Genomic DNA, 55,326 nt, shown 5'->3' with positions numbered 1-55,326 from the left:
CGCGGCGACTCGTATTCGGCGGTGGATCTGGACGAGCACAGTTACCAGGGCGCCTATACCCTGCTCGGCGCGCACCTGCTGTTCGGCGACGAGGCCGGCCATTGGAGCTTCGTCGTCAACGGCAACAACCTGACCGACAAGCGCACGCTCGACCTGGTGTTCGACAACAGCGTTTATGCGGACACGTATACGGCGCAGCAGAGTCCGCTGCGCAGTGTCTCGGCGACCTTGAAAGTGAATTTCTTCTAAGGTCTTTTGTAGGAGCGGGCTTGCCCGCGATGGTGACCTTCGCCGTCGCGGGCAAGCCCGCTCCTACAGGAGCGGAGTTCTAAGCCCGCTGCCCCAGCCAGACCCCCGTCGCCGCCAGCGCGAATCCGGCCGCATCGCGCAGGCCGAAATGCACGCCGAGGATCAGCGCCGCCAGCACCGCCGTCGTCGGCGGCACCAGGTAGAACAGGCTCGCGACCTTGCCGGATGCGCCTCGCGCCAGCAGCGACAGCATCAGCAGCAGGCCGATGCAGGAATTCATCACGATCGCCCAGCTCAGGCCGGCAATCGCGATCGGCGACCAATGCAGGCGAAAGCCGTCGACCAGCCATGCCGCCGGCGCCAGGATCAGCATCGCGCTGAGCAGCTGCGCGAGCAGCGATAGCAGCGGATCGATGCCGCTGACGAACCGCTTCTGGTACAGCGTGCCGCCGGACAGCGACAGCAGCGCCAGCAGCATCAGGCCGTAGCCCAGCGTGCTGGCCGGCTGCGCCAGCGCCGGCGCGATCACCAGCAGCACGCCGGCCAGGCCGACGACCAGGCCGACGATCGCCGAGGCCCGCAGTTTTTCGCGCAGAAAAAACGCGCCGCCGAGGCTGGTGGTCAACGGCATCAGGCCGGTGATCAGGCCCGCGGCCGCGGCCGGCAATCCGGAGCGCAGCGCCGCATAGGTGAAGCCGAAGAAGCCGGCCTGCAGCAGCGCGCCGGCGACCGCCGCGTGCATCAGTGTGCGCGTCGCCGGCCGTGTCGCACCGCGGATCAGCAGCGCCAGCGCGATCAGCAGCGCCGACCCGAAGAAGCGCAGGCAGGCCAGCGTGTACGGGCCCATGCCGTGCAGCGCCGCGGGTGCGGCGATGTAGCCGGTGCTCCAGATGAAAACGAAAGCCAGCCCGGCGAGCGTGTCGGAGTGTGGCCTGGCCGAAGTGGACGCGGAAGTCATCCGCGATTTTCGCAAACTTCGGCGTGTGAGGATGAAGCTGGTTGCGGTTGAATCCGGCGACGCCTCCCGTTCGTCCCGAGTAGCGGGCTTTGCCCGCGTACCGAGGGACCCGACCGCGATCCGGTCCCTCGATGCGCCGCTTTGCGGCTACTCGGGACGAACGGAGTAGGTTTCGCTCCTTACGAGATCAATTCGCTGCCACCGTCAGATCCGGCTGCGAGGCATCCGCCGGCTGCGATTCCGGCGGCGATTCCGGCTGCGGCAGCAGCGGCTTGATCGAGTCGCGCAGCTGCTTGCGCAGGTCCTGGCCCAGTTCGCGCAGCGCGGCGTTGCCCTGCGCGGCGATCCAGCTGCCGACGCCGCTGGCGGCGCGCGTGCTCATGCTGTCGGCGGCCTGCGAGCCGAAGCTGGCGCACAGCAGCGCGGCGGCAACGAGCGGGCGGAAGGTCTTCAGCGAGGTCTGGATGTTCTGGTTCATGGCGTTCTCCGGTGGACTACGCAGCGGATATTGCGAGCCGCGTGCCATCCCCGGAAAATATCGCAAGCTGCTGTATTGATAAAAAAAGTTATCGAATCACCGGCTTGTGCGAAGTGTCCGCGGACACTCTGGCCGCATGCCGGCGTCCGCCGCTGGTGGCCGCGGACGCTGCCGCTGGTCGCGCATTTGCGTAACCTGCCCGCGATCACGATCCGCCAGCCGCGCATGTCCGACGAAGCCAGCCCCCGCAGCGCCAGCAGCAAGGAACCCGACCTCGGCGGCCGCCGCATCGCGGTACCGGAGACGCGCGAGCTCGACGTGTTCAGCGCGCTGCTCGAACGCCGCGGTGCCCAGGTACTGCGTTGCCCGCTGGTGGCGATCCGCGACGCGCCCGATCCGCTGCCGGTGCTGGCCTGGATCCGTGCGTTCAACGCCGGCGCCTGCGACGACCTGGTCCTGCTGACCGGCGAAGGCCTGCGCCGCCTGCTGGCCTGCGCGCAGCGCGCCGACGCGGCGCTGCATGCGGACTTCGTCGCGCGGCTGGCGCAGGTGCGCAAGATCACGCGCGGGCCCAAGCCCGGCCGCGCACTGCGCGAGATCGGCCTGCGCGCCGACATCGAGGCCGCGGCGCCGACCACCGCCGGCGTGATCCAGACCTTGTCGACACTCGATCTGCAAGGCCGCAGGGTCGGCGTGCAGCTCTATGGCAGCGAGCCGAACCTGCCCTTGCAGCAGGCGCTGATCGCGGCGGGCGCGAGCCTGTCGCTGGTGTCGCCCTATGTCTACGCGGATGCCGCCGACCTCGACGCGGTGATCGCGCTGATCGACGAACTCGCCGCCGGCCGCGTGCACGCGATCGCGTTCACCAGCATGGCCCAGGTCGACCGGCTGTATCGCGTCGCCGGCGACAGCGGTCGCGACACGGCGCTGCAGCAGGGACTGGCGCGCACCGTCGTCGCCGCGGTCGGCCCGGTGGTCGCCGAGGCGCTGGCGGCGCGCGGCGTCGCGGTGCAGGCGATGCCGGCCGGTGATTTCTTCATGAAGCCGCTGATGCGCGCGCTCGGCGAGGCTTTGCGCGTATCGAAGTGACTCACGGCGGGTCGCGAGCCGCCGCTTTCCAGTGTGGCGCTATATTCCGGACACAAGCAGAGGAGCCAAAAAAATGACCGACACCCGCAAGCTGATCTTCTTCCATTCGCCGAACACGCGTTCCACCGGCGTGCGCATCCTGCTCGAAGAACTGAAAGCCGATCACGAGCTGCGCGTGATCAACATGAAGGCCGGCGCTCAGCGCCAGGCGGACTACCTGGCGATCAATCCTATGGGCAAGGTGCCGGCGATCCTGCATGGCGACGCGCTGGTCACCGAGCAGGCGGCGATCTACCAGTACCTGGCCGACGCGTTCCCGCAGGCCGGCCTGGCGCCGGCGATAGGCGATGCGCTGCGCGGGCCGTTCCTGCGCTGGTTCGCGTATTACGGATCGAGCTTCGAGCCGGCCGTGGTCGATCGCGCGCTGAAGCGCGAGCCGGCGCCGACCGGCATGTGCCCCTACGGCGATTTCGACACGATGCTCAATACTTTCCTCGGCCAGCTCGGCAAGGGCGATTATTTTCTCGGCGAGCGATTCACCGCGATCGACGTGCTCTGGGGCTGCGCGCTGAAATGGATGGTCGGCTTCAAGCTGATTCCGGAAAATCCGCTGGTGCTGCAATACGTCGAGCGCATTTACGCGCGGCCGGCGTTCGTTAAAGTGACGCAACTCGAGAACGAACTCTCGGCTTCGCTGCCGGCGGCATAGCGACACGCAGGTCCTGACAAACGCGGCATCACGCTCTGGGGAGAGATCATGCAGATCGCGGCAAACATCATGGTGGCGCTGGTCGCGCTGCTGCATTTTTATTTTCTGATTCTCGAAATGTTCCTGTGGGACAAGCCGCGCGGCCGCCGCGTCTTCGGCACCACGCAGGAGTTCGCCACCGCGTCCAAGGCGCTGGCCGCGAACCAGGGCCTGTACAACGGCTTTCTGGTCGCCGGCCTGATCTGGGGGCTGCTGCTCGGTGATGCCGGCGTGCCGGTGCAAGTGTTCTTTCTCGGCTGCGTGATCGTCGCCGGTGCCTACGGCGCGCTGACCGTGAATCGCAAGATCCTGTTCGTTCAGGCGCTGCCGGCCGTGGTCGCGCTGGGCCTGGTGCTGGGCTCGTCATGAAGAAGCTCACGATTCTGTTCGTCGCGTTGATCCTGATCGGCTCGGCGGCGCTGACCTGGACGTTCACGCCGCTGACTTTGCCGGTGGCAGCGCTCGCCGACACGACGCTACCGGCCGCGACGCCGCCTGCGGAAATGAGCCTCAGCGCGCTGCCCACCGGCAGCATGGAGTCCAGCGCCGGCTTCGCCTTTCGCGGCGGCGATTTTCTCGAGAAGCGCGAGTTCTCGATGACGGCGGTGTTGATCCACCATCCGCGCGGCGACCTGCTGTTCGATACCGGGTTTTCACGCGATGTCGAGGCGCATCAGAAGACCATGCCGCTGCTGATGCGCATCGCCAGCAAGATCAGCAGGAGGCAGTCCGTCGCCGAGCAACTGGCTGCGCAGCACTACGATCTGAAGCAGCTCAAGGTGGTGCTGACGCATGCACACTGGGATCACGTCAGCGGTCTCGCCGATCTGCCCGGCGTGCCGGTGCTGATCGACGCCGACGAGCAGCAGTTCATCGCCAGCGCCGCGCCGATGGCCGCCCTGGCGCACAGCTTCGGCGCGCTGCCGCTCGAGCCCTACGCTTTTGAAGGCGGGCCTTACCTGGGCTTCGCCCGCAGCCACGATGTCTGGGGCGACGGTTCGATCGTGCTGGTGCCGGCGCCGGGGCATACGCCGGGCTCGATCATCGCGTTCGTCACGCTGCCCTCGGGCAAGCGCTACGCGCTGCTCGGCGATCTGGTCTGGCAGACCGAGGGCATCGCGATCCCGACCGAGCGTCCATGGCTGCTGCGCAAGATGGTCGATGCGGATTCGGCCGAGGTGCGGGCCGGCATCGGCCAGATCGCCGCGATCCATCAGCGCTTTCCGCAGATCGTGCTGCTGCCGGCGCACGACAGCCGTGCCTATGCGAAGTTGCCGGTATTCCCGGCGACGAGCAACTAGGTTGTGCGAGAGTCGCGGGCAAGCCCGCTCCTACAACGGCGGCTCCTGTAGGAGCGGGCTTGCCCGCGACCAGAAGCTTCAACGCGCCTTGCGGAACGTCAGGTTGTAACGCATCCGACCGGTCGCCGGATGCTCGCCATCCGCCAGCGGCGCGACGCCGTGATACACCAGCCGCGAGGCGCCGCCCCAGACGACCACATCGCCATGCGCCAGCCGGATGCGCCGTGCGCGATCGGCGCGCGCATGGCCGCCCCATAGAAACGTCGCCGGCAGGCCCAGCGAAATCGACACGATCGGCGCGCTCAGATCGCCTTCGTCGAAGTCGCGATGCAGCGACATGCGCGCCCCGGGTTCGTAGAAATTGCACAGGCAGGCATCGGGCGCAAACTGCGCATAGCCGGCGCTGTCGGCGGCCGCGCGCGCCAGGCTCATCATCGTCGGGCCGATCTCCGGCCAGGGCTGGCCGGACTGCGGATCGCAGGCCTCGTAGCGATAGCCGCGCGTGTCGCTGACCCAGCCCAGGCTGCCGGCATTGGTCATCGCCACCGACATGCGCTTGCCGCCGGGTACGAGCAGATGGCGCGGCGCCGCCGCGCTGGCGATGCCGGCGATTTCCGCGAGAACCGCCTCGGCCGGGTCGCGCGCGAAACCGCGCAGCACCCAGGCGCCGTCGCTCAGCGCGACGCGAGCGCCGTGATCTTCGCCATCGAACAGGTCCAGCGCCGGCTTCAGCGGGGCGGGTGATGCCGTGCGGCTCACAGGCCGTGTTGTTCCAGCAGCAGGCGGCCGAGTTCGGTGACCACGTGGGTGTGACCCCAGCCGTGCATCAGCAGGCCTTTTTTCTCCAGCCGCGCCAGGGTTTCGATCGGCGCGGCTTCCGTGCGCTCATCACTCGCATAGCGCGACAACCACTGCATATCGACTTCGGTCAGGTCTTCGTTCATGCGGATTTCCGGTGACGGACAGTGGCGCATGATCGCATGCAGCAGGACGCATGCGGTGTTCAGCCGAAGCAAAGGCTTTATGCGGAAACTGGCAGCCGGCTCAATGGCGAGCGACGGAAATCTGATGAGAAAGCTGAACTGCGACGTGGCCGTGATCGGCGCCGGCACCGCGGGCCTGGCCGCGCATGGCGCGGCACAGCGCGCCGGCGCCGACACCTTGCTGATCGAATCCGGCCCGCCCGGCACCACGTGCGCACGCGTCGGCTGCATGCCGTCCAAGTTGCTGATTGCCGCGGCCGATCTCGCGCATTGCTGCGGCAATGCCAGCGTGTTCGGCATTCAAACCGCGCCGATGCGAGTCGACGGCCGCGCGGTGATGACACGGCTGCGGGCCGAGCGTCATCACTTCGTCCGCAGCGTGCTGAAAAGCTACGAGGCGATTCCGCAGGCGCAGCGCTTGTCCGGCCACGCGCGCTTTCTCGACAGACAGACCTTGGCGGTTGGCGACCACACCCGCATCCAGGCCAAGGCCATCGTCATCGCCACCGGTGCGCATAGCGACGTGCCCGCGATGTTCGACGCGGTGCGCGATCGCGTTCTGACCAACGACCATCTTTTCGAGCTGACCACGTTGCCGACTTCGGTCGCCGTCGTCGGCGCCGGGCCGCTGGGTCTGGAACTCGGACAGGCGCTGCATCGCCTCGGCGCGCGCACCACGATCTTCGACCAGGGCCACGCGGTCGGCGGCCTGCAGAACGACGACATGAACGCGGTCGCGGCGAAGCTGTTTGCCGAATCACTGAATCTGAAACTCGGCGTCGAGCTCAGCGTCGAGCGCGAACACGGCGGCCTGCGTGTGCACTGGCAATCGCCGGCCGACAGCGGCTCGGCTTATTTCGATCACGTGCTCGTCGCCGCCGGCAGGCCGCCGAACCTGCAGGCGCTGGATCTGCAGCACGCCGGCATCGGGCTCGACGAAAAAGGCAGGCCCGAGTTCGATCCCACGACGATGCGTTGCGGCGACAGCGCGATCTTCATCGCCGGCGACTGTGATCACTCGCGGCCCCTGCTGCACGAGGCGGCCGACGACGGTGCCATCGCCGGCCACAACGCTGCTTCGTATCCGCTGGTGAAGCCGCATGCGCGACGCGTGGCGATGGCGGTGACGTTCAGCGATCCGCAGATCGCCGTGATCGGCGATGTGAAGAGAGCCAATCGTCGCACCGGCAGGATCGATTTCGCCGACCAGGGCCGGGCTCGGGTGATGAACGCCCATCGCGGGCTGTTGCAGGTCTACGGCGATCCCGACAGCGGCCGCGTGATCGGCGCCGAAATGATCGGCCCGGCGGCCGAGCATATCGGCCATCTGCTGGCGTGGTCGGTGCAGCAGAAACTCACGGCGCGTTCGCTGCTGGCCATGCCGTTTTATCACCCGACGCTCGAAGAAGGCCTGCGCACGGCGCTGCGCGATCTGTGCTCGCAGATGAACGTATTGCCGGCTACGGCTGCCGACGAACTGGAATCGGTTTGAACTCTCGCACTCAGCGTGGTCAAAACTCACGAACGCGGCAGGACGCCGCGCTCCACCACAACGCAGGAGTCAAGTCATGGACGACACCGTCAAGATTCTGAACAAGCTGATCGAAACCTCGGAAGATGGACTCAAAGGTTTCAACGAGGCGGCCGAAAGGGCCACCGAGCCGCAGCTCAAGCAGGTATTCGCCGATCGCGCTCAGAGCTGCAGTCAGAGCGTGCGCGAGCTGCAGACCCTGGTTACCGCACTCGGCGGTGAGCCCGAGACGTCCGGCAGTGTCGCCGGCGCCGCGCATCGCGGCTGGGTCAAGGTGAAGACTGCGGTCAGCGACAACAACATCGCGGTGCTCGAGGAAGTCGAGCGCGGAGAAGATCACGCCAAGGCCAGCTACACCAAGGCGCTGAAGTCCGAACTGCCGCCGCAGGTACGCCAGGTCGTGGAAAAGCAGTTCCAGGGCGTGGTCGCCAACCACGATCGGATCCGTGATCTGCGCAACCAGTATCGCGCCGCAGCATGATGTACCAGCCCTCTCCCCTTGAGGGAGAGGGCGGCCCGAAGGGCCGGGAGAGGGGTTGTCGCTGCGATGGCGCGACCCCTCTCCCGTCGCTGCGCGACACCCTCTCCCGCAAGGGGAGAGGGTTTTCAATTCACGGAATCCAGTTCCAGATATCCGGCTGCGTGTCGAGCCAGTCGTGGGCGGCTTTCTTGCCGTCGTGGTCGGTATTGCCGATCGCGTACACGGCGTCGAACTCGTTGGTGTCGGTCTTCAGCGTGTAATGCTGCTTGGCCGCCTCGTCCTTCAGAAACTGGATGTAATCGCCGATGTTGGCGTCGTAGGCCTCGACCGCTTCCGCGGTGTTGTGCTCGATCTGCAGCGCCCGCGTGCGGTGGCTCGGCAGGTGAATCGTGATGATCGCATTCGCCATGTCTGAATTCCTTGTCCCTGGGTTGGTTATGACGATTGTGCGCCCGCTTCGTTCCCTTAGCGCAGCGTCGTACTCTCGACCGCGACGGTCAGTTCGCCATTGCCTATCCAGATCGTCTGCTCCTGGATCGAGCAATTGAGATTCATGTTGCGCGCGGCCAGCGTCGTGATCGCGGTATCGCCGGACACGCCGAGGCGCCGCACCTGCAGGTTCTTCGCGCGCGCCAGCTTGCCTTCGGCGCCGGCCCACCACTGCGTCGCGCCGCCGCCGTAGTTGTAGACCGTGACCTGCCGCGCGCGGCCGCAGGCCTTGATCAACTCGCGCTCGTCGGGCTGGCCCAGGGCGATCCATTCCTCGATCAGTCCGGTCAGGTCGTGCCGCCACAGGTCGGGTTCGTCCGGGTCGCTCAGGCCCTTGCCGAATGCGAGCAACTCGTGCGCGTGCAGCGCGAACGCGACGATGCGCAGCATCATGCGCTCGTCGGTTTCCGACGGGTGCCGCGCCAGCGTCAGGGCATAGTCGGCGTAGTGCCCGCGGTCCATGTCGGCGACCGCGAGCTGCGCCTTGAAGATGGTTGCCTTCAGCGCCATCGCAGCTCCCTCAGGCGGCCGCCTTGTCCTTCTTCACTTTCTTGCCGCCGTTCAGATCACGCGTGTTGAGCCACTTGGCGTAATCGTCGAGATCGCCTTCGAACGGCACGCAGCGGCCGTCGGCGACCAGCCACAGGGTGTCGCAGGTGCTGGTCAGCAGATGGCGATCATGCGAGACCACGATCACCGCGCCGGCATACGACATCAGCGCGGTTTCGAGCGCGTGGCGCATGTCCAAGTCCAAGTGATTGGTCGGCTCGTCGAGCAGCAGCAGATTCGGGTTCTGATACACCACCATCGCCAGTGCCAGGCGCGCCTTTTCGCCGCCGGAGAACGGGCCCACCGGCTCGTAGACGCGATCGCCCTTGAAGTTGAAGCCGCCGAGAAAACCGCGCAGTTCCTGCTCGCTGATTTTCGGATCGATGCGGCGGAAATGCAGGATCGGCGAGGCGTCCGCGTCCAGTGTCTCGGTGGTGTGCTGGGCGAAATAGCCGACGCGCAGATGCTTGTCGCGCATCAGATCGCCGGACAGCGCCGGAATCGCGCCGGCGATGGTCTGCACCAGGGTCGACTTGCCGGCGCCGTTCTGGCCGAGCAGGCCGATGCGCTCGCCAGGCGCGACCAGCACGCGCAGCTTTTCGAGAATCACCTTGTCGCCCTGATCCGTCTGGTATCCGGCGACGACGTCGTCGAAGCGCACCAGCGGCGAGGGCAGGCGATCCGGCTCCGGAAACTCGAAGCTGAACTCGCTGTCCGCATGCACCGCCGACACCAGCTCCATGCGCTCCAGCGCCTTGATGCGGCTCTGCGCCTGTGAGGCTTTTGCAGCCGAGGCGCGGAAGCGGTTGATGAACTTCTGCAGATGCGCGACCTGCTTCTGCTGCTTGGCGAACGCGCCGGCCTGCAAGGTCAGGCGCTCGGCGCGCTGGCGCTCGAACGAACTGTAGTTGCCGGTGTACAGCGTCGCCTTCTGGCTTTCCAGATGCAGCGTATGCGTGGTCACCGCGTCGAGGAATTCGCGATCGTGCGAAATCACCATCAACAGGCCCGGATACGACGCCAGCCAGCCCTGCAGCCAGATCACCGCGTCCAGATCCAGGTGATTGGTCGGCTCGTCCAGCAGCAGCACGTCGGAGCGGCACATCAGCGCGCGCGCCAGGTTCAAACGCATGCGCCAGCCGCCGGAGAAATCCGCCACCGGCCGCTGCTGCGCCTCCTGGCTGAACGACAGGCCATGCAGCAGCGACGCGGCCCGGGCACGCGCCGCGTAGCCGCCGATCATGCCGAGGCGCTCGTGAATCTCGCAGATCGCCTCGATGTCTTCCTTGGCCTCGGCCTTGACCAGCCGGCGTTCCAGTTCGCGCAGCTCGACGTCGCCGTCGAGCGCGAATTCGATCGCCAGGTCCGGCAGCGCCGGCGTCTCCTGCGCGGCCGTGGCCACGGCGACGTTCTTCAGCGACGACATCTCGCCCTTGTCCGGCGCCAGCTGGCCGAGAATCGCGGCGAACAGCGTCGACTTGCCGGTGCCGTTACGGCCGATCAGGCCGACGTGCCAGCCGGCATGGATCGAGAACGAAGCGTCTTCGAGAAGCGCGCGCGGGCCGCGGCGCAGGGTGAGGCGGGAGGCGGAGATCATCCGCTAGTTTACCGGGGTGGGGCGGGGTTGGCCTGAGTATTTAGTCAGACGGTTGTGGTTTTTCTGTCCAGGCCCCCACGATCGGCGACTTTCAAGGGCACCTGGTACCGCGAAGTGTCCGAACCTGTAGGAGCGGACCCTGTCCGCGACTGAGGCCGCGACCGCACAGTCGCGGATGGGATCCGCTCCTGCACCGGCAGAGCTTCGCTTTTGACTTGCCGAAGTAAGGCCCGGCCGTCGCAAAAAAGCGAGCCGCTGCAACTCAGGCCTGCGTGCCGCCGACGGTAATGCTGTCGATCTTCAGCGTCGGCTGGCCGACGCCGACTGGCACGCTCTGGCCTTCCTTGCCGCAGACGCCGACGCCGCCGTCGAGCTTGAGGTCGGTGCCGACCATCGACACCGCGCGCATCGCTTCCGGGCCGTTGCCGATCAAGGTCGCGCCCTTCACCGGCCGCGTGATCTTGCCGTTCTCGATCAGGTAGGCCTCGCTCGCGGAGAACACGAAGTTGCCCGAGGTGATGTCGACCTGGCCGCCGCCGAAATTGACCGCATACAGGCCTTTTTCGACGCTCTTGATGATCTCTTGCGGATCGTGCGGGCCGGCCAGCATGTAGGTGTTGGTCATGCGCGGCATCACCAGGCTGGCGAAGGATTCGCGGCGGCCGTTGCCGGTGGATTCCACGCCCATCAGCCGCGCGTTCAGCGTGTCCTGCAGATAGCCCTTGAGCACGCCGTTTTCGATCAGCGTGGTGCAACGCGTCGGCGTGCCTTCGTCGTCCAGATTCAGCGAGCCGCGGCGCCCCTGCAGCGTGCCGTCGTCGACGATGGTGCACAGATCGCTCGCCACCTTCTGGCCGACGCGGCCGGAATACGCGGAGGAACCCTTGCGATTGAAATCGCCTTCCAGGCCGTGGCCGACCGCCTCGTGCAACAGCACGCCGGGCCAGCCCGGGCCGAGCACCACGGGCATGTTGCCGGCCGGCGCGGCGACCGCGTCGAGCAGCGCGAGCGCCTGGCGCACGGCTTCGCGTGCGTATTCTTCCGGGTGCTGCAGCTGAGCGAAATAGTCCAGCGCGCTGCGGCCGCCGCCGCCGACATGTGCCTGCTCGCGACGGCCGTTCTGCTCGACGATCACGGTCACGTCCATGCGGATCAGCGGGCGCACGTCGGCGGCGAGACGGCCGTCGGTGCTGGCCATCACCACCACTTCGTAATTCATCGCCAGCGCGCACATCACCTGCTTGACGCGCGGATCGGCAGCGCGCGCGGCGACGTCGGCGCGTCGCAGCAGCTGCAGCTTCTCCGGCGTCGGCAGCGTGTCCAGCGGATTGATCGCCGGATACAGCGCCAGGCCGCGGCTTTCCGTAAGCCGCTGCGCCGGGTGATGGCTGCCGTGATCGACGATCGCACGCGCCGCGGTGGCGGCGTCTTCGAGCGCATCCAGCCGCAGCTCCTCGGTGTAGGCCAGGCCCTGGCGATCACCGGAAACCGCGCGCACGCCGACGCCCTGTTCGACGTTGTGGCTGCCGCTTTTGACGATGCCTTCTTCAAGCGACCAGTGCTCGCTCTTGCTGAACTGGAAGTACAGGTCGGCCGCGTCGATGCCGGGTTTCATCAGGCCGTCGAGCACCCGGTCGAGCCGCGCCTCATCCAGTTCGGCGGGGTTCAGCAGGGTGGCGCGGGCGACGTCGAGGGCAGTGCTCATGAGGGCTCGGGTTTTATTGCGAATAGTCAGTATGGGGGCGTGGGCCGCGACGCCAAGTGTCGTCGCCCGGGTGCAAGCCGGGATGACGCGCGCTCGATACCCCGGGTTTCACCCGGGCTACAGGCGCCGATGCTTCAGCGCGGGCAGGCTGGCGCGCACCTGGCGCAGGCGATCGAAGTCCAGATCCGCCAGCACCACGCCGGGCGTGTCATCAAGGCGCTCGCCGAGCACCACGCCCCAGGGATCGATGATCATCGAATGGCCCCAGGTCTGGCGGCCGGTGGCGTGCGTGCCGCACTGGCCGGGCGCGAGCACGAAGCACTGGTTTTCGATCGCGCGGGCGCGCAGCAGCGGCTCCCAATGCGCTTCACCGGTCTGCTGGGTGAACGCGGCCGGGATACACAGCATTTCGGCGCCGCGCTGCGCCAGCGCGCGGAACAGCTCAGGGAAGCGCAGGTCGTAGCAGACCGAGAGGCCCAGCGCGCCGACCGCGGTCGGCACCACCACGTAGGCCGGCTCGCCGGCGGCGATGGTATTGGATTCTCGGTAGTGCTCGATCCGGTCGCCGCGATCGACGTCGACATCGAACAAATGGATCTTGTCGTAGCGCGCGATGCGCCGGCCGGCGGCGCTGTAGACCAGCGACGCGGCATACACGCGCGAATCGTCGCTGGGCACCGCCACCGGCACGGTGCCGGCGATCACGCTGATGCCGAGCTCGCGCGCGGTCTGAGCCAGAAAGTCCTGGATCGGCCCGCCGCCGTCGGATTCGGCCAGCGCCAGCTTGTCGGTTTCGCGCTTGCCCATGAACGCGAAGTTCTCGGGCAGCGCGGCGAGCTTGGCGCCGCCGGCCGCGGCCGCGCCCTGCCAGTGGCGCGCGGCGGCGAGGTTTTCGGCGAGATCCGCCGTGCTGTTGAGCTGGATGGCTGCGACGATCGTCATGCCGGTGGCGAGCTCCTGGTGTGGCGGTACCGATGGTCGCGCGGCCCGGGCTGGGCCGCCGCCGCGCTCATCTTCTCACGCGGCGGTCACCGGCGGAGCCGGGCATAAGGAGCCGCGGTACGGCACCAGCTGGTGCGCGATCCGGTGCAGCCAGTTTTCCAGCGTGAACACCTGGTCCGGTATCACCAGCAGCGCGACCAGCGCCACCGCCAGCAGGATGCTGCCGGCCAGTAGGTACGGCGGCCGCACGCGGCCTCGATACAGCGCCGCGAACACCGCCACCGAGGCACCGCCGATGACCAGGCCGACGATGACTTCGTTCGGCGAGTGCGCCTCGACGACGACGCGCGAATAGCCGATCAGCAGCACCCACAGCGCGATGCCGACGCGGAACAGGTTGGCGCGCAGGCTGCGGCTGCCGGACATCGCGATCACGGTGAAGCCGCCATAGGCGATCGCCGAAAACGCGGTGTGGCCGCTGGGGCTGTGCACGCCGTGAAGATGCAGGCCGCAGAGCTGCAGATAGATCTTCGCCAGCCCGGTCACGATGCCGACCCCGGCGACGCAGCCGCACCATAGCAACGCTTCGCGCCAGCCGACCGCGCGCCACAGCCAGGCGGCGACCAGCAGCGAAAAAGGCGCCAGCAGCACGGTGGCGCCGAAGTGCGTCACCAGCATCATCAAATCGGTCACGGGGTTCCCATTAAAAGTGAGGCATCAATCCGCGCGCTTCACCTGCGGATTGTCCCAGCTGCCGGTCACGCGATAGGCCAGCTGGGTGACCTGGTCGAGCGGCTTGTCCAGCACTTCCTGGGCCACCAGCGCGATCACCGCGACCGCCGGCCCGCCGAGCAGCAGCGCGCCCAGGGTGACGCCGCCGGAGACGCCCGGGTAGACCTTGATGCGCTGATCGTAGTCGCGCGCGGCCAGGCCGATGCGGCCGCGCACTTCGATCTTCAGCGACGGCGAGTCGATGTTCAGGTCGTCGGTGGTGGCATTGCCGTTGGCCGCGTTGAAGCTGCCGTGCACATGATCGAAGCCCAGGCCCTTGGAGACCACGTCGCGGAAATCCAGCGTCAGCCGGCGTGGCAGCGCAAACACGTTGAGCAGGCCGAGCGCGCGGCCGGCGCCGGGCTCCACCGCGCTGAAGCTGCCGGCTTCCATGTCCAGGTTGATCCGTCCCTGCGCCTGCGCCAGGTCGATCCCGGTCGCCGACAGTGGCCAGTTCATCGCACCCTTGAAGTGGCCGCGCTGCGCGTTGACGTTGCGCGCGTAGCCGAAGCCTTCCAGCAGATCGCCGACGGTCTTGGTGTCCAGATCGAACGTCAGCACCGCGGTCGACACGCCGTTGCGGCGCAGCCATTCGCCGCTGCCCTTGAGTTCGGTGTCGGCACCGGTGGCGCTGAGCTGGGTCAGGCGCTGGCCGCCGGCGATACGCTCGCTGTTGACGCGCACATGGCCCAGATGCGCCTCGCCGAGCTGCAGCTGGTCGGCGTCGATATCCAGTGCCGGCATCCTCGACGGATCGATCACCTCGGCGTGCTGGCTGTCGGCGACTTCGCCCGCCGCGGCCGTATCGGCCGCGACCTTGGGCCGCGGTATCACGTTGAGCTTTCTGAAGCGCGCCACCAGGGTCGCGTTCGCGGCGGTCGAGCCGCCGGCCTGCGTGCCCGGCTGCACCTGCCAGTCCACCGTGCCTTCGGCATTGTCGCCGGCCAGGGTCGAGGACCAGCCGCCGTTGGCCGCGGGGCGGTAGCCGAGCTGCACGCCGCCGACGCTGTAGCCTTGATAGTGCAGGCGATCGGCATGCAGGCTGATCGCCTGCAGCCGCAGGCCGTCGGCCGCACCGCCGCTCTGCACGCCTTCGGGCCGGGTCAGCGCCGCGGCCTGCAGATCGGCCTGCTCGCTGCCGCGTCGCAGGGTCGCGATCCAGTCGCCGAGGTCGAATTCGGCGACCGAGCCTTCGACGTAGACGCCGTTGTCGACCGGCGTCGGAATGTGCGCCGAGCCCAGATGCACCAGCACGCGCTGCGCCTGCAGGCCTTCGCTGCCTTTGTGTGCGAGCAGCACGCCGGCGCCGAGGCGGTCGCCATAGGCGACGGTGATGGACAGCGGCGCGCTGTCGGCGGCGCCGGGTTCGGCGGCCGGTGCCGGCGTGTTGGTAGTGCCACCGCCGACCCGCACGGCCAGCGCCAGGCTTTCATCGGCGGCCTTGCCCAGCGGCACCGGCGCGTCGACGGCGACGCCGCGCAGATCGCTGCTGACCAGCAGGCCGTCGGAGGCCGGGCCGAGCACAACCTCGGCGCGGAAGTGGCTGCCGCCGCTCAGATACGGCCGCAGGAACGCCGGCACGTAGCGCGACAGGCCGGCGCCGTCGCTCTGCAGCGCGTAATCCAGATCGGCGGTCAGGCGGGTGTTGCCGCCCTCCATCGGCGTCAGCGCCGCGGTCGCCGGCACGCCGTAGAACGTGCCGGTCACGTCCTGCGCGCTGGCGCCGGTGGTGGTGAACGCGATCTCGCCGCCGAGCTCGCGGAACGGCTCGTCCAGGCCCTGGTAGAGCAGCTCAGCGCCCTTGAGCCGCACCGTGCCGTTGACCTCGGTGTGCTGGGCGTCGTGCAGCGGAATCGACAGCTTCACCGCGACCGAGGCGTTGCCGCTGGCCTGGGTGCGGTTGAGCAGGCCGGACAGGCGCCGGGCCAGCGGCGAGGCGCGCAGGAAGTCGTAGTAGCGCGAGGCTTCGCCGTCGACTTCGCCGTCGATGCTCAGCACCGCGTCCTTGAAATCGGCAATGCTCGCGACCAGGTGTTCGACACGGTTGCCCGAGAGCCTGCCGCTGTCGCTGGTGATGCTCAGGCCATTGGCCAGGAACTGCAGCCGCGCCGCCACCTGCTCGGCGGCCGGCCAGTCCGGTGCGTAGGCGAGCTTGGCGTCGGCCACGTCCAGATCCAGCTGGAATTTGCCTTGTTGGCCGTCGCCGTCCTTGAACGGGAACTTCGCCAGCTCGCCTTCCAGCGCCAGCTTGCCCTGCGACACGCGGCCGTTGACGATCGCGCGCTGCAGCCAGTCGTGCAGGTTCTGCGACCAGGTCACCGGCATGTAGGGCTTGAGCCGGGTCACGTCCTTGGCAGTGAACGTGGCGCCGAGCCTGATCACCGGCGAGGTGTCGGGCTGGGTCGGCAGCAGCAGCTTCAGATCGCCCTGGCCCTGGGTGCCTTCGAGCTGCCATGAGAACGAGGGCATGTTGATCTGCCAGCCCTGCGTGTCGTGGGTCCAGTCCAGCGCGCCGTCGAGCCGGTCGAAGACCACGGCCTGCGCGAACACTTTCGACGCGCGCAGCTCGAAAGGTTCGGCCGACACCGCGAGCCGGCCGCCGGCCTCGGTCGCCGAGATCTCGCCTTTCAGGCCGGAAAAACCCGGGTGGTCGTCGCCGCCGTTGAAGCCCAGGCCGTCGAGCTCGGCACGCAGCGAATAGCTTGCCGCTGCGCCCTTGGCGAGCCGGCCGCGGCCGACCAGGTTGCGCAGCTCGCCGGAAACCCCGGCCAGGCGCGCGGTCGAGGGATCGTCGGCGAGCATCATCCACGGCGCCAGATCCTGCAGCCGCAGAAAATCGGCGTCGGCCTGGACCTCGCTGCCGCCCTCGACCAGCGGCGTCCACTGCAGCCGCAGCCGCGTCGCCGGCCAGGCGCCGGAGGCGCCGCTGAGTTTCATCCGCGGCACTTCCAGCGACCAGCTGCGGCCATTGCGCCGTGCCTGCGCGACGAGTTCGATGTCCTTGAGCTCCGCGAGCTTCTGGCCGCGCCGCGCCGCGATACGGCTGGCCTCCAGTTGCACATCGGCGCCGTCGACCACGCCCTGTTCGATCGCGCCGCTGATGCTCAGGTCGGCGTTGACCAGCCTGAGCTGCGGATGGCCGGGCAGGCGCGCCTCCAGCCATGGCAGCCGCGCCAGATTGTCCAGCGCCAGGCTCCATCGGCCCTGCCAGGTTTCGGGCTTGTCGAGGTCGCCCTTGATGCGGCCTTCGAACTCGGCGCTCTCGCCCATGAAGCGGGGCAGCTCGACACTGGCGTCGAACGAGGCGCCGCCGATGCGGCGCCTGGCCTCGGCCTGCAGCAGATGGAATTTCGGCGTGCCGCCGGTGAGCCGCGCGTCGTCCAGCGTGATCGTGCAGTCCTCGAGCCGGATCACGTCGAATCGGCCGACATCGCGGCGCCAGTCGTGCTGGGCCTTGGCCTTGCCGGCGGTATCCAGGCCGTGCACGTGCACCTGATTGTCGAGATCGATGTCGACCACGACCTGCAGGCCGCCCAGTTCGATCTGGCTGGGAAAGGTGTCGCCGCGCAGCAGCCGCATCAGGCCGAAGCCGATGCGCAGCCGGTCCGCCGACAGCGCCGGGGTTTCGCCGTCGTCGGCGTAGAGCACGATGTCGTCGAGTTCGAGCTGCGGCCGCAGGCGATACCAGACCAGCGCAACCCCGCCGATATCGATCGGCCGGTCGGCGACTCTCGACACGTAATCCGACAACTGCTCGCGATAGCCGGGCAGCGCCAGTACGGCGAGCTGGAACAGGCCACTGATCACCGCGGCGAGCACGACCAGCGACGCGAGCGCGGTCACGCACACGGTCCACCAGCGGCGTTTCACCCGTTCCATTTTCTAGTGGAGACCCGCGAAGACGAAGTAGTTCAACAAGCAATGAAACACGGCGGCGCCGGCACGCAGATGAATGCGAAAATCCGTTCGTTCCGTACGCCCGTCATGTCAGCGGCGTAGCGAGGGATCACAGCGGCACGACGTCGAAGTTCTCCTGGTGATAGGCGGGCTCGGCCTGCGTGCGGATCGGGCGGTTCAGCGCGGCCTCGAGTTCGGCCAGCCCCAGCGGCTGGTTTTCGTTGAGACGCTGCACCACGTTCGGCGCCGCCAGCACCAGGAAGGCCTTGGCCTCGAACTGGCGCGCGGCGCGCTGCACTTCGCGGGCGATCTCGTGACAAACCGTTTCAATGGTCTTGACCGCGCCGCGCCCTTCGCAGGTGGCGCAGGGCTCGCACAGAATGTGCCCGAGCGATTCGCGGGTGCGCTTGCGCGTCATTTCCACCAGGCCGAGCGCGGAGAAATCGTAGACCTGGGTGCGCGCCGGATCGCGCTTCAATTCCTTCTCCAGCGAACGCAGCACCTGCGCCCGATGATCCTCGTTCTTCATGTCGATGAAGTCGAGAATGATGATGCCGCCGAGGTTGCGCAGCCGCAGCTGGCGCGCGATCGCCTGGCTGGCCTCGAGGTTGGTCTTGAGGATGGTTTCCTCGAGATTGCGATTGCCGACGAAGGCCCCGGTGTTGACGTCGATGGTCGTCATCGCCTCGGTCTGGTCGATCACCAGATGGCCGCCGGATTTCAGATCGACCTTGCGTGCCAGCGCGCGCTCGATGTCGTCCTCGACGCCGAACAGATCGAAGATCGGCGCCTGCCCGTGATACAGCTCGACCAGCTGCGCCGCGTGTGGCACGAAGTCACGCGCGAACTGCTGCAGGCGCTCGAACTCGGCGGCGTTGTCGATGCGCACGCGTTCCACGTTCGTGCCGAGCAGGTCGCGCAGGATGCGCATCGACAACGGCAGATCGCCATGGACCAGCGTGCCGGGGCCGGCGGTGCGCGCGGTCGCGCTGATCGAGGCCCACAGCCGCAGCAGGAACTCCAGATCGCGCGCCAGCGCGTCCTCGTCGGCGCCTTCGGCCGCGGTGCGCGCGATCACGCCGAACTGCGGGCACTGGCCCTGCTGGACGCGCGACACCGCGTCCTTGAGCCGCATGCGCTCGGCTTCTTCCTCGATGCGCGCCGACACGCCGCTGTGCGGCTCGTAGGGCAGCAGCACCAGGTAGCGCGACGGGATCGACAGCAGCGTCGACAGGCGCGCGCCCTTGCTGCCGAGCGGGTCTTTCAGGATCTGCACCATCACGTCCTGGCCTTCGCGCAGCAGCTGGCCGATCGGCGGCTGCGGCGGCGGCTCGCCGTTGGCGCCGGGCTGCGCCGGAATCATGTCGGCGACATGCAGGAACGCGGTGCGCTCCAGGCCGATCTCGACGAACGCCGCCTGCATGCCCGGCAGCACGCGCTGTACGCGGCCCTTGTAGATGTTGCCGACCAGGCCGTGGCGCGACGCGCGCTGCACGTGAATCTCCTGCGCGGCGGCGCCCTCGACCAGCGCGACGCGCGTTTCCTGCGGGCCGATGTTGACCAGGATCTCGGTGCTCATGCGCGCCGCTCCGGCCGTATGCCGAGGCGCGTCAGCAGCTCGCAGGTCTCCAGCAGCGGCAGACCGACGACGCCGGTGTAACTGCCGCGGATTTCGCGCACCCAGCGCGCGGCGCCGCCCTGAATCGCATAGGCACCGGCCTTGTCGGCGGGCTCGCCGCCGTTCCAGTAGGCGAGCGCGTCGTCGCGACTGACCGCGCCGAAATGCACCTCGGTGACGCTCAGCGCCTGCAGGGTTTGGCTGCCGGCGACGATCGCTACCGCCGAACACACCTGGTGACTGCGGTCGGACAGGCTCGCCAGCATGGCCAGCGCGTCGTCGCGATCGGCCGGCTTGCCGAGAATGCGGCCGTCGACCGATACATCGGTGTCGGCACCGATCACCGGCAGCGCCTGTTCGGCGCGGGCCGCGGCGGCCTGCGCCTTGCTCAGCGCCATGCGCGTGGCGAACGCGGCGGGCGCCTCGGCCGGCAGCGGGGTTTCGTCGACGTCCGCCGGCAGGCAGTCGAAGCGGTAGCCGAGCGCGCGCAGCATCTCCACGCGTCTAGGCGAGCGCGAGGCGAGATAGAACTGGGGGGCGGCACTGCGGGAGGAGGCAAGCATCGCGCAACTATCGCATGCACCCGGAAAACCGGGCAAAGCCGTCGAAGCGGTGATAGGCGCCCGCTCGCGCAGCCGCGGCCAGACACGACCACATTCGCGGCCCGGTGCCGCAGCGGACCGCCGGGCGCCACGCCGGCGCCGAGCCGCTGCCGGGGCTGCAGCGCCGGCGCGCCGCCTCTCAGACTGTCGCCGGCGTCAATCCAGCCGCAGATTCAGCCGGAGTGCAGCGCGCGGAACAGGAAGGCGCGCGCCTTCTGCCATTCGCGCTTGACCGTGGCCGGCGACAGTTCCAGCAGCTCGGCGACTTCCTCGATCCCCAGGCCGGCGAAGTAGCGCAGCTCCACCACCTGGTGGCAGCGCTCGTCGATCTGCTTGAGCTGCTGCAGCGCCGCGTCCAGCGCCTCGATGTCGAGCTGCTCCTCGGCCTGGCCGGCCTGCAGGCTGGTCAGCAGGGTCACCTGCACCTGGTCGCCGCCGCGCTTGCTGGCGCCGCGGCGTCGCGCCTCGTCGACGATGATGCTGCGCATGATCGTCGCCGCGTAGGCGTAGAAGCTGCGGCGGTCGCCTTCCTGCAGCTGCGCGCCCGGGCCCAGGCGCAGGTAGGTTTCGTGGACCAGGCCGGAGGCGTCGAGGTTGGTGAACGTGGACTCGCGGGCCAGCTTGGCGCGCGCCAGGGCGCACAACTCGGTGTAGACCCGCTCGAACAGCTGATTGCGCGCCTGGCTCTGGCCCAGGCGGACCTGGTCGAGCAGCTCGGTGATTTCGCCCATCGTCCCTGACCCCCGTGCTTCTCCGGTGCAAGCGATCGATCATAGCGATGCCGCGAGCCGCTTGGGAATGAGATACTGCGGCCCTTCCTTTGCTGGACCCGACCCGCATGCGCACGCTGAGCCCCACCGATTTCCAGGCCCTGGTCGCCAGCGGCGCCGTGCTGCTCGACGTGCGCCTGCCCGAGGAGCTGGCGATCGCCGCGCTGCCGGGGCCGCAGGTCAACATTCCGCTGAATGATTTGCCCGATCGCGTCGGCGAGTTAAACCCAAACCAGCCGATCGCCGTCTTATGCCATCACGGCGTCCGCAGCGAGCGGGCGGCGCGCTTTCTGGAACGCAGCGGTTTCACCGATGTCTCCCATCTGGCCGGCGGCATCGACGCCTGGTCGCTGGAACTCGACGAGAGCCTGCCGCGGTACTGATCTGCGGAAGCGTCGCGACGCTAGAGGCCTGTGGGGGCCGCCGGATTTCCATTTCGCTTGGGGGATACAAGATGCGTTTGTCACTGTTCGCTGCCGCTGCGCTGGGCCTGCTGCCCGGCCTGGCCTCGGCCAATGAATTGCTCAACGTCTATTCGCTGGCGGTCGCTCACGACACCCAGTTCGCGGCCGCCGGCTTTTCCCGCGACGCCGCGCTGGAGGCGCGGCCGCAGGCGCGCGCCGCGCTGCTGCCGCTGATCACCGGCAGCTACGCCTACAGCAAGGGCCGCTCCAAGGGCGACTTCAGCCAGAGCACGCTGTCGACGGTGGATTTGAACAATGACAGCGTGCCCGATGACACCGACGGTGACGGCAGCCCCGACCTGGTGCCGGTCTCGCAGGGCGCCGACTTCGACACCAACGACACCACCAAGAACCTCAGCGTCACGCTGACCCAGCCGGTATTCAACTGGGCCGCGTTCCTGCGCTACTCCAAGTCCTCCGACCAGCTGGCGCTGGCCCAGGCGACCTACCGCTCGGCCGAGCAGAACCTGATGCTGCGCGCCGCGCGCGCCTACTTCGACTACCTGGCCGCGAACGACGACCTGCGCTACACCGGCGCGCAGAAGAACTCGCTGGACCGCCAGCTCGAGCAGGCCAAGAAGCGCTTCGAAGTCGGCCTGTCCGCGGTAACCGACGTGCAGGAGGCGCAGGCCAGCTACGACCTGGTGCTGGCCAACGTCATCCAGGCCGACCAGAAGCTCGCTGCCGCGCGCGAGGCGCTGCTCGAAGTCACCGGCCAGCAGGACGCCAAGCTGGTGCCGCTGCAGGAAGAAATCCCGCTGCCGGGCCCGCAGCCGGAGAACGTCAACGACTGGCTCGGCCAGGCGCGCGACAACAACTTCGATCTGGCGATCGCGCGCATCAACGCGACGCTGGCCGGCCACGATGTCGACATCGCCCGCGCCGGCCACTACCCGACCCTGAACCTGGTCGGCCAGTACACCGATTCCGACCAGCAGCAGGAAGAGCGCAAGGCCGTGGTCGGCGACCAGGCGCAGAGCAGCAGGGGGCCGAGCATCGGCATCCAGGTCAACGTGCCGATCTTCAGCGGCTTCCTGGTCAACTCGCAGACCAGCCAGGCGCAGAGCGTGGCGCAGCAACGCCAGGCCGAAGTCGAAGGCAGCCTGCGCAGCGTGCAGCGCAGCACCCGCGACGCCTACCTGGGCGTGCTGTCCGGCTCGGCACGGGTGCGCGCGCTGAAGCAGGCGGTGGTGTCCAACCAGACCGCGTTGCAGGCCAGCGAAACCGGCCTGGAAGTCGGCACGCGCACCACGGTTGACGTGCTCAACGCGCAGAGCCTGCTGTACAGCGCCCAGCGCGATTACGCGCGTGCGCGCTATGACTACCTGATTTCGATCCTGACCTTGAAGGCCGCTTCCGGTCGTTTGACGCAGGCGGATCTGGCCGAGATCGATCAGCTGCTGGTGGCGGGTTAGTAGCGAAAGCGGCGCTGCCGCCGTCGCGGCAATGGCGGCAACGACGAGTAACCTGCGGTATTCACGTACGCAACTACCACTCGTACAGCTGGTCTGCGCCGCCTGTTTTTAGCATTTGACGGCCTTGCGCCGTTCATCCCATCCCCGGCTCCGCCGGGGATTTTTGTTTGCGGTGCGCAGGGCGCGCCATCCCATCTTGAGCCCCGTAAGCCGGCGCTTGCCGGCGTCAACATTCGGGAGTTTCGGGTATGCGTGCACCGCTTGCGTGGCTGCTGGTTTCGTCTTTGTCCCTGGCTCCCGTCTGTGCGTTCGCCGCTGCGGGCCGACATCTCGATCCGGATCTGTCGTCGCTGTCGTCGCTGCCGATGCATCGCACGGCCGCTGTCGTCGTCGCCAAGGCGCTGACTCAGGTCCGCGGCAAAAGCGATCCGGTGCAGTTCGCGGTGGCGACGCCGCTGAGTATCGGATTGAACGACGGCTTGTGGGATCAGGCCGAGCCCGGCGTCGATCGCTGGCGCGCACGCGTCAGCTCCAGCGGCGCGGTCGGTCTGGGCCTGGAATTTTCGAGGTTTTCGCTGCCGCTGGGTGCCTCGCTGTGGGTCTACGACGAGGCCGGCGCGCTGGTGCAGGGCCCGTACACCAGCGCCGACCAGACCGCCGAAGGCCGGCTGTGGACCGCGATCGTGCCGGGTGCCGCGGCGGTGCTGGAACTGCAGGTGCCCAGCGACGCGCGCGACGCGGTGCAGCTGCAGCTGGCGCAGGTCGATCATGCGTTTCTCGACATCAGCAAGAGTGGCGTGATCGCCGCTGCCAAGTCCGGCAGCTGCAATGTCGACATGGCCTGCAGCGACGGCAACGCCTGGCGCGACGAAGGCCGCGCGGTGGCGATGATCAGCATCGGCAACACCTACGTCTGCAGCGGCCAGCTGCTCAACAATGCGCGCCAGGACAAGGACCCGCTGTTCATCACCGCCAATCACTGCCAGATCGGCCAGACCAGCGGCACGCCGGCCTCGTCGGTGGTGTTCTACTGGAACTACCAGACCAGCACTTGCGGCGGCACGCCCAACGGCAGCCTCGGCCAGAACCAGAGCGGCTCTACGCTGATCGCGGCCGATGTCGGCTCGGACTTCACGCTGCTGCGTCTGAACAAGCAGCCCAATTCCGAATACAAGGTTTATTTCGCCGGCTGGGACGCCGGCAGCGCGATCCCGCAATCCGGCGTCGCGATCCATCAACCGCAGGGCGAGGAAAAGCGCATCAGCACGTTCAGCACCGCGGCGGTGCGCCAGAACGTCTGCCTGGACGGTGCCGGCAGCGGCGGCAGCAACTGCAAGCGCCTGGTCAAGAGCTGGCAGCTGAACTGGTCGCGCGGCATCACCGAATCCGGATCGTCCGGCGGCGGCCTGTGGAACCAGAATCACCGGCTGGTCGGCCTGCTGTCGGGCGGCGACACCTCGTGCAGCAACACCTCGGGCAACGATTATTTTGCGCGCCTGGAAGCGGCGTACACCGCCAATCCAGCGGCCAGCGGCCAGCTCAAGGCCTGGCTCGATCCGGATGCCAGCGGCATCACCGCCCTCGCTGGCCGCGACAGCAGCGCGACCATCGTCACCGCGGTGGCCGACACGCTCAACGTCGTCGGCAACAGCGTCAGTAACCTGCTCAACGTGCTGTCCAACGACAGCAGCAGCGCCGGCGCGCTGACCATCACCTCGGTCACCAACAGCGTGCATGGCGGAACTGTCGAAATCGTCGGCAACGCGCTGCGCTATACGCCGCCGAATGACTTCGTCGGCTCCGACAGCTTCACTTACACCGTCAGCGACGGCGTCAGCAGCGCGGTGGTGCCGGTAACCGTGGTCGTCGCGCAGGCCAGCTCCGGTGGTGGTGGCACCGGCGGCAGCACCGGCGGCACCGACACCAGCAGCAGCGGTGGTGGTGGCGGCGCGATGCAATGGCCGCTGCTGCTGGTGCTCAGCGCGCTGGCGATCGTGCGCCTGCGCCGCCGCGCGCTGGCGCGTGCCGCCGGCTCCGCTACTTGAGTCCGTGCATGCCGCGGCGCACCAGCGGCGTGATAGCCAGCACCAGCACGCCGGCTCCGAGTCCGACCCAGGTCATCGTGCCGAACAGCTCGGAGTAGCGTGCCGACGCGGTGGCGAAGTCGATCGTGGTGCCTTCGGGGATCTCGATCGACGCCAGCTTGCTGAACTGCGCGGCGAGCACTTCCGCGTAGGCGGTGGCAAGCCAGAACGCGCCCATCATCACGCCGACGACCTTGGCCACCGACAGCTGCGTGACCGCGGCCATGCCGATCGGCAGCAGGCAGATTTCGCCGATTTCCAGCACGAAATACGCGATCACCAGCCACCACACGCTGGCGAGTTCACCGCCGCCCGCGGCGTGCGCGCCGGCGTTCAGCGGTATGAATGAAAGGCCCGCCGCGAGCAGGCCGATCCCCATCTTCGCCGGTTTGCTCGGATTCAGGCCGCGCTTTTCCAGCGCCGGCCACAGCCAGGAAAACAGCGGCGCCAGCACCACCAGGAAGAACGCGCCGAGAAACGTCAACGAGCCCGCGGTCTGCGGCACCAGCACCACGTCGCGCGTGATCGCGACGATTAGACCCACGACCAGCACGACGATCAGCGCGACGCCGACCTCGCCGCGTCCGCGATCGCTGGCGATCAGCGCGGCGATCATCAGCGGCGGGCTAGCGGCCAGCGAATAGAACGCCCAGGGCAGGCCCGAGGCGGTGCTGGTGAAGCCGAAGAAATTCTTCGTCAGCAGGCGGTCGGTGAACGTGATCCAGGCGCCGTAGGTCTGCTCGTAGAGCGTGTAGAAAATCAGCACGCCGAAGATCAGCACGACCAGCGACAGCATCTGCGCGCGCTGTACGCGATTGCAGTGCCGGGCCAGAAACCAGACGAACCAGGCGACTAAAGCCGCGGCGATCAGATGCATCACGCCGTGCACGGTCCAGGTGCGCTGGATCAGCTGCCAGACCAGCGCGACGCCGCCGACACCGCCGAGATAAATCGCGGTTTCGCGCGACACGGGGCCGACTTTCTCGCGCAGCTTGGCCGGCTCGGCCGGCTCGGCGTGGCCCTGCAGATAGCGTTGGCCCCACAGGAACAGCGCCAGCCCGGCGATCATGCCGATGCCGGCCGCACCGAAGCCATACTTCCATCCGTAGGTCTCGCCCAGATACGCGCAGATCAGGCTCGCGGACATCGCGCCGACGTTGATGCCGGCTGCGAACAGCGTGAAGCCGGAATCGCGGCGCGGATCGTTTTCCGGATAAAGCTTGCCGACGATGGTCGAGATGTTCGGCTTCAGAAAGCCGACGCCCATGATGATCAGCGCCAGCGACAGATAGAACACCTGCAAGGCGGCGTCGTCGCGCACGACCACGCCGTCGACGACACGCGCGGCGTCGCCCTCATACGCCATGCCGAGGTGGCCGAGCACCAGCAGCACGCCGCCGAACACCACCGCCTTGCGCATGCCCAGCCAGCGATCCGCGACCATGCCGCCGATCACCGGCACCGCGTAGACCAGGCCGCCATAGGCGCCGAGCAGGTCGTAGCCGGCGTCGTCGCCGAACAGGTGGTACTTCAGCAGATACAGCAGCAACAGCGCCTTCATGCCGTAGAACGAAAAGCGCTCCCACATTTCGGTGAAGAAGCAGACGTAGAGGCCTTTCGGGTGGCCGAGGAAATCGCCGTCGGAGGCAGGAGCCATGTCGGATGCGGATCTGGTAGATGTTTTGTGGACGGTAGCATGCAGCTTCCCCTCTCCCACGTGTGGGAGAGGGTGGCCCGAAGGGCCGGGAGAGGGCGGGGCGTGGACTGTGCCGAAAGCCCTCTCCCGCCGCTGCGCGGCACCCTCTCCCGCACGCGGGAGAGGGGACGGCCCCGGCCGCGGCAGTGCCAAGCCCACGCAAACTCCTTACCATTCCCCTTTCGACAGCGGACCCTCTCATGACCCGTTTGCTCTTCGCGGCGCTGCTCGCAGCCGCCGCCCTCGCGCCCTGTGCCTCCACCGCCGCCGACAAGAAACCGCTGACGATTCGCGACGTGGTCGCTTTCGAGCGCGTCTCCGATCCGCAGGTTTCACCGGACGGCCGCTACCTAGCCTACGTGCTGCGCACCACCGACATGGACGCCAACAAGGGCGTGCTCTCGATCTGGCTGATGGACCTGAAGACCAGCAACCTGCGCAAGTTCGCCACCGCCACCGGCAAATCGGACACGCCGCGCTGGTCGGCCGACGGCAAGTTTGTCTACTTCCTGTCGACGCGCGGCGGCAGCGCCCAGGTCTGGCGCCAGGCGCTGGAAGGCGAGGCGCAGGCGGTGACCCAGCTGCCGCTGGACGTCGGCAGCTACAAGCTCTCGCCCAAGGGCGACAAGATCGTCGTGTCGATGGAAGTGTTCGCCGACTGCGACACGCTCGCCTGCAGCAAGAAGCGCTTCGACGAGCGTGCCAAGGCAAAAGCCAGCGGCGTGCTGTTCGACAAGCTGTTCGTGCGCCACTGGGATACCTGGTACAGCGGCGCGCGCTCACAGCTGTTCGTCGCCGCGCTGAAGTCCGGCGGCGGCATCGGCGAGCCGCGGCTGCTGTCGCGCGGCATCGACGGCGACGTGCCGTCCAAGCCTTTCGGCGACGACGCCGAATACACCTTCACCCCCGACGGCAAGACCGTGATCTTCTCGGCGCGCATCGCCGGCAAGACCGAGGCCTGGAGCACCAACTTCGACCTGTTTTCGGTGGACACCGAGGGCAAGGGCAAGCCGGTCAATCTGACCGCCGACAATCTGGCCTGGGACGCGCAGCCGATCGTCACGCCGAACGGCCGCACGCTGGTGTATCTGGCGATGAAGCGTCCCGGCTTCGAGGCCGACCGCTTCCACATCATGGTGCGCGACCTGCGCAGCGGCAAAACTCGCGAGCTGGCGCCGAAGTGGGATCGCTCGCCGGATCACATCGCGCTCTCGGAGAATGGCAGCACGCTGTACGCGACCGCCGACGAACTCGGCCAGAAGCCGATCTTCGCGCTGAACCTGGTCGGCGGCGGCTCGATCAAGAAGCTCACCGGCGAAGGCAATGTCAGCGGCTTTAATTTGTCTTCGGACGGCCTGGTCTACACGCAGAACAACCTGGCAGCGCCAGACGATCTGTATCGCATCGCCTGGAACGGCACGACCACGCAGCTGACGCGGCACAACGCCGACAAGCTGGCGGCGATCGAAATGGCGCCCTACGAGCAGTTCTCGTTCGAAGGCGCCGGTGGCGACAAGGTCTACGGCTACGTGATGAAGCCGGTCGGCTACGAGCCCGGCAAGAAGTACCCGACCGCGTTCATCATCCACGGCGGCCCGCAGGGCAGCATGGGCAACGACTTCCACTATCGCTGGAATCCGCAGCTGTTCGCCGGCATGGGCTACAGCGTGGTCTGGATCGATTTTCACGGCTCCACCGGCTACGGCCAGGCGTTCACCGATTCGATCTCCGGCGACTGGGGCGGCAAGCCGCTCGAAGACCTCAAGAAAGGCCTGGCTTACGCCGCCAAAACCTACGACTACGTCGACGCCGATCACGCCTGCGCGCTCGGCGCCAGCTACGGCGGCTTCATGGTCAACTGGATCGCCGGCAACTGGAGCGACGGCTTCAAGTGCCTGGTCACGCACGACGGCGTGTTCGACGCGCGCAGCATGGGCTATGCCACCGAAGAGCTGTGGTTCGACGAATGGGAGCATGGCGGCACGCCGTTTGAGAAGCCCGAGGCTTACGAGAAATTCAACCCGGTCAATCACGTCGCGCAGTGGAAGACGCCGATGCTGATCGTGCACGGCCAGCTCGACTACCGCATCCCGGTCGAGCAGGGGATCGGCGCCTTTACCGCATTGCAGCGCCGCGGTATCGACAGCCAGTTCCTGTATTTCCCCGACGAAAACCACTGGGTGCTGAAGCCCAACAACAGCATCCAGTGGTACGACACCGTGCAGAGCTGGCTCGACCGCTATCTGAAACCGAAGAACTGAGGCGCCGATGAAAACCTTCAATCGCATTGCGCTGAGCGCCGTCGTGCTGCTCGCCGCCTGCCACAAGAAAGAAGCGCCATCAGCCGAAGCCAGCGCGCCGGCCGCGCCCAGCGTCGCCGCCGAAAACGCTCTGGCGCCGGCCTTGGCGCAGATCGACGCCGCCGGTCTGTTGCAGCACACCAAGGTGCTGGCCAGCGACGAGTTCGAAGGCCGCCTGCCCGGCACCGTCGGCGAAGAAAAATCGGTGGCCTACATCAGCGAGCAGTTCAAGACGATGGGCCTGGCGCCCGGCAATCCCGATGGCAGCTACGTGCAGAACGTGCCGCTGGTCGGCATCACCGGCAAGCCGGTGATGAACCTGATCGTCAACGGCAAAACGATCGCGACCACACCGGGCAAGGACTTTGTCGCCGCGACCTCGCACGTGGTGCCCGAGGTCAAGGTCGAGGGCTCGGATCTGGTGTTCGTCGGTTATGGCGTCAAGGCGCCGGAATACGGCTGGGATGATTACAAAGGCCTGGACGTGAAAGGCAAGGCCATCGTCATGCTGATCAACGATCCGGCAATTCCAGACCCGAAAGATCCGGGCAAGCTCGACGAGGCGATGTTCAAGGGTCGCGCGATGACGTATTACGGCCGCTGGACTTACAAGTTCGAAATCGCCTCGGAGCTGGGTGCCAGCGCCGCGATCATCGTTCACGAAACCGCGCCGGCCGCGTATCCCTGGGAAGTGGTGCAGAACTCCTGGGGAGGCGAGCAGTTCGGCCTGGCCAATCCCGACAAGAACATGAGCCGTGTTCCGGTGCAGTCCTGGATCACGCTGGACAAGGCCAAGGAACTGTTCAAGGCCAGCGGCCAGGATTTCGACGCGCTGAAAAAGGCGGCGCTGTCGAAAGACTTCAAGCCGGTGCCGCTGGCCAAAGCCAAGGTCAGTTACACCATCGAAAACACCGTGCGGGAAGTGCAGAGCCACAACGTCATCGCCAAGCTCGAAGGCGCCGACGACAAGCTCAAGAACGAGTACCTGATCTACACCGCGCACTGGGATCACTTCGGCCGCGACACCTCGCTGCAAGGCGACCAGATCTACAACGGCGCCGCCGACAACGCCACCGGCGTCGCCGGCCTGCTCGAAATCGCGCAGGCGTATTCATCGCTGAAGATCAGGCCGAAACGCTCGATCCTGTTCATGGCGGTGACGGCCGAAGAACAGGGCCTGCTCGGCAGCAAGTTCTACTCGGAAAATCCGCTGTATCCGCTGCAACAGACCGTCGCCACGTTCAACATGGACGTGCTCGGGACCTGGGGCGCGACGCGCGACACGCAGATCGTCGGCGCCGGCCAGAACTCGCTGGAAGACGACTACACCGCGATCGTCACGCGCCACGGCCGTATTGTCATCGCCGATGCCGAGCCGCAGAAAGGCTCGTATTTCCGCAGCGACCAGTTCAACTTCGCCAAACAGGGCGTGCCCTCGCTGTACACCAAGGCCGGCGTCGACGTGGTCGGCAAGCCCGGCTTTGGTGAGTCCAAGCGCGAGGAATACACCGCCAAGGACTACCACAAGCTCACCGACGAAGTGAAACCGGACTGGGACCTGAGCGGCGGCGCGCAGGACGTGCAGCTGCTGTTCGAAGTCGGCGACGTGGTGGCCAACAGCGACCGCTGGCCGGTGTGGAAGGATGGCTCGGAGTTCAAGGCCAAGCGCGATTCGATGCTGGGCAAGTAACGCCGGGATTTGCGCAAACTGTAGGAGCGGACCCTGTCCGCGACTGAGGCTTCGCCGGCACAGTCGCGGACAGGGTCCGCTCCTGCAGAGGCAGTGAAGCGCGTTCCCTTGCACGCATCGCATAAAATGCCGCGATGAAACGCCCCTTGGGACAACTGCGCATCATCGGCGGGCAATGGCGCAGCCGGCTGGTGGACTTCGACGCCGCCGACGGCGTGCGGCCGACACCGGACCGCGTCCGGCAAACCTTGTTCGACTGGCTGGCGCCGCGCATCAGCGGCGCCGCCGTCCTCGATCTGTTCGCCGGCAGCGGCGCGCTCGGCCTGGAGGCGCTGTCGCGCGGCGCGTCGTCGGCGACCTTTGTCGAAAGCGGCAGCGCGCAGGCGCGTGCGATCCGCAATGCGCTGCAGAAGCTCGGCGCCGAACAGGCCGAGGTGCTGAGCCAGGACGCGCTGCGCTTCCTCACCGACACGCCGCAGCGCTTCGATCTGGTCACGCTCGATCCGCCCTACGACAGCCCGCTGCTGGAGCAGGCGCTGGCGCTGCTGCCGCGCGTGCTCAAGCCGGACAACCGCGTCTATCTGGAATGGCCGAAATCACGGCCGCCGAGCTTCGCGCCGGGCTGGCGCCTGCTGCGCGAAAAGCAGGCCGGCCTGGTCAGTTTCTGCCTGGCCCAGTATCAAGTGCCGGACCAAGTGCCGGACCCGCTGCCGGCCTCGGCCCAGGGCTGAAGCGGCGTCGGGTAAACTCGCGGTTCCTCGACCCGCCGGAGCCAGACCAGGTGAGCAAAGCGCCGAAAATCGTCGCGGCCTACAGCGGCACCTTCGACCCGGTGACGCTGGGCCACAACGACATCATCCATCGCGCCGCGCGCATGTTCCCGCGGCTGATCGTCGCGGTCGGCCTGAGTTCGGCCAAGAACCCGCGCTTTTCGCTGGAGGAGCGCGTCGCGATGATTCGCGAAGTGACCTCCGATCTGGGCAATGTCGAGGTCATCGGCTTCTCCGGTCTGGTCGTCGACTTCGCGCGCGATCACGAGGTCAACGTGCTGGTGCGCGGCGTGCGCACCGTGGTCGATGTCGATTACGAAAAGCAGATGGCGGTGATGAACCGCGACCTGTATCCGCAGCTGGACACGGTGATGCTGACGCCGTCGCCGGAATACGCGCATCTGTCGTCGAGCCTGGTGCGCGAACTCGCCGGCCTCGGCGCGCCGGTTGCCAAGCTGGTGCCGCAGGCGGTGATCGCGCCGTTGCTGGCGCGCTTCGGGCGGCCGAGTGCCTGAGGTCGTGCTCGCTTGTTCTCCCGGGTTTCACCCGGGCTACCGTGGCCCGGATGAAGCCCGGGCTTGTGAAGGCCTGAAATGAAGTCGTTGCTGAGCCGTCTGTCGATCGACGGCTTCGTTCTCTCGATGTTGCTCGCGGTCGCGATCGCCTCGCTGTTCCCGGCGCTCGGTGCCAGCGGCGGCGTGCTGCATCTGGATCGGATCACCACGCTCGGCGTCAGCCTGGTGTTCTTCTTCGCCGGCGCCGGCCTGTCGTTCGCCAACCTTGCGGCCGGCGCCACCAACTGGCGGCTGCACCTGCTGGTGCAATTGTCGACCTTCGGGCTGTTTCCGCTGATCGGCCTGGCGTTCGTGCTTGCCACGGACCGGGTGTTTCCGCGCGACCTGCTGTCGGGCTTCTTCTTCCTGTGCGCATTGCCGTCGACGATCTCGACTTCGATCGCGATGACGCAGTTGGCGCGCGGCAACGTCGCCGGCGCGATCTTCAACGCCACCTTGTCGAGCCTGCTCGGCATGGTCGTCACGCCGCTGCTGGTGAACCTGTACATGCACACCGGCGGCGGTGGCGGATCACTGATCGAGCAGTTCATCAAGATCGCCGAACAGCTGTTCCTGCCGCTGGTGCTGGGCCAGATTGCGCGTCGCTGGATCGCCGGCTGGATCGCGCGCAACAAGAAGCTGGTGACGCTGTCCGACCGCACGGTGATCGTGCTGATCGTGTTCAACGCCTTCGCCGATTCCGCCGCCGCCGGCATCTGGTCGAACTACGGCTGGGGCACGCTGGCGCAGACCGCTCTGCTGACCGCCGGCCTGCTGGCGATCGCGCTGACCGTGACCACCCTGATCGCGCGTCGCGCCGGCTTCAATACCGAAGACGAAATCGCCGGTGTGTTCTGCGGAAGCAAGAAAAGCCTCGCCGTCGGCGTGCCGATGGCCAAGCTGCTGCTCGGCAACGTGCCGCTGGGCATGATCGTGCTGCCGCTGATGTTCTATCACCAGCTGCAGCTGTTCGTGTGCACCTTGATGGCCAAGCGCTATGCGGCGCGGCCGGTGATTGCCGTGCAGCCAAACCTGATCAGCACGCCGCCACAGGCGGACTGACTCGTGAAGCTTCTGAACCATTCTCCGTTCGTCCCGAGTAGCCGCTTGCGGCGTATCGAGGGACCCGACCACGATCCGGCCCCTCGATACGCGCCTGCGGCGCTACTCGGGGCGAACGGAGTGGGCGCGGGCCGCAGGCCGACAGAAGATCCGCCATGTCGCTGAAAATCACCAACGAGTGCATCAACTGCGACGTCTGCGAGCCGGTGTGCCCGAATCAGGCGATCTACCAGGGTGTCGACATCTACGAAATCGACCCGAAGCTGTGCACCGAATGCGTCGGCCATTTCGACAAGCCGCAGTGCCAGCTGGTGTGCCCGGTGAACTGCATTCCGCTGGACCCGGATCACGAAGAGACGCAGGCGCAGCTGCTCGACAAATACCAGCAACTCACCGGAACCAAGGCCACATCATGAGAAGGATGCTCACGCTGTCGCTGTGCCTGGTGTTCAGCGTGGTCGCGCATGCGGCAGACGACAGCAAGCCCGGCGCCCATGCAGTGGCCAGCGCGCATCCGCTGGCCACTGCCGCGGGGCTGGAGGTACTGGCTGCCGGCGGCAATGCCTTCGATGCGGCGGTCGCGGTCAGCGCCGCCATCGCCGTGGTCGAGCCGACCGGCTCGGGCATCGGCGGCGGTGGTTTCTGGCTGCTGCATCGGCAGTCCGACGATCTGCAGACCTTCGTCGACGGCCGTGAGACCGCGCCGGCCAAGGCCACCGCCGACATGTATCTGGATGCCGCCGGCAAGGCTGTCGACAAGATGTCGCGCGACGGCGCCCTGGCCGCGGCGATTCCGGGTGAACCCGCGGCGCTGGTGCATATCGCGACGCTGTACGGCAAACTGCCGCTGGCGAAAAGCCTGGCGCCGGCGATCCGCTACGCACGCGACGGTTTCGCTTGCGACGAAAAACTGGCCGAGGCGTTTAAGCGAAACTGGTCGCGGCTGTCGCCGGCCGCGGTGGCGACGTTCGCGGTCGCCGGCGGGCCGCCGCCGGCAGGCTCGCTGATCCGCCAGGCCGAACTCGGCAACACCATCGAACTGCTCGCCACGCAGGGTCGCAACGGTTTCTACCAGGGCCGGCTGGCGCAGCTGATGACCACCGGCGTGCTGCAGAACGGTGGTATCTGGAGCGAGGACGATCTGGCGCGCTACGAGGTGGTGGAGCGCGAGCCCATTGTGCTGAACTTCCGCGACTATCGCGTGATCACTTCGCCGCCGCCGTCGGCCGGCGGCATCACGCTCGGTGAAGTGCTGAACCAGCTCGAACTGCTGGGCTGGGACGGCAAGGACCGAGTGCAGTCCGCGCATCAGCTGGCCGAAACCATGCGCCGCGCCTACCGCGATCGCGCCGCGTACCTCGGCGATCCGGACTTCGTGCAGATGCCGAGCGCCGAGCTGCTGTCGCGCCGCTACGCGCGCGATCTGGTCGCCAGCATCACGCCGGGCAAGGCCACGCCGAGCAGCGCGCTGCCGCCGGCAGCGCCGTATCCGGAAGGCAGCAACACCACCTCGCTCTCGATCATCGACGCCGATGGCAATCGCGCGGCGGCGACTCTGTCGATCAATCTCGAATTCGGCTCCGGCTACATGCCGCCCGGCACCGGCGTGTTCCTGAACGACGAGATGGACGACTTCGCCGCGTCGGTCAGCGCCAGCAATGCCTACGGCCTGATCGGCAGCAAGGCCAACCAGATCGCGCCGAACAAGCGGCCGCTGTCGTCGATGACGCCAACGTTTGTCGAAGGCCCGCGCGGCCTGCTGGTGCTCGGCACGCCCGGCGGCAGCCGCATCATCACGATGGTGCTGCTCGGCCTGCTCGACTGGATCAATGGCGGCTCGGTCGAGCACGCGGTGGCACTGCCGCGCTTTCATCACCAGTATCTGCCCGACGTGATCGAGATCGAGGACAACACCTTCACCGCCGACGAGCAGAAAGCACTGGCGGCGATGGGCCATACACTCAAGCCGGTCGGCCGCCGCTACGGCAATCTGCAGGCGGTGAGCTGGGATCCGAAGAGCGGCAAGGTCGAGGCGGCGGCGGACCCGCGGGGCGTCGGTGAAGGCAGGGTGGTGCCGGTCACCAAGTGATGTGGAACCCCTCTCCCGCGTGCGGGAGAGGGGAATAAAACGCAAGGGAGTTTTCGCATGTCGCAGGCCTTCGAATGGATCCGTCTCGGCGGTCCGACGATGCTGTTGCTGGTCGCGCTGTCGGTGGCGACGGTGACCATCGTGCTGGTCAAACTGTGGGAGTTCACCGATCAGAGAATTGGTGACCGGCGCTTCGTCGCGCGTGCAATCGACAGCTGGCAGCGCGGCCACAGCGAGCAGGCGCTGACCCTGCTCGGCGGCTCGCCGTCGCCGCTGGCCGACGTGATGCGCGAAGCGATCACGGTGCGCGCCGACGCCGCGCGCAGCGACGAGCAGGTGCGCGAATACATCGAGGCTTACGCGGCCGAGAAACTCGAAGGCCTGCGCGGCCTGATGCGGCCGCTGGAAGTGATTTCGCAGCTGGCGCCGCTGCTCGGTCTGCTCGGCACCGTGCTCGGCATGATCCAGGCATTCCGCCAGCTGCAGGCGGCCGGCGACAAGGTCAGCCCGGCGATCCTGTCCGGCGGCTTGTGGGAGGCGCTGCTGACCACGGCCGGCGGCCTCGCGGTCGCGATCGTCGCGCTGGTCGCGTTCAACTACCTGGACCGCCAGATCGAGTGCCTGCAGCAGCGCATGGAGTCGGCCTTGACCGCGCTGCTGACCAGCGGCGCGCGCTGAGCGCAACCGCCGATGCGCATCGCCCGCAAGAACAAGCGTCGCAACACCATCGTGCTGACCTCGCTGGTCGACGTGATGTTCGTGCTGCTGTTCTTCTTCATGCTGGTGACGCAGTACGGCGACTGGCACAGCTGGCAGATGGCGCTGGCCGGCGGTGGCGACGAGGCCGAAAACGGCGCCGTGCTGGTGCAGGTGAGCCAGGACGGCGGCCTGCTGCTGGACACGCAGCCGGCGAGCTTCGACACCATTGCGCAGCGCCTGCAGCAACGCGGCGCGCGCGCGGTGCTGGTCGCCGGTCCCGGCGTCAGCCTGCAGGCAATGGTCGACGCGCTGGACCGCTTCAAGCCCACCGGCGCGGCGCTGACGCTGGGGCGTGCTGCCGACGCGGCGCCATGAAAATCCACGGTCAGCAAAAGCGCATGCCCGGTGCCATCGACATGGTGCCGATGATCAACTTCGCGTTCCTGCTGCTGATCTTCGTGATCCTGTCCGGCGTGATCGCCGCGCCCGACGTGCTCGCGGTGCGGCCGCCGCGTTCGGCCGCACAGACCGCGCTCGAGGCGGCGCGCGACACGCTGGTCATCGACGCCCAGGGCCGCATCGGTTTCGGCGGCGACATCATCGAGCCGGACGTGCTGCTGACGCGTGCCAGGAGCTGGCAGCAAACCGCCGGTGATCGCGCGCTGATCGTCAAGGCCGACGCCGGTGCCGAGGCGCAGCGCGTGGTGATGATTCTCGAAGTGCTGCGCGCCGCCGGCGTCGCCCGCGCCAGCCTGCTGACGACGCAAGGCGGCGGCTGAAGCCGGCGATGAGCCGTTTCAAGGCCGCGCTGTCGCTGTACATCGCGCTCGCCGTGCACCTGCTGCTGATCCTGCTGCTGGCGCTAGCCGTCGGTGGGCGTGGTGATCAGGCTTTGCAAGGTTCGGGCAGCGGCTTCGGCGGCGAGGATCGCGTCGCGCCGCAGCTCGATGCAAAGGCGCTTTCACCACTCGCGCCGCAGCAAAAATCAGCCGCCGCGAACAAGCCGGTGACGCCGAGCGACAGCCTGACCTTGGCCGCGACGCCGATCGATCTGCGGCCAGCGAAGCCCAAGCCGAAAACACCACCGGTGCCGCGTGTCGCCAGGTCCGAGCCGCCCGCGAAGCCCACCAGCGCAGCCAGGCCGGACGCCGCCGCGCCCAAGGCAATGGCCGGCAGCGGTGCGGTCGGCGGCGGCAGCGGCGCCTACATCGCGCAGGTGCGCGCGCAACTCAGCCGCAATCGGCGCAGCCTGCCGGGGATCTTGAGCACGGCGCACAGCGAGGTCGCGTTCAACATCGCTGCGGACGGCGCCGTGTCGAACGTGAAGCTGGTGACCAGTTCCGGCATCGCCGAGCTGGACCGCGAAGCCACCGCGCTGGTGCTGCGCGCCGCGCCGTTTCCCGCGCCGCCGGATGGCAAGACGCGGCGTTTGAGCGTGCCGGTATCGGTGGAGCCGCCGCGGCTTTGATGCGGTGCTGGTCGCGGACAGGGTCCGCTCCTACACGCGGAATTGGCAGTGCGCCATGCGTCGGCCGACCAGCCCGTGGTCGCGGAAGTGGCGGTGACAAATGCACCTGTAGGAGCGGACCCTGTCCGCGACCGAGGCGGTGCGGGCGCATCGAAGCGGGTCGCGGGCAAGCCCGCTCCTACAGGCGGCGCTTGTTGTAGGAGCGGGCTTGCCCGCGACCGGCAGCGCTACAGATCGAAAACCGCCACCACCGGCGCATGGTCCGAAGGCCGCTCCAGCTTGCGCGGCGCGGTGTCGATCACCGTCGCCGACAGCTTGGCAGCCAGTGCCGTCGATGCCAGCACATGATCGATGCGCAGGCCGAGGTTGCGCCGGAATCCCGCCTGGCGGTAATCCCACCAGGTAAAGCGATTGCCTTCCGGCGTTTTCTGTTCGAAGCAATCGACCAGCCCGAGCCCGATCAGGCCCTTCAGCGCGGCGCGTTCCGGCGGCGAACACAGCACGTCCTCACCCCAGGCGACCGGGTCGTAGACGTCGGCGTCGGTTGGCGCGATGTTGTAGTCGCCGACCACCGCCAGCAGCGGATATTTCGGCAGCTCCGCCGCGATATATGCGTGCAGCGCGGCGAGCCAGCGCAGCTTGTATTCGTACTTCTCGCTGCCGACGCTCTGGCCGTTGACCACGTACACGTCGATCACGCGCACGCCGCCGACGGTGGCCGCGATCACGCGCCGCTGCGGGTCGTCGAAGCCCGGAATGTCGCGCACCACATCGGCCGGCGGATCGCGCGCCAGGATGGCGACGCCGTTATAGGTCTTCTGGCCGTTGGTCACCGCATGCCAGCCGGCGGCGGCGAGCTCGGCGTGCGGAAAGGCGCTGTCTTCGAGCTTGCTCTCCTGGATGCCCAGCGCATCGACCGGATTGGCGGCCAGCCAGTCGAGCAGGTGCGGCAGGCGCACGCGCAGGGAGTTCACGTTCCAGGTGGCGATCTTCATAGCGGCGGAGTGTATCGTCTGCGCTCGCCCCTGCTCAAAGAACCCCGCGATGACCGACCTGAGCGCCTTTCCCATCACCCGCAAATGGCCGGCTCGATATCCCGAGCGGCTGCAGCTGTATTCGCTGCCGACACCGAACGGCGTCAAGGTGTCGATCATGCTCGAGGAGTGCGGCCTGCCTTACGAGCCGCACAAGGTCAGCTTCGACCGCAACGACCAGCTGTCGCCGGAATTCCTGTCGCTGAATCCGAACAACAAGATTCCGGCGATTCTCGACCCGAACGGTCCCGGCGGCGCACCGCTGGCCTTGTTCGAGTCCGGCGCGATCCTGATCTATCTGGCCGACAAGACCGGCAAGCTGTTGCCGCGCGACGCCGCCGCGCGCTACCAGGCGATCCAGTGGCTGATGTTCCAGATGGGTGGCATCGGCCCGATGTTCGGCCAGCTCGGTTTCTTTCACCGTTTCGCCGGCAAGGACTACGAGGACAAGCGTCCGCGCGATCGCTACGTCGCCGAGTCGCAGCGGCTGCTGGCGGTGCTCGACCGGCAATTGCAGGGCCGCGACTGGCTGCTCGGCGACGAATACACGATCGCCGACATCGCGACGTTTCCGTGGGTGCGCAACCTGGTCGGGTTTTACGGCGCTGGCGAGCTGGTCGGCTTCGACCGGTTTGCCAACGTGCAGCGCGTGCTCGATGCATTCGTGGCGCGGCCGGCGGTGGTCAGCGGGCTTGCGATCCCGGCGTGACACCGACGTGATCCCGGGGTTCACCCGGGCTACACCGCGGTTCAGTCGCGGGTTCCGCAGCGATGCCGCCGTCGTCGGGCGGATCGTGCCCGCGCTACGCCAGATGCGCGCTCAGCTGATCGAAGGTACCGCCGTAACCTTCGGCCAGCGACTCATGCAACTGCTCGAAGTAAGCCTGCTCCGCCGCGGTGGCGCCGAAAGGCCGTGCGCGCAGGGTGATCGTGGTGAGTCCGCCGTGCCCGGTGAACGTCACCTCGTTTTCGATCTCCAGCGGACAGTCTTCGCTGAAGGGCGCGCGGGCGATGCCGCCGTGTTCGTTGGCGAAGGAGTTCAGCCAGACCAGGCGTTCCGGCGCGCTGATGTCGCGATAGTTGAAGCGGCCCCACATCGGCGGCGCGCCGTCGAACCGCATCGCGTAGTGCGCCAGGCCACCGGCCTTGAACTCGAAGCGCAGCAAGTCCAGCACGCAGCCTTTCGGCCCCCACCACTGTCGTAGTTCAGCGGCGTCGCTCCAGGCCTTCCACACGCGCTCACGCGGCAGCGGAAAGTCGCGGCTGATGACGAAGTCGCCGGCTTTTTTGTCGGTGATCATGCAGGACTCCTGTCACTCGAAAACCGCCAGTCTTCACCGAGGTTGTAGACCGCGCGCAGCGCGTCGGCCTGCTGCGCCGTGATCATTTTCAGCCGCACCGCGTCGACGATCTGTTCCAGCGGAAAGCCCGCCTGCAGCTCGCCGGCGTCGACGCCCTGCAGCAGTCGGCGCTGCGCGGGCGCGGCGGTGTCGATCGCGGCCTGCAAGCGCGCGATCAGCGCCGACGGCGGCGCCAGGCCGGCGAACAGCCGGTCGCGCACCGGACCGGCGTTCTGGATCATGTCGGCAAGCTGCGCGTAACGCGCGTCGTCGGGCTTGCGTGCGAGCCGGCCCAGCGGCAGCAGCAGAACCTGCAGGCCGATGCGCCGACGTAGCCGGCGCTGCGATTGCAGGTAGCTGTCGAGCGCCTCTTCGATGCGCCGACCGCAGCGCTCGCAGTAGGCGTCGAGCAGCAGCTCGTCGTTGCGCGGCAGGCCGGCGTCACTGTGCGCCTGCAGCGCGGCGAACAGGTTCAAGGTCTGCGCATAGGCCTCGGCCAGCGCGCTCAGCGCGGCGCTGCCGGCGTTCGGCGGCTCGCGCTCCAGCAGCAGCGCGTCGCCGCAGCAGGCCAGCGCGGCGCGATAACGCTGCAAATGCTGGCGATGGCGGTTGATGCCGCCGTTGATGCGGCCGTCGCTGATCGCCTGCAGGCCGGCATGCGTCTGGTGCGCCAGCACTTCGCCTAGCGCGTCCCAGAATGCGGCGTCGAACAAGGGCAACGCGACGCCGTAAGGCGTGGCCGCGGCAGCAGCGAAGCAGGCCTGCACTTTCGGCAGCAGCGAGGCGGCCAGGGTCCGGACTTCGATCGCGTCGGCATCACCGCGCGCCAGCGCGGCGATCTGCGGCGATGCGCGTCGCGCATCGATCAGCCGCGTCAGCAGCTGGCTGCCGACATCGAGGCCGTAGGCGTCGAGCGCCGCTTCGACCAGCGTGCGGCGACCGCCGGCCGATGCCAGCGGCAGGCGATGGAATTCGGCCAGGCGCAGATCCAGGCTGGTGGCCAGCAGCGCCTGCGCGGCGATCGCGCTGTCGATCGCGAGCAGGCCGGCGCTGAGTGCGATCTGCGCGGTCTGCAGCGCGGCCTCGCCGCGGCCGACGCCGTCGGCATCGCCGATCACGCGATCGATGCCGACGAACAGCTGGCGCGCACCGACCTGAAGGCAATGCGGCGTGATCACGCGGCGCTGCAGGCCGGCCAGCGCAGCCGGCACGCGCAACAGCGCCACGCCGCGATCGGGTGCGCCTTCGCCCAGCAGGGCTTCAGGATCGCGCACGCGCGCCGCGATCAGGTATTCGCTGGCGTCGCCGGCGAGCAGCGCCTGGTCGATCAGCACGTCGCAATCCAGCAACAGGCCCAGGGTTTCGCGGCCTTTCCAGATGCCGCGTGCGACCGTGGCGCGCTCGCTGCCGGTGCCCCAGCGCGACTGCGTCGCCAAGGCGATGCGCAGCCGGCCGGAAGCCAGTTGCGGCAACAGATCGGCGCGCTGCGTCTCGCTGGCGTGCTGCAGCAGCATCGCGGCGACGGCCTCGTTCAGCAGCCGCTGGCGCGCGGCGACCCGCTGCTGCGGGTCGCAGGCCTGGACGCGCAATTCGCTGCGCAGGCTGACGGCGCGCGGCTGCCGCGCCTGGATCGCGCCGTCTTCGCGCTGCGCATCGGCGTCCCGGCCGCTCGCCGGCGGCAGCAGCTCACTGCCTTCGGTGAAGATCAGCCGGTTGCCGGCGGCGCCGCCGTCGTCGATGACGCCCAGCGGCGCGCTCGGCAGCCGGCGCTGAAAGTGATCCAGCAGCGGCCGCGTCAGCCATTCTTCGCGCAAGGTCGGCAGGCTCAGCGGCACGAACAGCGCGGCGAACAGCAGCAGGCCGAGGCCGAACAGCGCCAGCGATCCGCCGAACACGCCGTAGGCCAGCAGCAGCGCGGCGTAAGCGGCCGTGGTCAGGCGCAGGCCGGCGCGGTGCCAGGCCAGCGCCAGGCTCGTCGTCATCAACAGCAACAGCCAGAGCAACGTTCGATCTCCGATAAGGCCGGATGGGCGAGGGGGCAGGATACTTCATGCGCCGGTGCGTATCCGCCGGGCCGACAGGCTCTACGACACTCCGCTCCTCCCGAGTAGCGGGCTTGCCCGCGTATCGAGGGATCGGACAAAGGGCGCAGGCGCCCCTCGATACACCGCAAGCGGCTACTCGGGTGCAACGGAGAGAGGGAGAGACGCGGGAAGAGAAATCCGATCAGGGCCGTTTGTTAAAGTTGCACATTCCCTTTCAGCCGCAGAACCCCCATGAGCCGCATTCAGGAACTGGTCGACCTGCTCGACCTCGAAGTCATCGACGACCATCTGTTCCGCGGCCTGTCGCGCGATCTCGGCGGGCGCAGCGTCTACGGCGGCCAGGTCGTCAGCCAGGCGCTGGTCGCCGGCCAGCGCACCGTCAAGGAGGGCGTGGTGCATTCTCTGCACGCCTATTTTCTGCGCCCCGGTGACATGAGCCACCCGATCATTTACGAAGTCGACCCGGTGCGCGACGGCCGCAGCTTCACCACGCGACGCGTGCAGGCGATCCAGCACGGCCAGGTGATCCTGAGCCTGATCGCCTCGTTCCAGAAGCCCGAGGCCGGCGGCGAGCATCAGTCGTCGATGCCGCAGGTGCCGCCGCCCGAGGCGCTTCCCAGCGAGCGCGACGTGCGCCTGAAGCTGCTGGACCAGCTCAAGGACCCGAACCCGCGGCTGCGCCAGTTCCTGTCGCAGGACACGCTGTTCGACATGCGCCACGTCGAGCACCAGGACCTGTTCGATCACGCGCCCAAGCCGCCGCACAGCGCGTTCTGGCTGCGCACTATCGACAAGCTGCCGGACGACCCGACGATCCACCGCTGCGTGCTCGCCTATGCGTCTGATTTCGGCCCGCTGGGCACGTCGATCCTGCCGCATGGCAAGGGGCCGTTGAACCCGGACATGCGCATGGCCTCGATCGATCACGCCATCTGGTTCCACCGCGATGCGCGCGTCGACGACTGGCTGCTCTACACGATCGATTCGCCATCGAGTCAGAACGGCCGTGGCTTTTCGTTCGGCAGCATCTACACGCGCGACGGCATGCTGGTCGCGAGCACCGCGCAGGAAGGCATGGCGCGCTGGATCACGGAGTCCAAGTGATGCTCTTGTCGAAGAACGATGCAAGGCGCGTTGTGCTGGCCGCGGCGCTGTTGATGTCCTCGGTGCTCGCGCGCGCCGCGGAGCCGCCGTTGCCCGATCGCGATCCGCACAGCTATGCCAACCCGTCTCAGCTGAAAGTCACCAACGTCGCGCTGCAGCTCAGCGTCGACTTCGACCGCAAGCGCCTGATCGGCAGCAGCGAGCTGCAGATCGCGCATGTCGATCCGGCCGCGCGCGAGCTGCTGCTGGATACGCGCGATCTGACGATCACCGACGTCGACAGTTCGACCGACGGAAAAGCCTGGAAAAAAGCCGCTTATCTGCTCGCCGCGCGCGACGCCGTGCTCGGCTCCAAGCTCAGCATCGACCTGCCGCTGGACGCGCAGCGCGTGCGCATCCGGTATCACAGCGCCTCGACCGCGTCGGCGCTGCAGTGGCTGACGCCGGCGCAGACCTCCGGCAAGAAGCTGCCGTTTTTGTTCACGCAGTCGCAGGCGATCCATGCGCGCAGCTGGATCCCGCTGCAGGACACGCCGCTGGTGCGCGCGCCTTACCAGGCGCGGATCTTCGCGCCGAAAGCCTTGCGTGCCGTCATGAGCGCGCAGATGCACGAGCAGCCCGCTGCCGACGGCGCCTGGGAATTCGACATGCCGCAGGCGATCCCGAGCTATCTGATCGCGCTTGCGGTCGGCGACATCGCATTCAAAAGCACGGGCGCCCGCACCGGCGTTTACGCCGAGCCGGCGATGCTGGATCGCGCTGCGTATGAATTCGCCGAAACCGAAAAGACCATGGATCTGGCGGAGGCGCTTTACGGCTCTTACCGCTGGGGTCGCTACGACCTGCTGATCCTGCCGCCGAGCTTCCCTTACGGCGGCATGGAAAATCCGCGGCTGACGTTCGCCACGCCGACGGTGATCACCGGCGACCGCAAGCTGGTGTCGCTGATCACCCACGAGCTGTCGCACAGCTGGTCCGGCAACCTGGTGACCAACGCGACCTGGAGCGATTTCTGGCTCAACGAGGGTTTCACCACGTATCTGACCAACCGCCTGAACGAGGCGCAGTTCGGCGCAGCGTTTGCCGACATGGAAAGAGTGCTAGGCCTGCAGGATCTGCGCGATGCCGAGGAGCACGCCGAAGCCGCCGATCGCGCGCTGCTGCGCGCGACGCCGGCACGCGATCCCGACGAGGTTTTCAGCAGCGTGCCCTACGAGCACGGCGCGCTGTTCCTGGTCTGGCTGGAGACTCAAGTAGGCCGTCCGGCCTTCGATCGGTTCCTGCGCGGCTGGTTCGACGATCACGCGTTCAAGAGTGCGAGCACTGCGCAGTTCGTCGCCTACTTGAACGAGCATTTGCTCGCACAGAATCCGGGCAAGGTCAGCACCGCGCAGATCGACGAATGGCTGCAGGCGCCGCAGCTGCCGGCCTACGCGGTGCTGCCGAAGTCCGATGCCTTCACCCAGGTCGAGGCCACGCGCGCCGCCTGGCTCGCCGGCAGCCTGAAGACCGAGGCGCTGCCGACCGCCGACTGGGCGGTGCAGCAGTGGCAGCATTTTCTCGACACGATGCCGGCCTCGATCAGCCTGGCGCAGCTGCAGGCGCTGGACCAGCAGTTCGGCCTGAGCAAGAGCCGCAACGCGATCCTGGCCGGCAGCTGGTTCCGGCTGGCGATCGCCGGCGGCGACCGCGCGCAGTGGCCGGCCGCGGCAGGCTACGTGCAGAGCGTCGGCCGCATGCGGTTGCTTGAGCCGGTGTATCGCGCGTGGATCGCCCAGCCAGGCGGCCGCGCGTTCGCCGAGAAGACGTTCGCGAAAGCCCGGGACGGTTATCACCCGATCGCGGCCGAGACGGTGGCGAGGCTGTTCAAGAAATCCTGATCCCACGGGTCGCGGGCAAGCCCGCTCCTACAACGGCGGCGTGTAGGAGCGGGCTTGCCCGCGATCGGTGGCTTGCTCGTTGCATCGCACTCCCCAAACACAACAAAGGGAGCGGCAGATGGAACAGGGCAAGACGGAGCTCAAGCGCAGCTTGAGCGGGCTGCATCTGTGGGGCCTGGCGGTGGGCCTGGTCATTTCCGGCGAGTATTTCGGCTGGAGCTATGGCTGGGCGTCGGCCGGCACTTTGGGTTTTCTGCTGACGACGGTATTCGTCGCGGTGATGTACACCACCTTCATTTTCAGCTTCACCGAGCTGACCACGGCGATCCCGCATGCCGGCGGGCCGTTCGCCTACAGCTATCGCGCGTTCGGGCCGTTCGGCGGTTTCGTCGCCGGCTTCGCGACCCTGATCGAGTTCGTGTTCGCGCCGCCGGCGATCGCGCTGACCATCGGCGCCTACATCAACTTCCAGTTTCCGGCGCTCGAGGTGAAGACCATCGCGGTCGGCGCCTACCTGGTGTTCATGGCGCTGAACATCGCCGGCGTGACCATTGCCGCGACCTTCGAGCTGTTCATCACCTTGCTGGCGATTTTCGAACTCCTGGTGTTCATGGGCGTGGTCGCACCGGGCTTCTCCTGGAGCAACTTCGCCGCCAACGGCTGGGCCGGCAGCGCCGAGTTCACGCCGGCGGCCTGGGGCGGCATCATCGCCGCGGTGCCGTTCGCGATCTGGTTTTTCCTGGCGATCGAAGGCGCGGCGATGGCCGCCGAGGAAGTGAAGAACCCGACCAAGGTCGTGCCGCAGGCCTATATCGCCGGCATTCTGACCCTGGTGGTGCTGGCCTTCGGCGTGATGATTTTCGCCGGCGGCAGCGGTGACTGGAGCCTGCTGGCCAAGACCGACAAGCCGTTGCCGGAGGCGATGAAGATGATCGTCGGCGAATCCAGCGGCTGGCTGCACATGCTGATCTGGATCGGCCTGTTCGGCCTGATCGCGAGCTTCCACGGCATCATCATGGGCTACTCGCGGCAGATCTTCGCGATGTCGCGCGCCGGCTATCTGCCGCCGTTTTTTGCGCAGGTGCATCCCAAGCTGAAGACGCCGGTGTGGGCGATCCTGGCCGGCGGCGTGATCGGCATCGCCGCGATCTACTCGGACACGCTGATCCAGATCGGCGGCATCACCTTGACCTCGAACATCGTGACGATGTCGGTGTTCGGCGCGATCGTGCTGTACATCATCTCGATGCTGAGCCTGTTCAAGCTGCGCAAGAGCGAGCCGGCGCTGGCGCGTCCGTTCAAGGCACCGCTGTATCCGTTCTTCCCGGCGGTGGCGCTGGTGCTGGCGGTGCTGTGCCTGGTGACGATGATCTACTACAACCAGATCGTGTTCGGCCTGTTCGTCGCGCTGTTCGTCGTCAGCCTCGGATTTTATTTCGCGACGAAGAAGCGGCGGCTGACGCAGACGGATCTGTTGCTCAAGCCCTTGTAGTTCGCGGTCGCGGATAGGATCCGCTCCTACAGGTTCCATGCTGTAGGAGCGGATCCCATCCGCGACTCACGCTGGCCGAGTCAGCTGCTCCAGATTCCCCAGATAGGCCATCGCCTCGGCCCGCGAGCCGCCGCACATCGCCGCCTCCGGCTGCAGTGATCCGCAGAACGCTGGCCGCCGTGGATCACCGAACAGCTTGCAGCGCTGTGCCTCGTCGAGCTGAACGCAGCGCACGCCGGCCGGCTTGCCGTCGGGCATGCCGGGAATCGGCGAGTTGATCGACGGCGCGGTGCAGCAGGCCCCGCAGTGGGAACGACAGTTCATCTTCGTAGTTTACGATCTCGATCACTGCCCCATATCGAGAGCCACATGGAAGACGACGCCGCCCTGGTCACTGCCGGAGCCCAGGGCATAGGCCTGGCCTGCAGCGCGGCACTGATCGACGCCGGCATGCACGTGCTGATGATCGACCGCGACGGCAAGGCCGGCCGCGAAGCGGTGAAGACCCTCGGCGAGCGCGCGCATTTCATCAAGGGTGATGTCGCCGACGAGCAGCTGATCGCACAGGCCGCCAAGCAGGCGGCTCAGCTCGGCCGCGGGCTGCGCTCAATCGTCTCCAATGCCGGTTTCATGATCCGCAAGCCCGTCGCCAGGCTGACGCTCAAGCAATGGAACCAGGTGCTCGCGACCAATCTGACGCCGGCCTTCCTGCTGGCGAAATACGCGGCGCCGTTGATCAGGACAAGCGGCGCGATGGTGCTGATCGCGTCGAGCCGCTCGGTGCAGTCGGAGCCCGACACCGAATCCTATTCGGCGACCAAGGGCGGGCTCGTTGCCCTGTCACATGCGCTGTCGGTGAGCCTCGGCCCCAAGCTGCGCGTCAACTGCGTCAGCCCCGGCTGGATCGACACCAGCGAGTGGCAGCGCAGCGACAAGCGCAAGGCGCCGAAGCTGTCGAAGGAAGATCACGCGCAGCATCCGGTGGGCCGCGTCGGCCGCCCCGACGATGTCGCGGCGCTGGTGAAATTCCTGCTGTCGGACGAGGCCGGTTTCATCACCGGCGGTCACTACCTCGTCGACGGCGGCATGACGCGCAAGATGATCTACGTGGAGTGAGTCAGGCCGCCGCCCCAGGCACGTTCATTTCAGCCGCGCGAGTTCCATCTGCGATGCGCCGTGCTCGGTGTATTCGGTGACCTGCTGGTCGATCGCCTTTTCGAAATAGCGCCGTGCCTGGCGTGGGTCGCCGTCGGCCAGATGCTGTTCGGCCATATAGAAATAGGCTTCGCAAAGGCGCTCGTCCTGCGGCTTGCCCGCTTCGGCGGCGTCGATCACCGACGAGTCGCTGCCATTGCCGAGATAGCGCTCGATCAGCGGCCGCGGCCAGTCCGTGGGCAGATCCTGAGCCTGCATCAGGTAGGGCTGCAGCGCGGCCGCGCCATCGCCGCCGCCGGCACGCACGCTCAGGTAAAGGAACAGCAGCGGATAGCCGCGGCGCACCGCAGCGGGTTCACGCAGCACGTCCTCGATGTCCTGTCGGGCGGCCGCATAGTCCCGCGCCATATAGTGGGAAATCGCGCGGTTGTAGCGCACCTCCCAGTTACCCGGATGCTCGTCGAGCAGCGCTGTTTCGAGTGCCCGCGCGCGTGCGAAATCGCCGCGAGCAAACGCGTTGACCGCTGCGGCACTGCGCGTCTCCTCGTCGTCCGGCGCCAGCACCAGCGCCGCATCGAAATCGGCTTGGCCAAGGTCACTTTGGCCAAGATTGTCCAGCTCGGTACCGCGCATCTTCAGCGTTTGCGCACGCAGCGCCGGCGACAGCCGGTCGGCGTCCAGTTGCAGCGTCAGCAGGCCGATCTGCAGTAGCGAGGCCTGCTGGGGCTTGCGTCCGGTCTTCGGCTTGCGCTGTTGCAGCGCCTTGTCGGCCGCTTTCTGCAGCGCAGCGCCGTTCATGTCGGCCAGCGCCACCGCCGGTACCACCGTCGTGAACGTGATCTGCGGCGTCAGCTTGACCAGGCGCGAGCTGTAGTCCTTCCATTCGCCGGACTCGACGCGTTCGGCCTTCATCGTCAGGCGGCCGCTGTAGACCACGCTGCGCTGCTTGCCCTCCAGCGTGCTGTCGAATGCGTAGTGCGAGTCGCCGTCGTTGAAGGTTTTGGAGCCGGCGCTCTTGTAGACGTCCTCCGGGTACTCCAGCGTCAGCCGGTGCTCGAAGATGCCTGGCTGCGGAATCACCAAGGCCTGCTGGCGCGTCGGGTCGGCAGGGAAGCGCAGCACTTCGAGCAGGCTCCAGTAGCTGAGGTCGGCGACCAGCGCGCGCTGCTCCGGAAAACGCCAGAACTGCGGCAGCGAAAACTGCTGGATCAGCGTCAGCGCGTTGTCGTCCGGCGATTCTTCGATCCGCGCCGGGCCATTGCTGCTGAGCTTCGGATAGAGCCGCAGATACGACTGGTTCACTTGCGTGCGGATATCGTCGATGTTGGTCGCGCCCAGCGCCTCGCGCAGGCCTTCGGCCAGATTGCCGCGGTAGGTGATGCGCGATTCCAGTTGCGGATCGTCGCGGAAGCGGCTGATGCGGATAGTGTCGTCGACGCGCATGCGCAGCTGCGTGTAGATGCTCGGCAGGTCCGCCAACGTGCTGACGCCCGCGTCCAGCGGCAGGCCCTTGCCGAAGCCCAGCGCCTGGCGGTTGGCCAGTGAGCCGGTCTGGTGATTGCGCGTGCCGTCGAGCCAGTAAGTGGTATCGCCGAGTCTGACCGCGGCGATCACGTGATCGAACGCCAGCGGGCTCGGCAGCAGGTTCGCCGCGTAGCTGCGGTACCCCGTCGACACCAACACCGGCGTCGCCGGCAGATCGAGACGCCGCAGCAAGGCCAGCAGCAGCGCGATCTTGTCCTTGCAGTCGCCGAAGCGCTGTTCGAGGATTTTGGCCGGAGCGGCGGGGCGGTGCGTGTTCGGCCCGATTTCGGTGCCGAAGTAGCGAATCTCGGTTTGAACGAACTGCAGCGTGCGCAGCAACTGCGCTGCGGCGTCGCCGCCGCCGGCGCGGATTTCGGCAGCCTTGCGGTCGAGTGCCGTCGTGACGCCGGGCGCCTCGACGAACAACTGCTGACCCCATTGCGCGACGTCCGCCCAGTCACGAAACTCGCTGAGCTGGATTTCCAGCGATGGAACCGCCGAGGCGTCGGCCGCCGGCGCGATGCTCAACTGCGGCACCGACTGGCGCCGGAAAACGGTTTCGCGCATCGTGCCGAGCAGCCGGCTGTCGACGCTCACGTCGCTGGGCCCGACGCGGTAGCGGATGTCGCGCGACGGCGGTGCCAGCAGCCGGTAGCGGTAGCTCGCCGTCGGCCCATGCTGCGCGATCATCCACTGGTTGCGCACGTAGCGCCCGGCGAATGCCGGGTTCTGGCCGCTGACCGAATATTCGTAATCGACCTGGTCACCGACACGCAGATCGTCGAGCACGATCGACGCGGTCACGCGGCCATCGACCATACGTTGTTCGAGCTGCGTCTCACGCTGCAGCAGCTTGATGCTGCGGCGTTCGAGCTTGTTGATGCGCTGCTCGCCGCGGATCAGCTGCAGACGGTGAACACTCAGCGTCTGGAAGCTCGGGTCGAACTCGATGTTGATCTGCGATGCCGACGACAGACCGCCCTGCTGGTCGACGACGCTGATCACGTGTTCGTATTCGGTGGTGTCATGCTCGCCTACACGGGTCTGGTAGTCGATCAGGCGGTAATGCATCGCCGCACGCGGATCGGTTTTCGCCGGAGTTTCGTCGGCCGGTGTCACCCATGCCGGAGCCGGCGTGATCGAGTAGCGGGTCGTATCGGGCGCGGCGTCGGCCGGGAGCGATTTGGCCGACGACGCGGCTTTGCTGCCGATGCTGACGGACAGGAGTGTCAGCGCCAGGCATTGGCAGATACGGTGGAAGTTTTTCATGCACTGGAGTCGTGGTGTTGTAGCGGGCGCCGTGTCCCCCGGCCCGCTTCGATAGGCGAGCTTAATCCAAACCGCCTTCTCGGCGCCGCTCAGGCGTGGCCGTGCTTGACACACTGCGCCTTGACCTCCTCGCGCAGTATCTGCGCCAGCAGCTGCGTGCCGGGCCCGGCGGCGTCGCCTTCGGCGATCACCAGATATAAGTCGACGCGGATTTCCGCGCCCTGTTTCAGCGGCAGAGCCTTGAGTTCGCCGCGCAGCAGTTCGCCGCGGATCTGATCTTCGCTGTACCAGGCGAAGCCCATGCCGGCGACCGCGGCAGCGATCGAGGTGCCCATGTTGCTGACCGTGAGCCGCTGCTCGGCGCCCTGCCAGGCGCGGCTTTCGCGCGTGCCGTGCGCGGCGGTGTCGCGGACCATCAGGTGACGGTGTGCGCGCAGGTCGTCATGCGTCAGCTCGCGGCCCAGCTGGTGCAGCGGATGCCCGGGGTGCGCCGCGACGACGAAGCGCATCTGCGGCAGCAGGGTTTCGCCGGTGAAGCCGCGCGGGATGTTGTTGGTGATCGCCAGCTGCACGCGCCGGTCGATCAGCATTTCGTCGGTGCCGGTCAGGACGGTCTCGTGGAGCTGGACGCGGGTTTGCGGGCGGACGCTGCCGAAGCGCGCGACCGCGCGCAGCAGCATCCAGCTCGGGAAGATGATTTCGGCTGCGATCGACAACTCCGGCTCCCAGCCGGCCGCGAGCGTGCCGGCGGCGCGCTCGATGTTGCCGGCCTCGTCGATCAGTGCCCGCGCGCGGCGGTACAGCACCTGGCCGTTGTCGGTCAGCCGGGCGCGTCGACCGTCGATCTCGAACACCTTGATGTTCAACGAGCGCTCCAGCTTGGCCACCAGGTAGCTGACGCTGGACTGGGTCTTGTGCAGGGTCTCGGCGGCCTGGGCGTAGCCGCCGGCGTCGACCACGGCGACCAGCGCGCGCCATTGTTCCAGGGAGATCCGCGGGCTCATATCGAATTATTCGAAGGATTTGACCGAAATAATTCGCTTTTTTATCGAGCCTGACAATCATTAAATAGGCGTCACCGCATACGTACTTCCGTTTCCCCCAGACACCGGAGACCGCCATGAGCACCATCACCCCGAACAGCAGCCCGACCCTGCTGCAGATCAACACCAGCCTGTTCGCCGACAAGGGCAATTCCAGCGTGCTGGCCGAGAACATCGTCGCCGCCTGGCGCAAGAAGCACCCGACCGGGCAGGTCGTCGTGCGCGATCTGGGCAGCTCGCCGGTGGCGCATCTGGACGCTGCGCGTGTGATCGCGCTGAACACGCCGGCCGCCGACCGCAGCGCCGAGCAGGCCGCGATCGTCGCCGAGAGCGATGCGCTGATCGCCGAGCTGAAGGCCGCCGACACCGTCGTGCTCGGCCTGCCGATGTACAACTTCGGCGTGCCCTCGCAGCTCAAGGCCTACCTCGATCACCTGGCTCGCGCCGGTGTCACGTTCCGCTACACCGCGAACGGCCCGGAAGGCCTGATCGGCGATCGCCATCTGATCGTCGCCGCGGCTCGCGGCGGCATCCACCTGGGCCTGCCGAGCGACTCGCAGACCGCGTTCGTCAAGACCTTCTTCAACTTCATCGGCATCCACAACATCGAGTTCGTCTACGTCGAAGGCCTGGCCTACAGCGCCGAGCACAAGACCAAGGCTTTCGAGCTGGCGCAGGCCGAGATCGAGAAGCTGGCGGCGTAGCACTACAAACCCTCTCCCCTTGTGGGAGAGGGTGGCGCGTCAGCGCCGGGAGAGGGGTTGCAGGCTTGAATTGATAACCCCTCTCCCTAACCCTCTCCCACAAGGGGAGAGGGGACTTAAAGTGCAGTGGAACTGGAGATTCAAATGAGCACCGAACGTACCCTGAGACAAGTGATCCCCGGCCAGCCGACTTCGGACGGCGCCGGCGTCAAGCTGTCGCGTTCGCTCGGTTCGCAGCCGGGCCTGCGCTTCGATCCCTTCCTGATGCTCGACGAGTTCTACACCGACGAGCCCAGCGATTATCTGGCGGGCTTTCCGGCGCATCCGCATCGCGGCTTCGAGACGGTGACCTACATGCTCGACGGCCACATGCAGCACAAGGACAACTTCGGCAACACCGGCGATCTGGCGCCCGGCGACGTGCAGTGGATGACTGCGGCGCGCGGCATCATCCATTCCGAAATGCCGCAGCAGAGCGCCGGCCGCATGCGCGGCTTCCAGCTGTGGCTGAACCTGCCGGCGGCCGAGAAGATGAAGCCCGCGGGCTATCGCGACATCGCCTCGGCGACGATTCCCAGCGCCGCGCTGGACGGCGGCGGCAGCGCGCGCGTGATCGCCGGCTCGGTGACGCAGTCCGGCGTGCGTACCGACGGCGCGGTGCTCGGCGGCAGCACCGCGCCGCTGTATCTGGACCTGCATCTGCCGGCCGGCGCCGTCGCGGGCGTGCCGGTGCCGGAAGGCCACAACGCTTTCGTCTATCTGTACGAAGGCACGGCGAGCATCGGCAGCGAGGCTCGCGCCTTGCCGCTGCGTGGCGCCGGCCTGCTGTCGGATGGCGACACGCTCAACGTGACGGCCGGTGCCAACGGCGCGCGCCTGCTGCTGATCGCCGGCAAGCCGCTGCGCGAGCCGGTGGTGCAGTACGGCCCCTTCGTGATGAACACGCGCGAAGAGATCGAGCAGGCGCTGGACGACTATCGCAGCGGCCGCTTTGGGCGCGAACCCGTCGCGGCCTGATTCGGGCGCAACAAAAAAGCCGCCCCGACTACCGCAGCCGGGCGGCTTTTTTGTTGCCGCGTTCGATCAGTCGTGAACCACGATCGAGGTATCGCTGACCCAGATGCCCGACGTGTTGTCCGAGGCGCGGGCGCGCACTTCGACGGTATGCGTGCCGGCGACCGGCACCACCGCCACCACGTTGACCGCGGCGCTGGTGAACGGGTCGTAGCCGGCGACGCCGTCGGCGCCGCAGAACGCATCGCTGGTCTGCGCGGTCGGTGAAATCGCGACGCCGTCGACCATCACGTCGACATCGACCCAGGCCGAGCCGGCCGTGTTGATCGAGCACTCGGCGGTGAACGAAATCATGACGGCCATGCCGTCCTTAGTGGTCTTGAACTTGAGGCTGGTCTTGCCGGTATCGGTCAGTGGCACCGCGGCGTACCCGGTGGTCGGCGTCGCGCTGAAATTGAAGCCATAAGCGCCATAGGCGTAGATTTTGGCTTGCGCGGTGGCGGCGGCGAGCAGCGAGGCGGTGGCGAAAGCGGCGGTCAGCAGCCTGCGATTGTGCAGTTTCATGGGGGATCTCCCTGGGTGGGGCTGAAAAAAGAGTGCACGCGGCCCGCAGCCCCTCGGGCCCGCGTGTGGTTGGGAAGGACGGGGTCTTAGCGGTACGAGGCGGCGGACTGCTGCTGCTCTTCGGCGCCGGCTTCGGCAAGCGCGAGCTTGTGCAGGCCGCCGCGCAGTTCGCGCGCACGGGCCTGGATCGCCGGGTCGGCATCGCGTTCGGCGATCGCAACGGCATCCAGCAGATCGCTGCGGCGCGTGCTGCCGGATTCGGCCAGATAGTCGAGCACGCCGGCGCGGACGCGCTCGGAGCGGTCGTAGCGCAGCGCCTGCTGCAACATCGCCATCGGCAGCGTGGTGCCAGCTTCGGCTGCTTCGCGCAGCGCGCCCAGGCGCTGCGGCTCGCTGCCGTTTTGCAGCAACAGGCTTAGCTCGACCGGGTCGGTGCCGGCGACGACGGGCGGGTCTTCGTCGCCGCCGTCGCCGCTGTCGGCGGCTTCGGGCAATGCCTCGGCGTTCTGCGTTACTGCCGCCGTCGTCGGCGATGCTGGGGTTGCCGCAACGCGGGCCGGCAGCGGCTCGGGGAGCAGCAGGCGGGCCGGCGGGCTCTGCGCTGCCGGCGCCGCGTCGGTGGCCGGCGCCTTGGCAGCGACGCTGTGCTGCGGGCGCTGGCCGACCTGGTTCAGCAGCCAAAGGTAAGCAGCTGTGGCGACGACGACGGCAGCCGGAACGGCGAATTTGAGTTGCATCGTAAAACCCTCTGCGGAAGTCGCGGTGCGCGACGGTGGCGAGGGTTAAGACGCGATCAGTAGCGGATAGGGCTCATCGGTGAAGAAAAAATTTGTCAGCTTCGCCGCGGCGGCAGGATCAGCGCTGCGCCTGCCTGGCAAACACCTTCTTCATCAGCTCGGTGCCGCGCGCCGCCGGGTCGGCGCGGATGCGTGCTTCTTCGGCGGCGATTTTCAGGAACACGCCGTCGAGCGCCTTCTGCGTGACATAGCCGTCGAGGTCGGCCGGCGTGTTGTTGCCGGACAGGCGCAGCAACGGGCCGGCCTTGTTCGCCAGCTTCTTGTACTGCTGGGTGACGCCGGCCTGCTCGGTGGTGGCGCTGACGATCGGCAGCAGGCTCTGGTACAGCTCATCCGACGAGGAGCGGCGGAAGAACTCGGTGGCGGCATTGCTCGGCCCGTCGAGGATCTCCTTGGCGTCGTCCAGGGTCATGCGGCTGATCGCGTTGCCGATGATGTTCGCGGCCTGCGGCACCGCCTGCTCGGCGGCGCGGTTCAAGGTCAGCTGAAACTGGTCGAGCGTGCTGCCGTAGCCGACCGCGCGCACCGCGCTCTCGTAGCGTGCGATGAACGACGGCAGCGGCACGCGTACCTGCGGGTCGCGCCAGAAGCCGTCGCTGTGACCGAGCTGGCTGATCGCGCTGCTGCTGCCCTGGCGCAGCGCGTCGCGCAGGCCGGCGAGGATTTCGCCCTGGCTCAGGCCGCTGCCCTGGATCACGCTGCCAATCTGGCCGAGCGCATCTCTGACTCCCAGGCCGGTGTCGGCGCAACCGGGCAGCGCGAGCAGCACGGAGCCGAGCAGGGCGGCGGAGATCGCAGCAGGGGCGCGCATGGCGGGTCCGATTTGTAGGGAATCGGAGCATACCCGTTGGCCGCGCGGCGCAGCAGCGGGTTTCTACTTAGCGGCCGAAAAGAGCTGTCGATAGGTCCGCTTGCGTTACGCGCCGCTTACGGCGCCGGCAGCGGATGCTCGCGCAGAAAGCCGATCAGGCGGTCGTCCCAGGCGTCCGGCCAGCTGTTGTGGTTGTGCGAGCCGGTGATGCGTGCTTTCAGGTTCCAGGGCGAGCCGTCGGCATTGCTGCCGCAGGCGGCGTCGCAGGCGTCGACCGGTTGCTGATCGCGGTCGATGATCTGTTCGCGCCACAGCGCACTGGCGCTGCCGGCGATACGCGCGCCCAGGCGTTGCGCGTTCGGGCAGCTGCCGTAGACGTCGCAGTCGCGGTGCAGATGGAAAATCGGCGCGTCGCGGCGCGTGACCTGCAGCTCGGCAATGCTGGCCGGCGCGGCGGTCACCGGCTGCTGCGGGCAGGCGTCGTCGAGAAAGGCGTAGGGG

Annotated in this window: 53 protein-coding genes (2 of these 53 running past the window's edge); 28 read left to right on the top strand and 25 right to left on the bottom strand. The window is 67.4% G+C overall.

All coding sequences use genetic code 11. The features are described from left to right. Positions 1-249, top strand: partial view of a TonB-dependent receptor gene (locus ACQZF9_RS17975; protein ID WP_428310335.1) — the final stretch only. Its footprint begins 2,124 nt before the window's first position; only the last 249 of its 2,373 coding nucleotides appear in the window; its start codon lies off the left edge, out of view; the stop codon is at positions 247-249. A 79-nt stretch (positions 250-328) separates the two neighbouring features. Here the strand turns inward: ACQZF9_RS17975 and ACQZF9_RS17970 are convergent, their stop codons facing one another. Continuing rightward, a complete protein-coding gene (locus ACQZF9_RS17970) occupies positions 329-1,207 on the bottom strand; it encodes a DMT family transporter (RefSeq protein ID WP_428310334.1) in 879 nt (292 codons plus the stop codon). Positions 1,208-1,394: 187 nt separating this feature from the next. After that, complete coding sequence (locus tag ACQZF9_RS17965; RefSeq protein ID WP_428310333.1) at positions 1,395-1,685, bottom strand: hypothetical protein; 291 nt, start codon at positions 1,683-1,685, stop codon at positions 1,395-1,397. A 225-nt stretch (positions 1,686-1,910) separates the two neighbouring features. Between ACQZF9_RS17965 and ACQZF9_RS17960 the strand changes: the two genes are divergently transcribed. The 4 genes from ACQZF9_RS17960 (at position 1,911) to ACQZF9_RS17945 (ending at position 4,823) form a co-directional block, all read left to right on the top strand. Then, positions 1,911-2,774, top strand: a complete 864-nt coding sequence (locus tag ACQZF9_RS17960) for a uroporphyrinogen-III synthase (protein ID WP_428313455.1) — start codon at positions 1,911-1,913, stop codon at positions 2,772-2,774. 73 nt (positions 2,775-2,847) lie between these two features. Continuing rightward, positions 2,848-3,483, top strand: coding sequence for a glutathione S-transferase family protein (locus ACQZF9_RS17955; protein WP_428310332.1), 636 nt, complete (start codon positions 2,848-2,850; stop codon positions 3,481-3,483). A 48-nt stretch (positions 3,484-3,531) separates the two neighbouring features. Continuing rightward, complete coding sequence (locus tag ACQZF9_RS17950; protein ID WP_428310331.1) at positions 3,532-3,891, top strand: DUF1304 domain-containing protein; 360 nt, start codon at positions 3,532-3,534, stop codon at positions 3,889-3,891. Continuing rightward, positions 3,888-4,823, top strand: a complete 936-nt coding sequence (locus ACQZF9_RS17945) for an MBL fold metallo-hydrolase (protein WP_428310330.1) — start codon at positions 3,888-3,890, stop codon at positions 4,821-4,823. The genes ACQZF9_RS17950 and ACQZF9_RS17945 overlap by 4 nt, the downstream gene beginning before the upstream one ends. Positions 4,824-4,901: 78 nt before the next feature. Here the strand turns inward: ACQZF9_RS17945 and alkB are convergent, their stop codons facing one another. After that, the gene (gene alkB, locus ACQZF9_RS17940) at positions 4,902-5,543 is read right to left on the bottom strand and encodes a DNA oxidative demethylase AlkB (RefSeq protein WP_428313454.1); all 642 of its coding nucleotides are present in this window, start codon (positions 5,541-5,543) and stop codon (positions 4,902-4,904) included. Positions 5,544-5,578: 35 nt separating this feature from the next. Then, positions 5,579-5,767: a hypothetical protein gene (locus ACQZF9_RS17935; RefSeq protein WP_428310329.1), complete on the bottom strand. Its 189-nt coding sequence runs from the start codon at positions 5,765-5,767 to the stop codon at positions 5,579-5,581. A 124-nt stretch (positions 5,768-5,891) separates the two neighbouring features. Between ACQZF9_RS17935 and ACQZF9_RS17930 the strand changes: the two genes are divergently transcribed. Both ACQZF9_RS17930 and ACQZF9_RS17925 read left to right on the top strand, forming a co-directional pair. Further along, the gene (locus tag ACQZF9_RS17930) at positions 5,892-7,298 is read left to right on the top strand and encodes a dihydrolipoyl dehydrogenase (RefSeq protein ID WP_428310328.1); all 1,407 of its coding nucleotides are present in this window, start codon (positions 5,892-5,894) and stop codon (positions 7,296-7,298) included. Positions 7,299-7,374: 76 nt separating this feature from the next. Then, a complete protein-coding gene (locus tag ACQZF9_RS17925; protein ID WP_428310327.1) occupies positions 7,375-7,818 on the top strand; it encodes a PA2169 family four-helix-bundle protein in 444 nt (147 codons plus the stop codon). A gap of 130 nt (positions 7,819-7,948) precedes the next feature. Here the strand turns inward: ACQZF9_RS17925 and ACQZF9_RS17920 are convergent, their stop codons facing one another. From ACQZF9_RS17920 to ACQZF9_RS17875, 10 genes are all read right to left on the bottom strand, one after another. After that, the gene (locus ACQZF9_RS17920) at positions 7,949-8,227 is read right to left on the bottom strand and encodes a hypothetical protein (protein WP_428310326.1); all 279 of its coding nucleotides are present in this window, start codon (positions 8,225-8,227) and stop codon (positions 7,949-7,951) included. Between the two features lie 56 nt (positions 8,228-8,283). Further along, positions 8,284-8,817, bottom strand: a complete 534-nt coding sequence (locus ACQZF9_RS17915) for a YaeQ family protein (protein ID WP_428310325.1) — start codon at positions 8,815-8,817, stop codon at positions 8,284-8,286. Between the two features lie 10 nt (positions 8,818-8,827). Beyond that, the gene (locus ACQZF9_RS17910) at positions 8,828-10,453 is read right to left on the bottom strand and encodes an ABC-F family ATP-binding cassette domain-containing protein (protein WP_428310324.1); all 1,626 of its coding nucleotides are present in this window, start codon (positions 10,451-10,453) and stop codon (positions 8,828-8,830) included. Between the two features lie 262 nt (positions 10,454-10,715). Continuing rightward, positions 10,716-12,158, bottom strand: a complete 1,443-nt coding sequence (gene tldD / locus ACQZF9_RS17905; RefSeq protein ID WP_428310323.1) for a metalloprotease TldD — start codon at positions 12,156-12,158, stop codon at positions 10,716-10,718. A gap of 117 nt (positions 12,159-12,275) precedes the next feature. Then, entirely contained in the window at positions 12,276-13,100 is an 825-nt protein-coding gene (locus ACQZF9_RS17900; protein ID WP_428310322.1) for a carbon-nitrogen hydrolase family protein, read from the bottom strand. Positions 13,101-13,175: 75 nt separating this feature from the next. Beyond that, a complete protein-coding gene (locus ACQZF9_RS17895; RefSeq protein WP_428310321.1) occupies positions 13,176-13,793 on the bottom strand; it encodes a phosphatase PAP2 family protein in 618 nt (205 codons plus the stop codon). A gap of 24 nt (positions 13,794-13,817) precedes the next feature. Then, complete coding sequence (locus tag ACQZF9_RS17890) at positions 13,818-17,741, bottom strand: YhdP family protein (RefSeq protein WP_428310320.1); 3,924 nt, start codon at positions 17,739-17,741, stop codon at positions 13,818-13,820. Positions 17,742-17,877: 136 nt separating this feature from the next. Beyond that, a complete protein-coding gene (rng, locus tag ACQZF9_RS17885) occupies positions 17,878-19,347 on the bottom strand; it encodes a ribonuclease G (protein ID WP_428310319.1) in 1,470 nt (489 codons plus the stop codon). Beyond that, positions 19,344-19,880 carry a Maf family protein gene (locus ACQZF9_RS17880; protein WP_428310318.1) on the bottom strand — a complete coding sequence of 179 codons (537 nt, stop codon included), beginning with the start codon at positions 19,878-19,880 and terminating at the stop codon, positions 19,344-19,346. The genes rng and ACQZF9_RS17880 overlap by 4 nt, the downstream gene beginning before the upstream one ends. 281 nt (positions 19,881-20,161) lie before the next feature. Then, a complete protein-coding gene (locus ACQZF9_RS17875; RefSeq protein WP_428310317.1) occupies positions 20,162-20,719 on the bottom strand; it encodes an ECF-type sigma factor in 558 nt (185 codons plus the stop codon). Between the two features lie 107 nt (positions 20,720-20,826). On the opposite strand from ACQZF9_RS17875, the gene ACQZF9_RS17870 reads away from it, so the two are divergent. From ACQZF9_RS17870 to ACQZF9_RS17860, 3 genes are all read left to right on the top strand, one after another. After that, complete coding sequence (locus tag ACQZF9_RS17870; protein ID WP_428310316.1) at positions 20,827-21,141, top strand: rhodanese-like domain-containing protein; 315 nt, start codon at positions 20,827-20,829, stop codon at positions 21,139-21,141. 71 nt (positions 21,142-21,212) lie between these two features. Next, positions 21,213-22,637: a TolC family outer membrane protein gene (locus tag ACQZF9_RS17865; RefSeq protein ID WP_428310315.1), complete on the top strand. Its 1,425-nt coding sequence runs from the start codon at positions 21,213-21,215 to the stop codon at positions 22,635-22,637. A 284-nt stretch (positions 22,638-22,921) separates the two neighbouring features. Next, positions 22,922-24,682, top strand: a complete 1,761-nt coding sequence (locus ACQZF9_RS17860; protein WP_428310314.1) for an Ig-like domain-containing protein — start codon at positions 22,922-22,924, stop codon at positions 24,680-24,682. On the opposite strand, the gene ACQZF9_RS17855 is transcribed toward ACQZF9_RS17860, so the two are convergent. After that, positions 24,675-26,378 (bottom strand): peptide MFS transporter, encoded by a 1,704-nt coding sequence (locus ACQZF9_RS17855; RefSeq protein WP_428310313.1) that lies wholly within the window; start codon positions 26,376-26,378, stop codon positions 24,675-24,677. The genes ACQZF9_RS17860 and ACQZF9_RS17855 overlap by 8 nt on opposite strands. Positions 26,379-26,617: 239 nt before the next feature. On the opposite strand from ACQZF9_RS17855, the gene ACQZF9_RS17850 reads away from it, so the two are divergent. The 11 genes from ACQZF9_RS17850 to ACQZF9_RS17800 all read left to right on the top strand — a co-directional run bounded on the left by ACQZF9_RS17850 (position 26,618) and on the right by ACQZF9_RS17800 (position 37,049). Continuing rightward, a complete protein-coding gene (locus ACQZF9_RS17850; RefSeq protein ID WP_428310312.1) occupies positions 26,618-28,678 on the top strand; it encodes a prolyl oligopeptidase family serine peptidase in 2,061 nt (686 codons plus the stop codon). Positions 28,679-28,685: 7 nt separating this feature from the next. Then, entirely contained in the window at positions 28,686-30,407 is a 1,722-nt protein-coding gene (locus ACQZF9_RS17845; protein ID WP_428310311.1) for a M28 family metallopeptidase, read from the top strand. A gap of 134 nt (positions 30,408-30,541) precedes the next feature. Next, positions 30,542-31,138, top strand: a complete 597-nt coding sequence (gene rsmD / locus ACQZF9_RS17840) for a 16S rRNA (guanine(966)-N(2))-methyltransferase RsmD (RefSeq protein WP_428310310.1) — start codon at positions 30,542-30,544, stop codon at positions 31,136-31,138. A gap of 50 nt (positions 31,139-31,188) precedes the next feature. Continuing rightward, positions 31,189-31,692 (top strand): pantetheine-phosphate adenylyltransferase, encoded by a 504-nt coding sequence (coaD, locus tag ACQZF9_RS17835; protein WP_428310309.1) that lies wholly within the window; start codon positions 31,189-31,191, stop codon positions 31,690-31,692. Between the two features lie 78 nt (positions 31,693-31,770). After that, a complete protein-coding gene (locus ACQZF9_RS17830; RefSeq protein WP_428310308.1) occupies positions 31,771-32,793 on the top strand; it encodes a bile acid:sodium symporter family protein in 1,023 nt (340 codons plus the stop codon). Positions 32,794-32,948: 155 nt separating this feature from the next. After that, the gene (locus ACQZF9_RS17825) at positions 32,949-33,209 is read left to right on the top strand and encodes a YfhL family 4Fe-4S dicluster ferredoxin (RefSeq protein WP_428310307.1); all 261 of its coding nucleotides are present in this window, start codon (positions 32,949-32,951) and stop codon (positions 33,207-33,209) included. After that, positions 33,206-34,882 carry a gamma-glutamyltransferase gene (gene ggt, locus ACQZF9_RS17820; RefSeq protein WP_428310306.1) on the top strand — a complete coding sequence of 559 codons (1,677 nt, stop codon included), beginning with the start codon at positions 33,206-33,208 and terminating at the stop codon, positions 34,880-34,882. The genes ACQZF9_RS17825 and ggt overlap by 4 nt, the downstream gene beginning before the upstream one ends. Positions 34,883-34,939: 57 nt before the next feature. Further along, positions 34,940-35,560 carry a MotA/TolQ/ExbB proton channel family protein gene (locus ACQZF9_RS17815; protein WP_428310305.1) on the top strand — a complete coding sequence of 207 codons (621 nt, stop codon included), beginning with the start codon at positions 34,940-34,942 and terminating at the stop codon, positions 35,558-35,560. A 12-nt stretch (positions 35,561-35,572) separates the two neighbouring features. Further along, positions 35,573-35,956: an ExbD/TolR family protein gene (locus ACQZF9_RS17810; RefSeq protein ID WP_428310304.1), complete on the top strand. Its 384-nt coding sequence runs from the start codon at positions 35,573-35,575 to the stop codon at positions 35,954-35,956. Continuing rightward, on the top strand, positions 35,953-36,360 hold the full coding sequence (locus ACQZF9_RS17805) for an ExbD/TolR family protein (protein ID WP_428310303.1): 408 nt from the start codon (positions 35,953-35,955) through the stop codon (positions 36,358-36,360). Before ACQZF9_RS17810 ends, ACQZF9_RS17805 begins: the two co-directional genes overlap by 4 nt. An 8-nt stretch (positions 36,361-36,368) precedes the next feature. Beyond that, the gene (locus tag ACQZF9_RS17800; protein WP_428310302.1) at positions 36,369-37,049 is read left to right on the top strand and encodes an energy transducer TonB; all 681 of its coding nucleotides are present in this window, start codon (positions 36,369-36,371) and stop codon (positions 37,047-37,049) included. Positions 37,050-37,276: 227 nt separating this feature from the next. Here the strand turns inward: ACQZF9_RS17800 and xth are convergent, their stop codons facing one another. Next, complete coding sequence (gene xth / locus ACQZF9_RS17795) at positions 37,277-38,044, bottom strand: exodeoxyribonuclease III (RefSeq protein WP_428310301.1); 768 nt, start codon at positions 38,042-38,044, stop codon at positions 37,277-37,279. Positions 38,045-38,093: 49 nt separating this feature from the next. On the opposite strand from xth, the gene ACQZF9_RS17790 reads away from it, so the two are divergent. Then, positions 38,094-38,792, top strand: a complete 699-nt coding sequence (locus tag ACQZF9_RS17790) for a glutathione S-transferase N-terminal domain-containing protein (RefSeq protein ID WP_428310300.1) — start codon at positions 38,094-38,096, stop codon at positions 38,790-38,792. Between the two features lie 94 nt (positions 38,793-38,886). Here ACQZF9_RS17790 and ACQZF9_RS17785 read toward each other — a convergent pair whose 3' ends face one another. Both ACQZF9_RS17785 and ACQZF9_RS17780 read right to left on the bottom strand, forming a co-directional pair. Next, positions 38,887-39,384 carry an SRPBCC family protein gene (locus ACQZF9_RS17785; RefSeq protein ID WP_428310299.1) on the bottom strand — a complete coding sequence of 166 codons (498 nt, stop codon included), beginning with the start codon at positions 39,382-39,384 and terminating at the stop codon, positions 38,887-38,889. Beyond that, positions 39,381-41,426, bottom strand: coding sequence for an acyl-CoA dehydrogenase domain-containing protein (locus ACQZF9_RS17780; RefSeq protein WP_428310298.1), 2,046 nt, complete (start codon positions 41,424-41,426; stop codon positions 39,381-39,383). The genes ACQZF9_RS17785 and ACQZF9_RS17780 overlap by 4 nt, the downstream gene beginning before the upstream one ends. Positions 41,427-41,699: 273 nt before the next feature. Here ACQZF9_RS17780 and ACQZF9_RS17775 point away from each other — a divergent pair, with 273 nt between their 5' ends. The 3 genes from ACQZF9_RS17775 (at position 41,700) to eat (ending at position 45,944) form a co-directional block, all read left to right on the top strand. Then, entirely contained in the window at positions 41,700-42,572 is an 873-nt protein-coding gene (locus ACQZF9_RS17775; RefSeq protein ID WP_428310297.1) for an acyl-CoA thioesterase, read from the top strand. Next, positions 42,572-44,452, top strand: coding sequence for a M1 family metallopeptidase (locus tag ACQZF9_RS17770; RefSeq protein WP_428310296.1), 1,881 nt, complete (start codon positions 42,572-42,574; stop codon positions 44,450-44,452). The genes ACQZF9_RS17775 and ACQZF9_RS17770 overlap by 1 nt, the downstream gene beginning before the upstream one ends. Positions 44,453-44,570: 118 nt before the next feature. Beyond that, positions 44,571-45,944, top strand: a complete 1,374-nt coding sequence (eat, locus tag ACQZF9_RS17765; protein WP_428310295.1) for an ethanolamine permease — start codon at positions 44,571-44,573, stop codon at positions 45,942-45,944. 66 nt (positions 45,945-46,010) lie between these two features. Here the strand turns inward: eat and ACQZF9_RS17760 are convergent, their stop codons facing one another. After that, positions 46,011-46,268, bottom strand: a complete 258-nt coding sequence (locus ACQZF9_RS17760; protein WP_428310294.1) for a YkgJ family cysteine cluster protein — start codon at positions 46,266-46,268, stop codon at positions 46,011-46,013. Between the two features lie 45 nt (positions 46,269-46,313). On the opposite strand from ACQZF9_RS17760, the gene ACQZF9_RS17755 reads away from it, so the two are divergent. Continuing rightward, a complete protein-coding gene (locus ACQZF9_RS17755; RefSeq protein WP_428310293.1) occupies positions 46,314-47,060 on the top strand; it encodes an SDR family oxidoreductase in 747 nt (248 codons plus the stop codon). Positions 47,061-47,084: 24 nt separating this feature from the next. Here ACQZF9_RS17755 and ACQZF9_RS17750 read toward each other — a convergent pair whose 3' ends face one another. Together ACQZF9_RS17750 and ACQZF9_RS17745 are read right to left on the bottom strand one after the other, a co-directional pair. Beyond that, entirely contained in the window at positions 47,085-49,892 is a 2,808-nt protein-coding gene (locus tag ACQZF9_RS17750) for a DUF3857 domain-containing protein (RefSeq protein WP_428310292.1), read from the bottom strand. 89 nt (positions 49,893-49,981) lie between these two features. Beyond that, complete coding sequence (locus ACQZF9_RS17745; RefSeq protein WP_428310291.1) at positions 49,982-50,896, bottom strand: LysR family transcriptional regulator; 915 nt, start codon at positions 50,894-50,896, stop codon at positions 49,982-49,984. A gap of 116 nt (positions 50,897-51,012) precedes the next feature. Here ACQZF9_RS17745 and ACQZF9_RS17740 point away from each other — a divergent pair, with 116 nt between their 5' ends. After that, positions 51,013-51,639: an FMN-dependent NADH-azoreductase gene (locus ACQZF9_RS17740; RefSeq protein ID WP_428310290.1), complete on the top strand. Its 627-nt coding sequence runs from the start codon at positions 51,013-51,015 to the stop codon at positions 51,637-51,639. A gap of 144 nt (positions 51,640-51,783) precedes the next feature. Next, positions 51,784-52,656, top strand: a complete 873-nt coding sequence (locus ACQZF9_RS17735) for a pirin family protein (RefSeq protein WP_428310289.1) — start codon at positions 51,784-51,786, stop codon at positions 52,654-52,656. A gap of 66 nt (positions 52,657-52,722) precedes the next feature. Here ACQZF9_RS17735 and ACQZF9_RS17730 read toward each other — a convergent pair whose 3' ends face one another. The 4 genes from ACQZF9_RS17730 to ACQZF9_RS17715 form a co-directional block, all read right to left on the bottom strand. Further along, the gene (locus tag ACQZF9_RS17730) at positions 52,723-53,217 is read right to left on the bottom strand and encodes a hypothetical protein (protein WP_428310288.1); all 495 of its coding nucleotides are present in this window, start codon (positions 53,215-53,217) and stop codon (positions 52,723-52,725) included. 86 nt (positions 53,218-53,303) lie between these two features. Beyond that, positions 53,304-53,954, bottom strand: coding sequence for a hypothetical protein (locus ACQZF9_RS17725; RefSeq protein WP_428310287.1), 651 nt, complete (start codon positions 53,952-53,954; stop codon positions 53,304-53,306). 118 nt (positions 53,955-54,072) lie between these two features. Then, the gene (locus tag ACQZF9_RS17720) at positions 54,073-54,825 is read right to left on the bottom strand and encodes a DUF4197 domain-containing protein (RefSeq protein ID WP_428310286.1); all 753 of its coding nucleotides are present in this window, start codon (positions 54,823-54,825) and stop codon (positions 54,073-54,075) included. Positions 54,826-54,941: 116 nt separating this feature from the next. After that, on the bottom strand, positions 54,942-55,326 hold the end of the coding sequence (locus ACQZF9_RS17715; RefSeq protein WP_428310285.1) for an alpha/beta hydrolase. 680 nt of this gene lie beyond the right edge of the window; 385 of the gene's 1,065 nt are visible here — the last part of the coding sequence; the start codon falls outside the window, past its right edge; its stop codon occupies positions 54,942-54,944.

It is taken from the genome of Hydrocarboniphaga sp. (genome assembly GCF_965279055.1).
GTDB lineage: Bacteria > Pseudomonadota > Gammaproteobacteria > Nevskiales > Nevskiaceae > Hydrocarboniphaga.
Note: the sequence above shows the minus strand (reverse complement) of the source record. Positions and strands in the feature narration are given on the sequence as shown.

What these genes read in the sequence shown, in the direction of transcription:
- ACQZF9_RS17970 (WP_428310334.1), bottom strand. Translation starts at nt 1,207, where the DNA reads ATGACTTCCGCGTCCACTTCGGCCAGGCCACACTCCGACACGCTCGCC.
- ACQZF9_RS17965 (WP_428310333.1), bottom strand. Translation starts at nt 1,685, where the DNA reads ATGAACCAGAACATCCAGACCTCGCTGAAGACCTTCCGCCCGCTCGTT.
- ACQZF9_RS17960 (WP_428313455.1), top strand. Translation starts at nt 1,911, where the DNA reads ATGTCCGACGAAGCCAGCCCCCGCAGCGCCAGCAGCAAGGAACCCGAC.
- ACQZF9_RS17955 (WP_428310332.1), top strand. Translation starts at nt 2,848, where the DNA reads ATGACCGACACCCGCAAGCTGATCTTCTTCCATTCGCCGAACACGCGT.
- ACQZF9_RS17950 (WP_428310331.1), top strand. Translation starts at nt 3,532, where the DNA reads ATGCAGATCGCGGCAAACATCATGGTGGCGCTGGTCGCGCTGCTGCAT.
- ACQZF9_RS17945 (WP_428310330.1), top strand. Translation starts at nt 3,888, where the DNA reads ATGAAGAAGCTCACGATTCTGTTCGTCGCGTTGATCCTGATCGGCTCG.
- ACQZF9_RS17935 (WP_428310329.1), bottom strand. Translation starts at nt 5,767, where the DNA reads ATGAACGAAGACCTGACCGAAGTCGATATGCAGTGGTTGTCGCGCTAT.
- ACQZF9_RS17930 (WP_428310328.1), top strand. Translation starts at nt 5,892, where the DNA reads ATGAGAAAGCTGAACTGCGACGTGGCCGTGATCGGCGCCGGCACCGCG.
- ACQZF9_RS17925 (WP_428310327.1), top strand. Translation starts at nt 7,375, where the DNA reads ATGGACGACACCGTCAAGATTCTGAACAAGCTGATCGAAACCTCGGAA.
- ACQZF9_RS17920 (WP_428310326.1), bottom strand. Translation starts at nt 8,227, where the DNA reads ATGGCGAATGCGATCATCACGATTCACCTGCCGAGCCACCGCACGCGG.
- ACQZF9_RS17915 (WP_428310325.1), bottom strand. Translation starts at nt 8,817, where the DNA reads ATGGCGCTGAAGGCAACCATCTTCAAGGCGCAGCTCGCGGTCGCCGAC.
- ACQZF9_RS17910 (WP_428310324.1), bottom strand. Translation starts at nt 10,453, where the DNA reads ATGATCTCCGCCTCCCGCCTCACCCTGCGCCGCGGCCCGCGCGCGCTT.
- tldD (WP_428310323.1), bottom strand. Translation starts at nt 12,158, where the DNA reads ATGAGCACTGCCCTCGACGTCGCCCGCGCCACCCTGCTGAACCCCGCC.
- ACQZF9_RS17900 (WP_428310322.1), bottom strand. Translation starts at nt 13,100, where the DNA reads ATGACGATCGTCGCAGCCATCCAGCTCAACAGCACGGCGGATCTCGCC.
- rng (WP_428310319.1), bottom strand. Translation starts at nt 19,347, where the DNA reads ATGAGCACCGAGATCCTGGTCAACATCGGCCCGCAGGAAACGCGCGTC.
- ACQZF9_RS17880 (WP_428310318.1), bottom strand. Translation starts at nt 19,880, where the DNA reads ATGCTGCGCGCGCTCGGCTACCGCTTCGACTGCCTGCCGGCGGACGTC.
- ACQZF9_RS17875 (WP_428310317.1), bottom strand. Translation starts at nt 20,719, where the DNA reads ATGGGCGAAATCACCGAGCTGCTCGACCAGGTCCGCCTGGGCCAGAGC.
- ACQZF9_RS17870 (WP_428310316.1), top strand. Translation starts at nt 20,827, where the DNA reads ATGCGCACGCTGAGCCCCACCGATTTCCAGGCCCTGGTCGCCAGCGGC.
- ACQZF9_RS17865 (WP_428310315.1), top strand. Translation starts at nt 21,213, where the DNA reads ATGCGTTTGTCACTGTTCGCTGCCGCTGCGCTGGGCCTGCTGCCCGGC.
- ACQZF9_RS17855 (WP_428310313.1), bottom strand. Translation starts at nt 26,378, where the DNA reads ATGGCTCCTGCCTCCGACGGCGATTTCCTCGGCCACCCGAAAGGCCTC.
- ACQZF9_RS17850 (WP_428310312.1), top strand. Translation starts at nt 26,618, where the DNA reads ATGACCCGTTTGCTCTTCGCGGCGCTGCTCGCAGCCGCCGCCCTCGCG.
- ACQZF9_RS17845 (WP_428310311.1), top strand. Translation starts at nt 28,686, where the DNA reads ATGAAAACCTTCAATCGCATTGCGCTGAGCGCCGTCGTGCTGCTCGCC.
- rsmD (WP_428310310.1), top strand. Translation starts at nt 30,542, where the DNA reads ATGAAACGCCCCTTGGGACAACTGCGCATCATCGGCGGGCAATGGCGC.
- ACQZF9_RS17830 (WP_428310308.1), top strand. Translation starts at nt 31,771, where the DNA reads ATGAAGTCGTTGCTGAGCCGTCTGTCGATCGACGGCTTCGTTCTCTCG.
- ACQZF9_RS17825 (WP_428310307.1), top strand. Translation starts at nt 32,949, where the DNA reads ATGTCGCTGAAAATCACCAACGAGTGCATCAACTGCGACGTCTGCGAG.
- ggt (WP_428310306.1), top strand. Translation starts at nt 33,206, where the DNA reads ATGAGAAGGATGCTCACGCTGTCGCTGTGCCTGGTGTTCAGCGTGGTC.
- ACQZF9_RS17815 (WP_428310305.1), top strand. Translation starts at nt 34,940, where the DNA reads ATGTCGCAGGCCTTCGAATGGATCCGTCTCGGCGGTCCGACGATGCTG.
- ACQZF9_RS17810 (WP_428310304.1), top strand. Translation starts at nt 35,573, where the DNA reads ATGCGCATCGCCCGCAAGAACAAGCGTCGCAACACCATCGTGCTGACC.
- ACQZF9_RS17805 (WP_428310303.1), top strand. Translation starts at nt 35,953, where the DNA reads ATGAAAATCCACGGTCAGCAAAAGCGCATGCCCGGTGCCATCGACATG.
- ACQZF9_RS17800 (WP_428310302.1), top strand. Translation starts at nt 36,369, where the DNA reads ATGAGCCGTTTCAAGGCCGCGCTGTCGCTGTACATCGCGCTCGCCGTG.
- xth (WP_428310301.1), bottom strand. Translation starts at nt 38,044, where the DNA reads ATGAAGATCGCCACCTGGAACGTGAACTCCCTGCGCGTGCGCCTGCCG.
- ACQZF9_RS17790 (WP_428310300.1), top strand. Translation starts at nt 38,094, where the DNA reads ATGACCGACCTGAGCGCCTTTCCCATCACCCGCAAATGGCCGGCTCGA.
- ACQZF9_RS17785 (WP_428310299.1), bottom strand. Translation starts at nt 39,384, where the DNA reads ATGATCACCGACAAAAAAGCCGGCGACTTCGTCATCAGCCGCGACTTT.
- ACQZF9_RS17775 (WP_428310297.1), top strand. Translation starts at nt 41,700, where the DNA reads ATGAGCCGCATTCAGGAACTGGTCGACCTGCTCGACCTCGAAGTCATC.
- ACQZF9_RS17770 (WP_428310296.1), top strand. Translation starts at nt 42,572, where the DNA reads ATGCTCTTGTCGAAGAACGATGCAAGGCGCGTTGTGCTGGCCGCGGCG.
- eat (WP_428310295.1), top strand. Translation starts at nt 44,571, where the DNA reads ATGGAACAGGGCAAGACGGAGCTCAAGCGCAGCTTGAGCGGGCTGCAT.
- ACQZF9_RS17760 (WP_428310294.1), bottom strand. Translation starts at nt 46,268, where the DNA reads ATGAACTGTCGTTCCCACTGCGGGGCCTGCTGCACCGCGCCGTCGATC.
- ACQZF9_RS17755 (WP_428310293.1), top strand. Translation starts at nt 46,314, where the DNA reads ATGGAAGACGACGCCGCCCTGGTCACTGCCGGAGCCCAGGGCATAGGC.
- ACQZF9_RS17750 (WP_428310292.1), bottom strand. Translation starts at nt 49,892, where the DNA reads ATGAAAAACTTCCACCGTATCTGCCAATGCCTGGCGCTGACACTCCTG.
- ACQZF9_RS17745 (WP_428310291.1), bottom strand. Translation starts at nt 50,896, where the DNA reads ATGAGCCCGCGGATCTCCCTGGAACAATGGCGCGCGCTGGTCGCCGTG.
- ACQZF9_RS17740 (WP_428310290.1), top strand. Translation starts at nt 51,013, where the DNA reads ATGAGCACCATCACCCCGAACAGCAGCCCGACCCTGCTGCAGATCAAC.
- ACQZF9_RS17735 (WP_428310289.1), top strand. Translation starts at nt 51,784, where the DNA reads ATGAGCACCGAACGTACCCTGAGACAAGTGATCCCCGGCCAGCCGACT.
- ACQZF9_RS17730 (WP_428310288.1), bottom strand. Translation starts at nt 53,217, where the DNA reads ATGAAACTGCACAATCGCAGGCTGCTGACCGCCGCTTTCGCCACCGCC.
- ACQZF9_RS17725 (WP_428310287.1), bottom strand. Translation starts at nt 53,954, where the DNA reads ATGCAACTCAAATTCGCCGTTCCGGCTGCCGTCGTCGTCGCCACAGCT.
- ACQZF9_RS17720 (WP_428310286.1), bottom strand. Translation starts at nt 54,825, where the DNA reads ATGCGCGCCCCTGCTGCGATCTCCGCCGCCCTGCTCGGCTCCGTGCTG.